We start from the raw sequence: 57,671 nt of genomic DNA on the forward strand, positions 1-57,671 counted from the left end.
CATTGCGTCAGATGAGTCAAGACTGGGCAACGCGGCCCATAAGCCAGGCTAACCCGCCAGATTAAACAGCGGGCCACTGAACCCCGTTGGGCTGGGCGCAAGACTCGAACAAGGGCTTGCTGAACAAATACCCCTGCATCAGACTTATGCCCAGGTCGCGCAAGCATTTGTACTCGTCAACGACCTCAACGCCTTCGGCCACCAAAGCAATATCCAGTTCAGTGGCAATATCGGCAATGCCTCGCACAATGGCGCGGCGCGATTTGCTTTCGTGAATATTACGCACCAGGCCCATGTCGAGCTTGATGATATCGGGATGAAAATCGGCCAACAAGTTCAGCCCCGCATAACCCGCACCAAAGTCATCAATTGCCGTTTTAAAGCCAATGCGCTGGTATTCGGACAACACCTTGGCCAGCCACTTGCCATCGTTCACCTGCTCACCCTCTACCGTTTCGAAAATAATACGGTCGATGGGGAAGTTGAACTGCCGCGCGGCCTCGAGCGTAGTGCGTATGCACAATTCGGGCTTGTAGATGGCGTTGGGCATGAAATTGATAGACAGCTTTGACGGCAAGCCGATACTGGCGGCCGTTTTAATGGCTTTTACCCGGCAGGCCTGGTCAAACTGATAACGGTTATCTTCGTTGACCTTTGATAACACCGAGAACGCAGACTCGCCCGCTGCACCGCGCACCAGGGCTTCGTGTGCAAAAACGTCTTGCTTGCCAACGTCGAGGATGGGCTGATAAGCGTAACTGAACTCGAAGTCTAGAGGCTGGCCATCTCGGCAGGCAGAACAGGGACGTACGGTCATGGGCGCGGGCCTTCCTTAAGCAGGCAATGTTGTGGCACCGATGATAACAAAAGACCGCACGCTGTCACGAGTGTTACACGGGTTGATATGTAACCATTGCAGGTGCTTGACGCCCGCCCAGGTTAAACACCCCCATCACATCCAGCAAATGCCCCGCCTGATGACTTAACCCACCGGCGGCAGCCGCAGACGCCTCGACCAGTGTGGCATTTTGTTGCGTCAGCTGCGTCAAGCCGGCCACGGCGACATTGACCTGCGCGATACCGTCGGTTTGCTCTTGCGTCGCCCGACTGATTTCCTGAATCAGGTCAGCCACCTGACTGACCTCGTGAACAATATCAGACATGGCACGCCCGGCTTGTTCAACCATATGACTACCTTCGTCGACTTTTTGCGTACTGTTCAGAATCAGTTGCTTGATATCACGGGCAGCCGCGGCGCTTTTCTGGGCCAGCCCACGCACCTCGCTGGCGACAACGGCAAAACCACGCCCCTGCTCGCCGGCACGGGCGGCCTCAACCGCTGCATTCAAAGCCAGAATATTCGTCTGAAACGCGATGGTGTCGATCACCCCAATAATGTCGACTACCCGACGTGAGGCCTGGCTAATATCGCTCATGGTCTGCACCACCGCATTAACCACTTCACCACCATGCTGTGCCGAATGTCGTGCCGTCAGCGCCATATTGGCGGCCTGCTGGGCCACACCCGCATTGCTGGATACGGTGCCTGCCAATTGCTCCATGGCAGCGGCAGCTTGGGTCAGGCTGGCCACCTGTTCGTCAGTGCGGCGCGCCAAATCAGTATTCCCTCCGGCAATCTGGTGTGCCCCTTCAGCAATGCTGTTGCTGCTGGCGTGCACTTGCCCAACAGCAGCACTCAGCGCCAAACGCATCCGCTCCATGGCCAGCATTACGCTACCCGACCGTGCCCGTCGTACATCGACTTCGGTCGCCAGGTCGCCATGCGCCACGGCATTAACGACACGCACGACGTCAGCCGGCTCTCCACCTAACTGACGAACCAGACCACGCGTCAGAAACGTTCCCAGAACAATGGCTAGCAAAGCGCCGAAAGCCGTCAACGCACCAAGCCGGATGACGGCGTCGTCGTAAACAGCCGTCGTTTGGTCGGCCAGGGCGGCAGACGTGTTCTGCTTGTTCATGACCACCATATTGACCATCATTTCGGCCATTTCACCTTGCATCACGGCGTTCGCCAAGGCGGCCTCATAGGCCGCAACAGACGACACGTCCATTTCTGCCGCCTCAAGCTGGCTGGCAAACGCTTCAAGTGCTTCGGCATAGCCCATGACAGCCTTCGCGGCATCAGCCACTGTGGCCTGCTCGTCAGGCGTTTGCGATAGCGCAGCAAGCTTTTCGATTTCTGCAGAAGCCCCCTGGAGATGATCGCGCATGGCATACACCTGGCCAATGCTGGTGCCCTTGTCAGATGCCAGCAGCGCCGCCCGCGCTGCGCTACCTGCCGCCACCAGACGCAACTGTGTTTGCGATGCGTGACGAATGCCCGCCACCTCTTGCGAGTACATGAGCCGGGCCATTTGATTGACCTGGCTAGTGGCCTGCAAACCCAGCGCACCGATAAGCGCAGCGATAGCCGCTACAGCCAGGAAACCCAAAATTAACTTGACGCCAACGCGCCAACCTCGAAACCAACGCATAGAAAGCTCGTTTGCCTTTGAACCAAAACGGGCTTGATACTAACCAGCGTAGATTGCAAGAGTTTTACGACCTGACAAAAAGTCCTGGTAGAACAACGGACGCTAGCGCAGCACCAACATAGACACCGGGCTGGTGCGCAGCAACGTAGACGTAGTGCTCCCCATAATCAGGTGACGAATGCGCGAATGGCCATAGGCGCCCATGACCAGCACATCGGCCTGACACTCGAGCACATAATCACGAATGACCTGCTCGGCCTCGCCTACCCGCACGACATCGCTCACCGCAAAGCCTTCGCTTTCGAGGCTTTCGTGGGCCTGGGCAAGACTTTCGCGCACCGAAGCGCTCGGATCGCCCGCTACCAGCAAATGGCAGTCGAGTCCTTTAAGCAACGGGCTGGCCGCCACCATTTGCACCATTTTCATGGCCGTATCGCTTCCATCGAAAGCAATCACAAAGCGCTCCGGCGCCTTGTATGCGCCATTGACGACCATCACCGGACGTTGCAGGCTGCGCACCACCCGCTCGGCATTCTGGTCGAGGTACCAACGCGATGACCCCGCCTGCTCGTGCTGCCCCATAACAACCAAACGGGTGTCAGGTTCGATGTCGAGCAAGGTTTCTGCCAACGCACCATGGCGCTGCACGGTATCCACGGCCGACACACCGCCCGCCTCGGCGCGCTGACGCGCCGCCTGCAAAATCTGGCGACCATGCTCTTGCGCAAGTTTGCTGCGCTCTTCGTCAAGTGCGCTCAGTTGCTCCAGCAGACTCTCGTGGCTATCAATGCCAATAGCACCGCTGTAATCACTAATACTGGCGCGCTCTGGGTGACGGTCGAGCACATGCAGGAACTCAAGCTTGACGTCCAGCAAGCGAGCGGCCCAGATGGCAAAATCGCAAACCACCGCTGCGCGGGTCGAATCATCAATACACGCGACAACTTTATTCATGGAATTCTCCTTAGTGCCCCATCAGGCGATCAATGGCGCCGGGTTTATCGTGAATGGCAAATTGGTCGACCAACGTCGCCGAAGCGGCATCCAAACCAATCACCTCGACCTCGGCCCCTTCGCGGCGAAACTTAAGGACCACAGCATCGAGAGCACCGACAGCGGTGATGTCCCAGAAACAGGCCCGACTGACATCAATACGCACACGTTCAATGGCCTCTTTAAAGTCGAACGACTGGCCAAAGGTGTCGGCAGACGCAAAAAACACCTGTCCAACCACCTGATAAACACGGATACGACCTTCGTTTTCGGCGCGGGATTCGACTCGTAGAACACGGCCCACTTTATGTGCAAAGAATATGCCGCTGAGCAAGACCCCGACAAAAACGCCTTTGGCCAGGTCGTGCGTTGCCACAACCACAGCAACGGTAGCCACCATCACGATACTGGACGTTTTCGGATGCGTAAACAGTTCGCGCAAAGACGACCACTTGAAGGTACCGATGGAGACCATGATCATCACGGCAACCAACGCCGCCATAGGAATCTGGCTGACCCATTCATCCAGAAACACCACCAGAATCAGCAGGACAACGCCCGCCACAAACGCCGACAGACGCCCGCGCCCGCCTGACTTTACGTTAATTACCGACTGACCGATCATGGCGCAACCGGCCATCCCGCCCATCAAGCCTGACGCAATATTGGCCAAGCCCTGACCCGTACACTCACGATTCTTGTTGCTGGGTGTATCAGTCAGCTCATCAACAATCGACGCCGTCATCATTGACTCAAGCAACCCGACAACAGCCAGCGTCGCTGCATACGGAAAAATGATCTGCAAGGTTTCCAACGTTAACGGCACATCGGGCAGTAGGAATACCGGCAGGCTATCAGGCAACTCGCCCATATCGCCCACCGTTCGAATATCGAAGCCGAAATACATTGACACCGCCGTCAGCAGCACGATGCACACCAAAGGCGACGGCACCGCCCGCGTCAACCGTGGGAAAAGATAAATAATGGCCAGACCAACCGCTACCATGGGGTAGACCATCCAGTTCACATTGATCAATTCCGGCAACTGCGCCATAAAAATCAGTATGGCCAACGCGTTCACAAAGCCCGTCACCACCGACTTCGACACAAAGCGCATAAGCGCCCCAAGCCGCAGCCACCCAGCAAAAATCTGTAACACGCCGGTCAATAGCGTGGCCGCCAACAGGTACTCCAGCCCGTGTGACTTGACCAACGTCACCATCACCAACGCCATCGCACCGGTTGCGGCAGAGATCATGCCCGGGCGACCACCGGCAAATGCGATAACCACCGCAATACAGAAAGAAGCATACAAACCCACCTTGGGGTCGACACCGGCAATAATAGAAAACGCAATGGCCTCGGGAATCAGCGCCAGCGCAACGACCAGCCCGGACAGCACATCACCACGAATGTTCGAGAACCATTCGTCTCGCATTCTTTCAAACGACATTAGAAACAACCTGAAAATAAGCAGCGCGCCGATGCGTAAACACGTCATGCGGTCGGCAAAGAAACCAAAAAGGGATTGCCCCCGCCAAAACCGGGGGCCTGAAGCAAAAAGAAGGGCGCCGTAAAAATACGGCGGGATCGTGCGTTACATGGGTAGACGACGTCGCTGGAGATTATGCAGAGCAAAAATTGTACACGACGCAGCCCTGGCGCCACCCGCGCGCGACCTCCCCGAACTAACGCAGCGCATCGTCGGTTTCGTAGTCGGGCAACGCATGACCGCAGCTTTTGCAAAACTTTGCGTCAGCATCGAGCCCGCTGGCCAGGCACTCGGGGCAGGTACGCGTATTAACGTGAGGCCAGAAACGCTGCGCGGTCAGTTCGGATGAAATGATGCCGGTGGGCACGGCCAGAATGCTCCAGCCAATAAGCATGGTAAACGACGTAATAGCGCGGCCCACATCGGTTTGCGGCGTGATGTCGCCAAACCCGACGGTTGTCAGGGTTGTAATGGCAAAGTAGATTGAAGTGGGAATGCTGCTGAAGGGTGTACCGGGGCCGCCCTCGATAACGTACAACAACGTCCCGTTCACGGTAACAACAATGGCCACCACCGACAAGAAAATGATGATTTTCCGGCGGCTGGCCAATAGCGCCTGACCCAACAGCGAATACTCGCGCACATAAGACGCCAGTTTCAAAAGCCGGAAAATGCGTAACAGCCGGAGCAGGCGCAGGTCGAACAAGGCGTGCAGTTCGGGCACGAAAACGGCGGCATAACTGGGCAAAATGGCCAGCAAGTCGACCACACCATAAAAGCTGCGCGCGTACCGCAACGGCTGTTTGACGCAAGCCAGGCGCGCCACATATTCGACCGTAAACAACGCTGTAAAAACCCACTCGATCGTTGTCAGCGCCCCGCCATACTTCAGCCGGACGGCTTCGATGCTGTCGAGCATGACCACGGCAACACTTAACAAAATCGCGGCAATCAGCAGGAAATCGAACCAACGCCCGAGGCGAGTATCAGCCTCGAAAATGACCACAAACAGCCGGTGACGAAACCCGTCTTCATAGCCCTCGAACTGCGGGGCCAGATGTGAGCGCGACGGTGCTTTTTCGGGGGCTGGGGTGTGTTTAGTCATGAGTGATGCAGCGGAACATGGTGGTCAAACAGCGCCCCTTTATTGCGGTTGCAGCGTCAGCTTGCGCTGAACGTCGAGCGCTTGCTTGGTCCAGTATGTTTTGATGTACGCCAGACTGGCACGGATTTCATCGTCGGACAAAACGCTGGCATAAGCAGGCATATCGCTTTCGTAGCCTGGCGGTGCCGTGACACCGGGCACCAGACCATTTTTGACAATATCAAATAAAACAGCGTCGGGGTGATGCCAGGTATGCCCTGAGATATCGTGCGGTGGTGCAGGCAAGCGGCCATTGGCCAGACGGGTGCGCCAATTGGGCTGGCCTTCGAGTTGTGTACCGTGACAGGCAGCGCATTGCGCATGGTAAACCCGTCGGCCCACCTCGACCATGGCGCCGTCAGACGGGTCGATGTAAGCAGCCGACGCAGGCTTGAACCATACGCCATAGGCCCATACGGCCGCCAGCACCAGTAAGGCAACGACAAGGGCGCCGCCCCCCAACTTTTTAAGCGACACCATCCGCTCCTTGAAGTTTGGTAGCCGCGACGCCGAACCGCTCGGCAATCACCTGCATACTTTCAGCCACATCATCTTGAACCTGGATAGCGGCCCTGATAAATGACTGGATAAACTCAAAAGCATTCTGCCGCTCGGCATGACCTACGCCCGCCAACAAGTCGGGCAAGGTGTCCAGCGCTTGCTGCTTGTCGATGAGCATCAGAAAACCTTGCTTACGCACCATACGTTTGAAATCTGGCAACGGCATGTCGGACAACGCATGCGTACTACGCAAGCGACGCGCCATATTGAAACTACGTTCATCGAAACTACCCACGTGACGACTGACGTAAATAATCGATCGCACAATGGCCTCGTTGACGCCACCCTCAGACATTTGCCTGCACAAGGACTCGACCTGTTCGCGCACCATGCGCCGATGCTCGGCCGAGGTACCCGGATGCGGCCGCGGGTGGGCATCACGCGCTACACCCTGGCCAAACACAGCTTGCATCCAGGGCGAACCATATACCTGCATAAAAGTTTGTTCTGTGGCCTGATCTCGCATATCGCGCCAGGCATCGAGGGTTGACTCAATAGCTTCGGATGCAGCCTCTTGCCACTGCCAAAACACGTTATCGGCAGACACAGGCTTGCGTTCTGCGCGCACCCTTTCGGCTTGACGCGCGACATCCCGCGCCCAAGGGTTGTCGTCGGAGGACATTTCGTAGGAGACCCGCAAAGGGTGGCGTGCGGCCAGCGCACCAGCGCGCGCCGGCGTCGCCCAGGCCTTGACCCAGGGCTGCACAAAGCTGCGATACAAGCCCAGGTTCAGTCGCGACACGTTATCGACCGCCGCAAATTTCCAGTCATCTTCGGGTTTGTTGTCGACGATGCGGCGAACATCATCAAGACGGCGGCGCTGAAACGACAACACATAATCGCCAAAAGCAAGGTCGGGGTTCAGCGTGGTGTCGTCTTTGTCATGAATGACCGCTTCGTAAATGCCCGACGGCAAGATGTCGATGAGGTCGACATTGGCGGCAAACTCTTGATGCTCTTTGGCGGCTACCTTACCCGATACAAAAATACCCAAATGCCCAATGCTGTCATGCACGGCATAGACAATGGTCTGGTTGTGTGCGTAAATTTCTTCGTCGGCCTGATACAGGTCGGGAATCCAACCCAACGCTTGCGGTGGCGGCGTTATGTTGTCGCCTCGGGAACAAAACACCACAATCGGCGAGCGAATATTGCGTAAATCAACCCGCACCCCTTCGTCGGTCACGATGCCGGCCGTCGCCAGCCGGTTGCCCACGAACAAGTTGTCGACAATAAACTGGATCTCTTCCTCGGTTAGATAAACGTAACCGCCCCAGTACTTTTCAAAGCCAAGGTAACGATCGACTTCGGTATCGATATTGGCATACAAATGATGCTGCTTCGTCCACAACGTATTGGCCGGGTTCAGGTTCTCGAAGTTTTGCACCAGCCAGGCCCCGTCGAACCTGCCTGCACCCAAATCACTTGTTAAGGCAGCCGGCCACGTGCCGCCCAGCATGCCGCCGGTGTAGCGCATTGGGTTTTTCCCGCGCCAACCCGCCCAGTAAGACACGGGTGCGCCAGCCACAATAATGGGACCAAAAAGCTCGGGGTACAGCGCTGCGGTCATGAGTATCTGCCAGCCTGCCTGACAATTGCCAATAACCACTGGCTTGCCCTCGGCCTCGGGTTGCAACTCGATAACTTTGCGTAAAAAAGCTGCTTCGGCGCGCACCACATCGAACACGGTTTGACCCGGCACCGGATCGGGTAAAAAACCAATGAAGTAGCACGGATGCCCGGCCCGCATGGCCACGCCAATTTCGCTTTCGGCCTTGAAACCCCCAATGCCCGGGCCATGCCCGGCGCGTGGGTCGACCACCACGAACGGCCTTTTCTTGGGATCAATGACCATGCCGGGCTCGGGCAAAATGCGGCACAAGCCATAATTGACCGGGTCGGGCAAGTCTCGCCCGTTCATCACGAATTCGAAAGGTACGCTCAGCACATGCGGTGTTTTCTCTTGCATGTGCGCGCGATACTGGTTGCCGCGCCGGCGCATGACGTCGGCGTATAACACCGAGCGCTGCCAGGCGTCGGTAAAGTAGTCGGTGGCTTGCTGGAACAGGTCGTTGGCTAACATATGAACGGATCTCCGGCCTTGTGGGCGAGTGGTGATGTCATGCCATCTGGCTTAGGGTACGCCGGAATCGGCCCAGGGCAATGACAAAGAACAGTGTACCAATGACGGCGAGCGCCAAGAATTGCGGCCAAACGACCTCGAGCCCGGCACCACGAAACAGAATGGCCTGACCCAACTGCACAAAATGAGTGGTGGGCGCGGCCAACATGACGTCTTGAACCAATACCGGCATGCTTTCGCGCGGCGTCGTCCCGCCCGACAGCATTTCGAGCGGCAACAACACCAGGACAAACAACAGGCCAAACTGCGGCATGCTGCGGGCCAATGTCGCCATAAAAATACCCATCGACGTCATGGCAAAGAGGTGCAATGCCGAACCCGCCAAAAACAGGCCAACCGAGCCGCCAATCGGCACCCGCAGCGCCCCTTGCACCACGAACACCAGCGACAGCGCCGACGCCACCAGCACAACCAAGCCCATAGACCATATTTTGGACAGCATAATCTGCGCGGGTGTCACCGGCATGACAAGCAAGTGCTCAATAGTGCCGTGTTCGCGCTCTCGTATGAGCGCCGCACCTGTCAGAATAATTGACAACATCGTAATAATGTTGATGATCTCGTTCAGAGCGCCAAACCATGCCCGCTCCAGCGTGGGGTTGAACCGCATGCGCAAGGCCAGCTCAACAGGCAACGCCGATACGGTGCGATAACGCTGAACGAATGCATTGACCTCATCAGACAGAATTTGCTGGATATACCCGCTGCCGGCAAACGCCTGTGACATGCGGGTCGCGTCGACATTCAGCTGCACCACCGGCTGACGTCCGGCCAAAACATCGCGTTGGAAATCGGGCGGAATATTCAACACAAAGGTATAGCGGCCCGCGTCAAGCCCCGGATCAACTTCATTGATATCAATCCGCTGGGGCGTAGCAAACTGCGGGGGGTAAAACGCAGCAAAGAGCCGCCCCGACAACGGCGACTGGTCTTCATCGACAATGGCAATAGGCGCATTGTGCAAGGTGTCGGGCATGGCCGTAGCGGCGGTGTAAATAGAAAAAGTAAACGTATAAACGATCAGAATCAACATGACCGGGTCTCGCCAAAGACTCCACAACTCTTTAACGCCCAACCGATAGATGGTCTTGATGCCGCTCATGCCTGGGACCTTTTACAGGCGAATAGCCCCGAATCGTGGTGCCCCATGTCAACGTTCCTGCTTGCGCAACAAAGCGATAGCCAGCAACAGAATAACCGGTACCGACAACGCCAATGGCCATAAGGCATGCCACACGTCGCCCAGCCCGAGCCCCTTGCTAAAAATTCCCCGACTGACCAATAGAAAATGAGTGGCCGGGTAGATCTGCCCAATCAGGGCACCGGGCCCCTCGAGTGAAGACACTGGGTTCAGCAACCCGGAAAACTGAATGGCAGGCAAAATGGTGCCGATCATGGTCAGAAACATGGCGGCGATTTGCGACCGCGTAAAGCTGGAGGCAAACAACCCGAATCCGGTTGCAAACGTGACATACACCAGCGCCGCCAGGGCCAGCACCCAGAAACTACCGGTTACTGGCACGTTAAACAGGGTGACTGCCAACGCTGCCATAAGCAAAAAATTAAACATCCCCAAAACAATGTACGGCAGTTGCTTCCCTAGAAGAAACTCACTGCGCCGAACGGGCGTGACATAAAAATTAATCATCGAGCCCAGCTCTTTTTCACGTACTACGGCCAATGCCGTCAGCATGGCCGGGATCATCAACAGCAAGAGCGGAATAATGGCCGGCACCATGGCCGGCAAGCTTTTAACATCGGGGTTGTAACGAAAGCGGGTTTCGATGGAAAACGGTGTCAAGGCCGCAGCGCTTTGTCCCATTTGCTGACGGGCCTGCTCAACCAACCACCCCTGATGCAACCCCTGGACATAGCCGCGTACCGTTTCCGCCCGTTGAGGGTTGGCGCCATCAACCCAGGCACCAATATCCACCATCTGACCGCGCTTCAGGTCCCGTGCAAAGCCGGCGGGAATTTCAACAGCCAGCGCCAACTCACCACTGCGCATGCGACGGTCAAGGTCGTCATAATCGGTGATAGATGGCCGCTCAATAAAATAGCGCGACCCGGCCATATTCAGGTGATAGTCACGGCTTAATGTCGTCTGATCGCGGTCAAGCACCGCAAAGGTCAGGTCTTCGACATCCATACTGATGCCATAACCCATGATCAGCATCAGTATCAACGTACCCGCCAGCGCCAATAGCCGCCGCACGGGGTCACGCTGCAATTGCAATGACTCGAGGTGCGCATACGTGAGCAGGCGCGACATACTGAAGCCCGGTGCCCGGGCTTTGTCTAGCGACTGCGGCGGCTGATTTGCCGCGGCGCTGCCAATAGTGACCTGAGTGGCCGAGTCCGTCCCAGTCAAAGGCACAGCAGACTTCTTAAACGAAGGCTCATCGCACGTTGCGGGCATAACAGACGGCTCAGGCACCGGCTTCGTTGCTGCCGCTTCGGCCCGAACCGCAGCTTCAAGGTAATGAATAAACGCCCCTTCCAGAGACGCCGTGCCGCTGCTTTCAACTAGCGCTGCCGGAGTGTCGCTGACCAGCACTTTCCCGGCATGCATGAACGAAATACGATCGCAACGCACCGCCTCATTCATGAAGTGTGTCGAAATAAATAATGTGACGCCGTCGTCCCTGGCCAGGTCGATCATGAGTTGCCAGAACATGTCGCGGGCGATGGGATCGACGCCCGAAGTGGGCTCGTCAAGAATCAGCAATTCGGGGCCATGCACCACTGCAACGGCCAACGACAAGCGCTGACGCACCCCCAGGGGCAACGACGTCGGCAATGCATGCAGCACATCGTTAAGCCCGAATCGGTCGGCCATGGCCTGCATACGGCCGGGTATTTCGGCCTCGGGAACACTGAACAAGCGCGCATGCAGCACCAGGTTCTGGGCAACCGTCAGTTCGCTGTATAGCGAAAACGACTGCGACATATACCCCACCCGACGACGGGTAGCGACATCGTGAGAGTCGATTTCACGCCCAAACAACCAGGCCTGACCTTCGGTGGCAGGCAACAACCCCGTCAGCATTTTCATGGTGGTCGACTTGCCGCAGCCATTTGACCCCAGAAACCCGAAAATCTCACCCCGGCGAATACTGAAACTGACATGATCAACCGCAACGAAGTCGCCAAATTTCATGGTCAGATCACGCGCTTCGATGGCAACCTCGGCCGCCATACCCTGCGCGGGTGGTCGCAATACAACAGGGGCATAACCGCGACGGCGATCGTCGGGCAGCAACGCAACAAATGCAGCCTCAAGCGCATCGGTCGACGTCATTTTTTTGACCTCGGCCGGCGTACCCGTTGCCAGGATAGCTCCAGCATCCATCGCCACCAGCCAATCAAAACGCTCGGCCTCTTCCATATAGGCCGTCGCTACAACTACACTCATGCCGGGGCGATCGCGACGAATGCGGTCGATCAAGTCCCAAAATTGGCGTCGCGCCAACGGGTCTACGCCGGTAGTGGGTTCGTCAAGAATCAGTAAGTCGGGATCGTGGATCAGGGCACAGCACAACCCTAACTTTTGCTTCATGCCGCCCGACAACTTGCCGGCTGGGCGCGTCAAGAACGGAAACAGCCCCGTGTCGCGCGTGAGCGCATCGATACGGCGACGACGCTCGGCCGCGTCGTGGCCAAAAAGACGACCAAAGCATTGCAGATTTTCTTCGACCGACAAAGTGGGATACAGATTTTTGCCCAAGCCTTGCGGCATATAAGCAATGCGCGGACACACCTGATCGCGATGGGCGGATTCGGCCATACTGCCGCCCAATACAAACACGTTACCGACCTGAACACGACGGGCACCAGCCAAAAGAGCCAGCAAGCTGGACTTACCCACGCCGTCTGGGCCGATCAGCCCCACCATTTTGCCAGCGGGGATATCGAGCCGAATATTGTCCAGCGCCGCCACCTTGCCGTAATACAAAGAGACAGCGTCAAGGCGGGCCACCATTGTCATGACCTAACCCTACTGAACGTTAACCGTCAGCGCCTGAGGCCACGAGGCCTGATCATCTATCTTGAGCCATGCAACACCCGGCAGCCCCGTCTTGACCTGTTCGAGATGACGACGCAACAGGTCGGGGTCGATCTGGGCCTTGACCCGGAACATCAGCTTTTGGCGCTCACTGGCCGTCTCCACCGTTTTCGGAGTGAACTGCGCCACACTGGACACATAAGACACTTTGGCCGGAATGACATAGCCGGGAGCCGCATCGAGCACCAGACGAACATCGGCACCCAACGCCACGCGACCCGCAACGGTTTCGGGCAGAAAAAACGTCATGTAAACATCGGCAAGGTCAACAAGGTTGAGCACTTTGCCCCCGGCCGCCAACACTTCGCCGGGCTGGGCAATGCGGTACTGAACGCGACCATCGCGAGGCGCTTTCAAGACCGTATCATCGATATCGGCCTGGATGCGTTCAATAGTGGCTTGCGCCGCGGCAACCGACGAACCCGAGCTGATGACCTGAGACTGCGCCGCATGCACCGCCGCTTGGGCCGCCGCGACCTGAGCTCGCGCGGCTTCGAGAACGGCCTGCGCGCCCACAACGGCGGCGCGATGTTCGTCGAGAGTTTGACGCGACGTGGCGCCACCGGCCACCAATTGTTCGGTACGCGCCAAGCTTTGTCTGGCAAGGCGAAGCTCGCTTTCGCGTTGGGCCACTAGCGCCAGTGCTGCCGTGCGGTCGCTTTCGCGAGCAGCCACCTGGGCCTGCGCCGTTTGAACATTATTGACGGCCTGATCGTAGATGGCTTGCGCTTCGGCACGTTGAGCCAACAGCGTATCGGTTTGCATGTGGGCCAACGCATCCCCCGCCCGCACAAAACTGCCTTCGTTCACTAAAATATCGACCACGCGGCCAGGCTGCCGGGTGGCAACGTCGACCTCAGTGGCCTCGATCCGGCCATTGCCACTAACAAATGACTCGCCATAGCCCGCTGCTTGAAGGGATCGCCAATAATACGCGCCAGCGCCTGCTACGAGCAGAGCGGCCATCACCCACGCCCACAATTTGTTGTGCAAACCTCGAAGCGCCATATACGTTTCCCCATGTGTTAGCGCGTAGTATGGCGCAAGGTGCGCAGACAAAACAATCGATCAAATCACCCCGATGTGATGCACGTCAAACAACACAACATTGGGTGCCTGCCGCAGCTATGCAAAGGTAGCAAATGTCTGCTGTCGAAGACCATATAAAAACCCCCGGAGCGTGCCCGGGGGTTTATTGACTGGCTAAGCGCAGCATTAAAACAGCTTAAAACTGATGGCTTAACAATACCTGGAAGACATCTAGGCCGGGATTGGGACGTTTAATGCCTGCGTTTGAGAAGTGCGAGTAGCGCAGCCCCAGGCGTGTGTCATCGCCCAAATAAGCGCCAAACCCAAGGTGTTCGCCAAATTGGAACTTGGTTGACATGTCTTTATCGGCAAAACGGCTGCGCGAAAATACGTTGGCGCTTAAGCCAGCTTCGAAGTAAAACGCATTGTTGACGCTCCAACGCACAAACGGCGCGGCGCCCAACTGCCACATGCTTGAAGGCTCGCGTGAACCACTGGCGCGCCATAAAGAGCCACTTACTTCGGCCAACAGATCTAGACGACTATTATTGCCTTCGAACTGATAGGTATAAAACGAGGGAGACTCCCAGGCCATTTCGTACCGCTGATAATGATTGCCCGCACCAGCACGCACGCTAATACCATTACCCGACATTGGCTCGGCCAACGCTGGCGAACACAATACAGAAGCAGCAACCCCGGCCAGCAGGGCTTTTGCACCACGGCGCACAAATTTACGCATGAGCTATCCTTGAAAGCATAAATAAAAACGGAAAACCGGCGGGAGCACGGCCACAAATTTCAGCGGTCAATCGTAGCATGCACAACAAGAAAAAACGGGGTGTAAGTAGAGGTTACACACCTGTTTCCGGGCTTACCCTAAGCGTACATGTCGGAAAAATCCGACGGTTTCATTACCCGATCAAGGAGCGCATCGGGGGCCATGGGCCGCCCAAGCAAGTAGCCCTGAAGATAATCACACCCTAACTGCGACAAAACCTCGAACTGGGTTTGAGTTTCGACCCCTTCGGCTACTACTTCGAGCCCCAGGGTTTGAGCCAAGGCCGCAACCGCCCCCACAATGGCGCGGTCTTCGGTTTCAGGGGCCAGGTCGCGCACAAACCCTCGGTCGATTTTAAGTTCATCAACAGGCAAACGCTTTAAGTACAACAAGCTGGAATAGCCCGTGCCGAAATCGTCGATCGCAATTCGAACGCCCAAATCGCACAAGCGCTGCAAAATCACAATACTGGATTCGGTATCGTGCATAGCCGTAGACTCGGTGATCTCGAGGGTGAGCGACTGCGGCTTGAGCCCGTAACGATTCAACAAGGTACGAACCGTTGTGACCAGTCCACTGTGACGAAACTGCATGGGGGACAAGTTGACCGCCACCGCAGCCTCGAGCCATCCATCGTCCTGCCATTGGCGCACTTGACGGCAGGCGCGGTCGAGCACCCATTCGCCAATCGGCACAATCAGGCCAGTGCGTTCGGCCAACGGAATGAAACGGTCAGGGGCCACCTGGCCGTGTTCATCGTGCCACCAGCGCAGCAAGGCCTCTGCCCCGGATATTTTTCCAGACGCCACATGAAACTTGGGCTGATAAGCCAGGCTAAGTTCGTTGTTCTCAAGGGCTTTTCGAAAGTCTTGCAACAGGCTGAGCTGCTGCTGCACATTGGCATGCATGGACGTTTCGAAGAAGCTGTAGGTATTACGCCCGGCGTTCTTGGCATGATGGCGCGCAGCATCAGCCTGGGCGAGCAGGTCGTGACGCTCATTGCCGTCATCGGGGCACAAGGTAATACCCACGCTGGCTGATACATGAATTTCTTGGCCGGCCACATGAAACGGCTTTTTAATGAAAGACAGCACCTTGTGCGCCTGAGTGGCAGCATCGGCGGGCTCGACGATATCCATCAGCAAAACGAACTCGTCGCCGGCCAGGCGGGCCAAAGTGTCTTGGCCCCGAATGTGCGACTGCACCCGGCGCGCGACCTCAAGCAGTAAACGGTCGCCCACATGATGGCCATAAGCGTCATTCACCACCCTGAAACCATCCAGGTCCATCATGAGCAGGGCAAAGCGCCCGCCGTCGCGCCGCACGTTGACTAGCGCACGGTCTATTCGATCTTCGAGCAAGGTGCGGTTGGGCAAGCCGGTAAGGCTGTCGTGTAGCGCCAGATACTTAAGTTCGCGCGTGGCCTGGCTAAGGGAGTGCGTTTGAGACTGCGCGCGCATGTCGAACAAAGACACGAGCAAGGCCCCGCCCAACACGACGATCGTGATGACAATTGTCATGCCGGCCAGACCTTGAGCATTGAAGTCCGACATCCCTGCGGCAGACTGGGCATGCGCAGGAAACTGCGCCGCAGCCATGCCCACATAGTGCATACCTGCAATAGCCATACCCATGATCGCGGACGCTCCAACACGTTGCAGCCAGACATGCCGACCTTCAGCGCGCAGCTTGAACGCAGCCCACAACGCGGCGACTGAAGCGCCATAGGCAATCAGCAATGAGGTAACAAACCAGCCCATGTGGTACTGAATGGCCGGGCTCATGTGCATGGCCGCCATGCCCAGGTAGTGCATGCCAGCAATGCCCGCCGCCAAGAACAGCCCCCCAACCAGCAAGCGCAGCAGCGGTAGCGAGGGACGGCAGACAATCCAGAGCGCAAGACCCGACGCCACAATGGCCAACAGTAACGACACGGCTGTAAGTACAGGGTCGTACCCCACCGGAATAGGCAAACTGCACGCCAGCATACCCACAAAATGCATGGCCCAAATGCCCAGACCCATGGCCAATGCGCCACCCATCAGCCAGCCCCCCGCCTGCGCGCCACGCGCAGAGGCGACCCGCGCGGCCATGTCGAGCGCGGTGTAAGCCGCCAGCACGGCAACAAACAGCGACCAGAGCACTAATGAAAAGTTATAGCTACTTACGAGCATGGGACCTGCGCTTGGGTAGATGCCCCGCATAAGTGCAGAGGCAAATAACTTGTTTACGGAATGAACCGCAAAAACTTAAGACAAAATCGGTTGCCCGTTACAATATTCTGATGGGCCTTTACAAGATACGCACCAAGACAGCGTTAAAAGTCAGATCAAATGCATTACGCCCCAAAACAGGCGGTTTAACCTGTTTTGGGGCGTAAAAGTTTGGTGTTACCTGCGCCAGAAGCCTACAAGCCAGGCAACGCCTTTACGTACAACGCAGCTGCCAAATAGCGCTTAAGCAACCGCGTGCAAGCGCGTACCCACAGCACCCGACGTCGCCAGCTTGGGCTCGAGCGGCGCCATAAGTTGTTGCATGACCTGCGCCTGCGATTCCAGGGTTTTACGCAACAGCAGCATCTGTTGATTTTGCTGGACTGTAGCGCCTTCAAGCGCCAATGCGGTATTCACAACGGCTTCAACAGACAGATCCATAACCGGTATCCTTTAATGGTATTTGGAACTCATTGTAGGTAAAACAGCCTATAAGGTAAAGGCATAACACCGCAAACACACAATACTCATGAGCATTTCCACCCAACAGGTACTGGCAGGCCCGATCTTACGGCGTCTGGAGAAGCAACGCATTGTTTTCTGGATGGCCACCCTGTCATCGTGCCAGCTACGCCTGCAACTGCACGACGCCCAAAAACAGACGCTAACCCTCGACCTACAACGCCAACAGCACGAAGTGCAGGTAGGCACCCATTGCTTCATACAGCTGCTGGATATTGAACTCGATACGCCACTTCCAGAAGACGAATTCATTGCCTACGACATTGAATGGCGCAGGGCCGAAGATGATGGCTGGCACAGCACCGCCGCTGAAGACCCAGAGCTTTGTATGCCGGGGGAGCCTTTGCCGAAATTTGTGCTGCGCAGCCGACTGGACCGCATTTTGCACGGGTCGTGCCGCAAGCCGCATCACCCCGTAGACGATGGGCTTCTGGCGGCCGAAAACTGGCTAAGCGAACGCAACGACACGCCGCAGCGCTGGCCCGCCGCGCTCATGATGACCGGCGACCAGGTGTATGTAGACGACGTTGCCGGCCCGATGTTGACTGCCATCCATCAGCTCATAGAAACACTGGGGCTTTTTGACGAAACCATTGAAGGCGCGCTGGTTTCTGATAGCAAAGCTTTGTTTGCCAGCCAGTACAACTATTACCACCGCAACGACCTGCTCCCCGACGTACGCAGCAACGAGCCGCTTCAAAAACGCTTTTTTGAAGGCGCAAGAAAGCCGGTGTTTACCACCAGCAACGCTGATAACCACTTGGTCACCCTGGCTGAAGTTATTGCCATGTATTTGCTGGTGTGGTCGCCTGAAACCTGGAAACCGTTGGCGCATGGCGCACCCGAAACGCTGACGCCAGAAGAAGCCGAACGCTACCAACGTGAACGCGAACCGCTGGTCAGGTTCGTAGCGGGGCTGCCCAAAGTCAGGCGTCTGTTGGCGCACGTCCCTACGCTCATGATCTTTGACGATCACGACATTACCGATGACTGGAACCTGACTGCCGACTGGGAACAAACGGCTTACGGGCACCCATTTTCAAAGCGCATTATTGGCAATGCCCTGATCGGCTACTTGCTATGTCAGGGCTGGGGCAACAACCCCGACGCCTTCGAGGGCCTGACGCTAAAGCGCGTCAAACAATGGTCTGCAACACCCGAAGCCGCGCAACAAGATGCGCTGATCGACCATCTTTTGCACTTGCATCGCTGGGACTACACCTTGCCCACTAGCCCCAAGCTTGTCGTGATGGACACTCGCACGCGACGCTGGCGCTCGGAACGCGACCTGCGCCGGCCTTCGGGCTTAATGGGTTGGGAGGCATTGTCAGAGCTGCAAAACGAACTGCTTCACCACGACGCCGTCGTGATGGTATCGCCGGCCCCCGTATTTGGCGTCAAGCTGATCGAAGTCATACAAAAAGTATTCACCTGGATTCGCAAGCCCTTGCTGGTCGACGCCGAAAACTGGATGGCCCATCGGGGCACCGCGAACGCGATTCTGAATATTTTCGGACACACCCGCACACCCGCCAACTTTGTAATTTTGTCGGGTGACGTGCACTATTCATTCGTATATGGCGTAAAGCTTCGTTCACAAAGCGGCGAACCCCATTTGTGGCAAGTGACCAGCAGCGGCATCAAGAACGAGTTCCCGCGCAAGCTACTGGACACCCTCGATCGCCTGAGCCGCTGGCTGTATTCGCCCAGATCGCCATTGAACTGGTTTACCAAACGCCGCCGCATGAAGGTTTCGCCCTTCAAGCCCAAGACAGCATCGCACGGTGAGCGCTTGCTCAACCAGGCCGGTATTGGTTATGTCCGCTTCGACGACGCAGGTCGCCCGACCAAAGTGGTTCAGATCAGCCACGACAAGCGCACACCGTTTTGCCTTGACCCCAGCGATTGAGCGGCGCAGGCGACATTGATGTTGTCACGCTTTTTAACGGGGTAAAGCTTACAAACACCTTTATTATTCAAAGCTGTTTGACGTGCTTCATAGACCCTTTCCTAGCGGAGATTTGCATGAACCGTATCCCAGACGCCGACCTAAACAGCCTGTTGCCGCCGCTGACGCTCAACCGTCGCGGTTTTATCGCCACCGCTCTGGCCACAGGCTTTACCTTGGCCGCCGGCCCGATTATGGCCAACACCGCCATTTCCACCGACACCAACGGCCTGACAGCAGGCGAAATCAGCATTCCCGTCAGTGACGGCAACATGCCCGCTTACCGTGCGATGCCGGCCAATGCACAAAATGCTCCAGTCATTCTGGTGATCCAGGAAATTTTCGGGGTTCACGAATACATCAAAGATGTTTGCCGCAGGCTGGCCAAAGCGGGCTACATGGCCATTGCGCCAGAACTGTACGCCCGCCAGGGCGATCCCTCAACGTACACCGAAGTCCCCAAACTGTTTGCCGAAATTGTCAGCAGAGTCCCTGATGCCCAGGTGATGAGCGACCTCGACGCCACAACGGCGTGGGCCGGTAAAAACGGCGGGAACACACAAGCGCTAGGCATTACCGGCTTTTGCTGGGGTGGCCGTATTGTGTGGCTGTACAGCGCACACAACCCATCAGTTAAAGCCGGCGTAGCTTGGTATGGTCGCCTGGTAGGTGACAAAACCGACCTGACGCCCAGCCACCCCACCGACGTGGCGGCCAAACTTAACGGCCCGGTGCTTGGGTTATACGGTGGTGCAGATGCCGGTATTCCACTGGACACCGTAGAAGCCATGAAAGCCGCCCTTGCCCAGGGCGACGCCGCAGCTAAAGCGTCGAAATTTATTGTGTACCCGGATGCCCCGCACGCGTTTCATGCCGACTACCGCCCCAGCTACCGCGAGGCTCCTGCCAAAGATGGCTGGCAACAGGCCCTGGCCTGGCTCGATCAACGGCTTAAATAACCGCTGCACCAGAAGCACGCTACTCGCCCACCCATCGCCGCAGCACCACCTTTGATTAAAAAGGTGGCTTGCTCCGGCGAGCGCTGCGAACACAAGCAACGAAGTCTTTTAGATCGAAAGCCGCAGCGCCAATGCCGCCAACGTGACCAGTAGTACCGGCGCTGTCAACACGACGCCCACCCTGAAGTAATAGCCCCAGCTGATCAACACGCCGCGACGCGCCAATACGTGCAACCACAGCAGCGTGGCCAGGCTGCCAATCGGTGTCATTTTTGGCCCCAGGTCACTTCCCACCACATTGGCAAACACCATGGCCTCGCGAATCGCGCCCTGTGCCTGACTGGCGTCGATAGACAAGGCACCAATCAAAACCGTAGGCAGGTTGTTCATCAGGGCTGACAAAACCGCACTCAATAACCCGGTGCCCAGTGTGGCCGCCCACAGCCCTTGCCCGGCAAGCATATTAAGGGCGTCAGTTAGCCATTGCGTCAGGCCGGCATTACGCAGCCCATAGACCACCAGATACATTCCCATGGAAAACACTACGATGTGCCATGGGGCGGTGCGCAACACATGGCGAGTGCTAATGACAGGGCTACGTCCCGCCACCAGCAATAACAGGCAAGCTCCTACGGCAGCCACTGCGCTGACCGGTACCCCAAGGGGCTCAAGCCAGAAAAAACCCACCAGCAGCAACGCCAGCACAAGCCACCCGGCCATGAACACTGGCCGGTCGCGCACCACCGAGGCCGGAGGCTGCAGATGCGCCAAATCGTACTGCCGGGGAATATCTTTACGAAACACCAACATCAGAACAATCAGAGATGCCGTGACCGACACTACGTTGACTGGCACCATGACAGACGCATAGCGCCCGAACCCGATATTGAAATAATCGGCTGAAACAATATTGACCAGATTCGAGACCACCAAGGGCAAACTGGCGGCATCGGCAATAAAGCCCGCCGCCATGACGTACGCCAGCGTTGCAGCAGGCGAAAACCCCAACGCCATCAGCATGGCCACGACGATGGGCGTAAGAATCAAGGCCGCGCCGTCATTATTGAAAAAGGCCGTCACGACGGCGCCCAGCAACACCATCAAGACAAAAAGGTATCGACCGTTGCCGCGCCCCCGGCGCGCCATGTGCAATGCGGCCCATTCGAAGAACCCTGCGGCGTCGAGCAACAGGCTGATAATGACCACAGCAATGAAGCTGCCGGTAGCGTTCCAGACAATGGCCCAGACGGTAGCGATGTCGTTAAGCGACACCACCCCGGCGAGCAGCGCCAGTACCGCCCCGAAGCTTGCCCCCCAACCGATGCCCAGCCCGCGTGGTTGCCATATGACCAATACCAGCGTCAGGATAAAAATAAGTGCAGCGGGCCACATGGTTAGGCGTAATGCCGGCGCAAATACTCGACCACATCGGCCTGCCGACCACTGAACACAATACGTTCCCCTTTGCGCTCACGCTGCGAGGCATACATGGGGTCGTAATAGTCGTGCAGCAAACCGGCGATCCAGACCCGGTGCAAGTCAATCGTGCCCCGGTCGTGCTGGGCAGCAAGGGCCTCATCCATTTGCCCGGCCAGCCGCCGATAGCGCTCGTGGCCAAGACGCTTGACGATATTGCCCAGACTTTGACGCATGCGCTGTGCAAACGCGTCAAACCCTTGCTCGGGGCCATGCACGGCAACAAACTCTTCGGCCAGGCTTTCTACGTAATCGCGCAAAATACGCTCAACCCGCGACTCGAAAGTATCTTCGAGCCACACCACCGGAAACCCCTGCATGGCCTGATGCAACGGCAACGGCAACGCACAACTACCAATCAGCCGGCTCTCGTCTTCTAGTACAAACGTATGCTGCCCGTGCGCCTGACGCTTTAACAGGTCAATTGACAAGGCATTTTCGAAACTGATTTGCGCCGGTTGCGGCGCCACCCGCTTGCCGAAGCTCGACCCCCGATGATTGGCCAGGCCTTCAAGGTCGACCGCGTTATCCAGCTGACAGAGAACATCGGTTTTACCCGAACCCGTCATGCCGCCCACCACAACAAAGCGACACTGCGCAATAGCCTGTTCCAGCACACCCATAAGATAGGTGCGCATGGCCTTGTAACCGCCCACAACGCGGGGGTAATTAATCCCGGCCTCGGTTGCCAGCCACTCTTGGCTGATACGGGAACGCAAACCGCCCCGGAAACAGTACAAATAACCATTGGGGTTGGCCATGGCAAATGCCGCCCATTGTTCAATGCGCTGCGCCTTAACCTTGCCGGACACCAGTTGATGGCCTAGCGTGATAGCCGCATCTTGACCTTTAAGCTTGTAGCAAGTGCCCACTTTCTGGCGCTCAATGTCGTTCATGAGCGGCAGGTTAACGGCCCCAGGGAAGGCACCCCGCCCAAACTCCACCGGTGCACGCACATCCATCAGGGGTACGCCGCTTAAAAACAACGTCCGGAAGTCATCGGTATTGTTGCGGGTCACTTAAGCACCACCCCATGACTTGTGCGCGCGACAAAGCGGCCCAAGGGGGAAAGCGACAAACCCAGCGCGGCGGCAGCTTCCAGAAAGGCCGTATTGGCGTCTGGCGACACCGCCACCAGCAGCCCACCACTCGTTTGCGGATCGCACAGCAAATGCTTCTGGTCGTCGGTAAGCGCAGCCACACCATGGCCGTAGCTGTCGAAGTTGCGCAACGTGCCGCCTGGCACGCAGCCCTGACCAAGATAATGATCAATCCCCTCGATACGAGGTACGCAGGCGGCATCGATTTCTGCCGTCAAACCGCTGCCATCGGCCATTTCAAGCAGGTGCCCCAATAGCCCGAAACCCGTCACATCGGTCATTGCCTTGACGCCATCGAGCCCGCCAAAATGGTAGCCGGCGCTGTTCAAGGTACACATCAGGTCGCGCGCACGACCCACGTCTTGAGGGCGCAACTTGCCTTGTTTTTCGGCCGTGGTCAAAATGCCAATACCCAACGGTTTGGTCAGGTAAAGCAGACAACCTTCGGTGGCCGTGTCGTTACGCTTGAGCTGACGCTTGTTGACCAGCCCGGTCACCGCGAGCCCGAATATCGGTTCGGGTGCATCGATAGAGTGACCACCCGCCAGCGGGATACCCGCGTCATCGCAAACCGCGCGCCCGCCACGCACCACTTCGCGCGCTACTTCGGGCGGCAGCACATTAACCGGCCAACCCAAAATGGCAATGGCCATGATGGGCTTACCACCCATGGCGTAAATATCGCTGATGGCATTGGTGGCCGCAACGCGGCCAAAGTCGAACGGGTCATCGACGATGGGCATGAAAAAATCGGTCGTCGACACCACCCCCTGTTCGTCGTTTATGCCATAAACAGCAGCATCATCGCGCGATGCATTACCCACCCACAGGCGCGGGTCGAGGTTTTGCGCACCACTACCGGCCAGAATGACGTCGAGCACTTTGGGCGAAATTTTGCAACCACAACCAGCGCCATGGCTGTATTGGGTAAGACGAACGGGATTTGACATGGCACACCTGAACAGTAAAACCGGGGCTATTACACCGAAGCCCCGATTTTACAAGTTTGGATATGCAAGCGGGTGCAGCCTGCCGACGCAAAAGCAACGATGGCAGACCTGGGTGGAACAAACCTTGCCCGATGTCGCGCTTGCTAGTGCGACCCCAGGTATGCCCGTTGCACCGCCGGGTCATCGCGCAGCTGTTCGGCTGTGCCCTCGCCTACGATACGACCGGTTTCGATCAGGTAACCCCGGTCGGCAATTTCTAGACTGAGTTTGGCATTTTGCTCGACCATCAGAATACCTACACCCAGCTCTCGAACGCGGTCGATAGCCCGGAAGAGCTCTTGGCACATGAGTGGTGACAAACCCAACGAAGGCTCGTCGAGCAACAATACCTTTGGCGCAGACATGAGCGCCCGCCCCACGGCCACCATTTGCTGCTCGCCGCCGCTCATGGTGCCCACGCGCTGCGACAGGCGCTCGGCCAGGCGCGGAAACAATTCGAGCACACGTTGCAAATTCTGGGCCTCGGCCGACCGGGCCCGCCGCGTCAGCGCCCCAAGCTGCAGGTTTTCGCGAACGGTCAGGTCGACAAAAACACCGCGCCCTTCGGGCACAAGGGCCAAGCCGTGTTCGACAATATGATGCGCGGGAACCGACAGCAGCTCGGTGCCGTCGAGCTTGGCGCTGGCGCCGGGCAAGGGCTTGAGCATCCCGCCCAGGGCCCGCAACATAGAAGATTTGCCGGCACCATTGGCGCCCAGAATAACCACCAGCTCGCCGGCGTTGACCGTAATGGCGGCGTTATCGAGAGCCTGATGCTTGCCGTAACGCACCGACAACTGACTGACTTCAAACATGAGGCGCTCCGAGGTAGGCGGTAATGACTTCTTCTTGCGCAAGCACGGTTGCCGTTTCGCCTTCGGCCAGCTTGCTGCCGGCGAACATAACAACACAGCGATCGCACAGGGCACGAACGGCATCCATCACGTGCTCGACCAGAATAATGGTGAGACCCTTGGCGCGCAGGTCGCGGATAAGCTGAATGCCTACCTGAAGTTCGGTGGGGTTCAAGCCTGCCAGCCATTCGTCAAGCAACAACAACCGGGGTTTGAGGGCCAACGCACGCGCCAGCTCAAGCCGCTTCTGGTCGATGTAAGTCAGGTCGCCCGCAGGCGTTTCGGCAAACTCGCGCAGGCCCACGGTGTCTAGCAACGCCATGGCCTCGTCGTAGGCTGCGGCCCCAAACTTGTGGTCGGGCCGGAACGCCATGCCAGCCTCGACGTTCTCGCGGCAACTCATGCCACCCAGCACCCGCACAAGCTGAAAGGTACGTGCCACACCCAACCGGGCGATTTGATATGACGCCATCCCGACCAACTCGTCGGAACCCAGCAATATACTGCCGGAATCGGCGCGAAGCGCGCCGGAGATGAGGTTCATGGCAGTGGTTTTACCCGACCCGTTAGGGCCAAGCAAGCCCAGAACCTCGCCTTGTTGAACGTCAAAGCTCAAGCCGTCGACGGCTTTCAGCCCGCCGAATGATTTTCGTAAATCACGAATTTTCAGCAAGGTCATGCTTGCCCTCCTTTCCCGCCCTGGCGCGACGAACGCAACCAGCCGCGGATCAGTTCAAGTACGCCGTTGGGCACCAGATAAACAATGACGAGGAAAGTAACCCCCAACAGAACGGCAAAGTGATTGGGGAAGTTGGCAGACAAAACCTCGAAGAGAGCCGTCAAAGGAATGACCCCCGCCAACGGACCAAGCAAATGCCCAACGCCACCGAGCAACGACATGATGAGCACCTGGAACGACACGATAGGATTAAACACAATGGCGGGATCGATGTATGTCCAGCGTGGTGACATGACCGCACCGACGAGGGTCATGAAGGTAGCGCTAATGACAAACAGCAACACCTTTGCCCGCGTAGTGTTGATGCCCAGATGGCGTGCGACGTGCTCGTCTTCGCCAATAACCCGCAAGGCCAGGCCCAGGCGCGAACGGCGAATTAGCCAGCCGGCAAACAAGGCCAGCGACAGCAACGCCAGCAACTGCCAGTAAATTTGCTGCTGGGTGATGTCGAGAAAGATATACCGGCCGATAGACTTCGTGATATTGACTTCGTACCAGGTAACCAACTGGCGGATCAGCTCGGACAAGCCAAAGGTGAAAATCACAAAGTGCACACCCGACAGCCGCAAGGTAGACAGGCCAACGATCAGGGCCAGCACAACCCCCACCAGCGCCGCCACCAGCAAGACGCCGCCCCAGGGCAATACTTCGGACAACACGGCAACGGTATAAGCACCAATACCAAAAAAGGCGGTGGTGGCCAGTGAAATATAACGAGTGGGGCCCGAGAACAGCGTCCAGGCCGTGGCCAATGCACCGTACTGCAGCACGTTAATGGTGTACGACAAGAAATAACCGCTTTCTACAAATAGCGGTAATGCCGCGACCACCAGCAAAACCAGTGCCACCGCGACAAACCCGGGCGAAAAGACTGTGGTTGCGCGACTCATTTACCGGCCCTCCCGAAAATACCCTGGGGACGCAGCAACAGCACCAACAGGAAAATGCCAAAGGTCGCGGCCATGGTCAGCCCCGGATCGACAAACCGAGAAACCAGAGTCTCGACGAACCCCAGCAAAAAGCCAGCCAGCAAGCAGCCCAGCAAATTGCCAACGCCGCCCATAATGACAATGACCAGTGCCTTCATGGTAAAGGCAACACCCATCGAGGCACTGAAAGGCAAGAACATACTGACCAAAACGCCGGCCCCGACCACTAGGGCGCCACCCAACGCAAACGCAAACGCCGCCATGGCACGAGGATTGATACCCACCAAATGCGCGAACCTTGGCGCATTGGCCATAGCGCGCAACGCCGTACCCCAGCGCGACCGCACCAGCACGGTGTACACCAGCAACCCAATAACCACTGCGGCGCACGCTGCCAGCAAACGGTTGGCCGCCACCGCCGTACCCAGTACGTTGACCGGCATGGCCAGATACTCGTAGCTGTAATAGCTGCCGCCGAAAAGAATGAGCACAATGCCCTGCACCACGAACAAAATGCCAAACGTCGCCAAAATACTGTCGACTTCAAGCGCATCGGCGTTGGGTGCCCGCTTGACCAGCGGCGTCAGCAAAATTTGGTACACCAGCCACTGCACCACGAAACCAACCGGGACCACCATGGCAAGTGCGTATAACGGATTGACGCCCAGGCTGGTCACAAACCAGTAAGCCAGAAACGCAGCGCCGATCATGAACTCGCCATGCGACAAGTTCATGATGCGCGCAACGCCGTACTGCAGCGTCAACCCCATCGCGATGAGCGCATACAGCCCGCCCAGCATCAGCGATGTGAGAACAATTTCAACAAACAACATAGGGTTCACCTGTAAAACCGCCGAGCCGGGCCGGCCCCACCGTTTTTATGGAATAACAGGAAACAAGGCACCGGGCCAAGCCCGATGCCTATGACCGCACTACCCGATTACTTCTTCCATTCGGGTTTGGGAATGATGACCGGCTTGGCGCCTGGCAAGTTTGCAGGACCTACGCCCTGGAAAACACCGTTTTGCCACTGGCCCACGGTGAAGATGCCACGCAACTGGTTGTTTTCAAGTTTGATGGGGCCGAGGATAGTCTCGAACGTGCCGTTCTTGAGCTCGTTCTGGATGGCCGCGCGGTCGATCTTGCCAGTACGCTCGATGGCTTGCTGCAACATCTGCAAGCTGGCGTAAGTCACCTGGCTACCCCAGTAATCGGGGTCTTTACCTTGCATTTCTTTATGACGGGCACGGTAATCCATGACGGCTTTCGATTCGCCGTTGATGCCGCCCAGGCTCATTTGGCCCTCGATGGCTTCGGCACCATACTTACCCTTGAAGAACGGGAACTGAGTGCCTACACCGGTGTAGAACACTTTGGGGTTAAGACCCACGACGCGAGCCTGATCGCTGATCAGGACGGTGTCGGGTGGGTACGAATATGCAATAAACGTATCGGCGCCGGTAGACTTGACCTCGTTCAAGAGCGACGACAGGTCGGAGCTACCGACCGGGTAAGTTTTATCGAGCACGATTTCGAAACCGTGTTTGGCTGCAGCCTTGCGAGCGGCGGCCGCCGAATCGACACCAAAGCCGTCAGCAACGCTGACCATGGCGATTTTCTTGCCGATTTTGCCTTCTTTGCTGGCATTGGCCAGAACGTCGAGGAGCCCGTCGGCGTACATGCTGGCGGAACCCAACAGGAAGAAGTGGCCGGGCCAGCGCTTCGCAAACTGATCAGCCTTGTCGGTAAGGTTGGTGGTACCCACCTGCGGGTAGCCGTGCTTATCGAACAAAGGCGCAACAGCCAGGTTGACGGCCGTGCCCCACGGGGGCAACAACAAGTCGACCTTGTCTTGGGTAATTAAGCGCTCGATGGCACGAACCGCTTCTTCGGTGCTGGAGCGGTCATCGTACTCGACGACTTCGATGGGCACCTTTTTGCCATAGGCGCTGAGCATAATGCCGCCATTGGCGTTAACTTCTTTAACCCACATTTCGTAGTTGGGACGCACGGTGGTGTCGCCGCCCGGGGCATTGGGGCCGCTCTTGGCCAGCGAATACCCGATACGAATGGATTTGGGCGCTTCATCGGCGAATGACGGTGTCGCCATACCGATCATTGAGAGGCTGGCCGCGAGGGCCAACCGGGTTGTCCATTTTTTTACTGTCATTGTTGTCTCCGGGTTGTGGGCATAGTTGTAACCTGACGCCTGGCGCTGCCCCTGGCTGGCCCAGGCGTTGAAACCACAAAGCTTAGGCGGCTGCCGTATGGCGCTGACCGACAAGCCGCAAGACCTCATTGACCACCGCATCGGCAAACTGCTCGTCGTTCAGATGGCAGTCGAATTTTTCGACGGTGACGCCAGACGGCATAGCCGCTTTGACCGCGTCATAAAAGACAGGACATAAAGAGGCATCATGCAGGTGTCCCTCGGGGCTGTCATGATGGGAAAAACCCTGTAAAGGCACCAGTACCGACACGGGGCCTTTCGCCTCGGTCTTGACCAGGCCGGCCAAATGATTGGCCAGCTTTTGCAACTCTTCGGCTTCGGTTCGCACTGCAGTCAGTGCGCGGTTATGAATGTGATAGCGCTTGCCCGGAAACTGGCGCTCGGCCATATCAATGGGGCCGGACACCATGAAATCGGCATTGCCAGGGGCAAAAACTACAGGCACCCCCTTGCGCAACCCTGCTTTAGAGCGTTCCGGGCCGGCGCTGCACAAGCCATTGTTCAGGAAGTCGTTATGTTCGACCACAGACGTTTCAAGTACGGCCACGATGTCACGCTCGGCGGCCAGTTTGTCGAGCGCCTGCCCGCCGGTGCCCAGCGTATGAAACACCAAAACTTCGTAGCCCTTTTCCTCGAGCAGTTTGCGAACACGCACCGTGCAGCGGTCAATGGTACCCAATGTCCCCATGAGCACCACAGGTTTGTCTGACACTGCTTTAGGTTCGTAAGCCTTGGCCATGGCGGCTACCGAAACGGCCGCATTACGGAAGACTTCACGGGTGATGCTGTTGAGCCCAGCAATATCACACACCGGGTTGAACATATTGATGTCCATAGCGCCCACAAAAGGCTGCGTAAAGCCCGAGGCCATGGTGGACACCAGCACTTTGGGCAAACCGTAAGGTAGTGCCTGCATGACGGCACTGCCCAGCGTCGAACCCATGGAGCCGCCAATGGCGATGACCCCGCTTATGGGCGTTGTCGCATGCAGCGCGAGCGTAGATTTAATCGCCCCCTCGATCATCACCGCCTGACATTTACCTTCATGCTTCAGGTCTCGGACTTCCTGAATGGTTTTGCCAGCCGCGCCAGCCACCTCTTCCGGCGTGATTTCGGCCCCCGGCGTAACCGAACGGCGAATACTGGCATCGAGATGAATGACGTCAACACCCTGCGACTCGAGTGTTTGACGTACAAATTGCGCCTCGGTCGCCTTGGTGTCGAGGGTAGCGATCAAAAGGACTTTGGGTTTCGTGGTCATCGTTGTCTCCTGTTCCACATTTACCTGAATGGCTGCCCTGGCTGTTTTTTCGCTCTTGGGCCGCCACGTTTGTTTGAACTATTCCGTATTTAAAGTTTTGGCTAACTCAGTAAAGAACCCCATGCTTTGCGGGTTGGCCATGGCGTCGGGATGCGCCACTTTTTCGGCCGGCGACCCCAGCAGCAAGCGGCGTACCGGAACTTCCATTTTCTTGCCCGTCAAGGTGCGCGGGATATCGCTGACCTGATAAATTTTGTTGGGCACGTGCCGCGGCGACGCTTTGGTACGAATCTGATCAGCAATGCGCGCACTCAATTCATCGGTCAGGGTTTGGCCGTCGTGCAGCACGACAAACAGCGGCATGAATGACGGACGCCCCAGGTATTCAAGGTCGACGACAAGGCTGTCGCGTACTTCGGGAACCGCCTCGACCACACGGTAAATTTCGGCCGTCCCCATACGGATGCCAAACCGGTTGATGGTGGAATCGGACCGACCGTAAATAATGCTGGTGCCGCGCGGTGTAAAAAGGATCCAATCGCCGTGTCGCCACTTGCCGGGAAATACGTCGAAGTAACTGTCGAGGTAGCGGGTATTGCCCGGATCATTCCAGAAGTACACCGGCATCGATGGCATGGGTTGGGTAATCACCAGCTCTCCGACCTCGTCGACAACCGGTTCGCCCTGCTCGTTAAAGGCGTAAGCAGCCACACCAAGTTCACGGCATTGAATTTCGCCCGAGTACACCGGCAAGGTCGGTGCGCAAGCCACAAAGCCCGACGCAATATCGGTACCGCCGCTGATGGACGCCAGCCATAGGTCGGACTTGATGTTGGCATAAGCCCACTCGAACGCATCGGTGGGCAACGGCGAACCGGTAGCGTTAATTGACCGCAGGGCCGCAAGACCGGCAAACGTGTTGGGCTGCAGGTTATCTTTCATGCAGTTGATCAAATACGCCGCACCACAACCAAACAAAGTAACGCCGTGGTCGTCAATAAATTTCCACAACGACTGATTGTCGGGCCATGCCGGGTTGCCGTCATACAAAATCACGGTCGCGCCCACCAGCAAACCACCCACCTGCAAATTCCAGACAATCCAGCCAGTACCGCCCAAAAACAGCAAGCGGTCGCCTTCGCGCAAGTCGTGCTGCAGCGCCATGGTTTTATGGTGGGTAAGGACAATGCCGCCATGGCTATGCACAATGGCTTTGGGCAAACCCGTTGTGCCCGACGAATACACGATCCATAAAGGATGGGAGAAAGGCACGCGTTCGAACTGCAAAGGGGCCTGCTGAGCGACCATATCGGCCCAGCGAATGCGACCGGCCCAAGCAACACCGCCTTCGCGGTCGGCCATGGGGCCAGGCACATGCACAACATGCTTGACGGTCGGCAACGATTCGAGCAGCTCAGACACCAGCGCCGCGCGGTCGTGCTGTTTGCCGTTGTAGCTGTAGCTGTCGATGACAAAAATCAGCTTGGGCTCAATTTGCTGGAAGCGGTCGGTCACGACCCGAACGCCCATATCGGGTGCGCAGCTGGACCACACAGCGCCAATGCTGGCACACGCCAGAAACGCAATGACTGTTTCAGGACGATTGGGCATGTACGACACCACACGGTCGCCCTTGCCAATACCCAGGCCGCGCAAACTGGCTGCCAGCGCGCCGACGTCGCGCGTCAGTTGCGCCCAGCTGACCTCTTCGACGCCCGTTTCTTCTCGACGCGAAATTAACGCCGGCCGTTGGTCGGTGGCGCGACGAAACACATGTTCGGCGTAATTTAGCGATGTATTGGGAAACCATTGCGCGCCCGGCATGGCGCGATCGCCCAGGACGGGCTGCACGGCCCCGTCGGCCTGAACATCAAAATACTGCCAGATCGACAGCCAGAAGTCGTCAAGATGGTCGACGGACCACTGCCACAGCGCCTCGTAATCGCCCTTGGGTACACCAAAGGCCTGTTCGACCCACGATTGGTAGTGATCAAGACGCGAGGCCTGAATTTGCGCTTGAGTGGGCTGCCAAAGCAGCTTGGGTACTTGTACGGTTTCAGTCATCGAATCATCTCCAGCAAAGCATTAACGCCGGTAATGGACAAATGCGGTTGCTGCCCTGGGGGCAGGCGATCGATATCTTCGGGGGTAGCCAACCCGGTATGCACGGCCACAGAGACTGCACCGCCCTGCTGGGCCATGGCGTTTTCGAGCGAAAGGTCATCTCCGACAATGGCGATTCGGGAGGCCTCGACACCCAGAATACTGCGGGCCACGTCGAAAGCCGTTGACGCGGGCTTACCCACAATGACGGCCTCTTTGCCCGTCACACTGCTAATGGCGGCGGTGAGCGCACCCGAAATACCCAGGGTACGGCCTTCACGACTGGCCAGATAGGGGGCCGTGGAAACTGTGTATAAATTGGCTCCGGCCCAGATTGCGCGGCAAGCCGCATCAAGGTCGTCAAGACGGAACTCGGGGTGCCAACCTACCAGCACCGCATCGGCATCGTCGGCGCGCTCAGGCGAAACCACGATATCGAACCCAGCTTCCTCGAACGGACGCCATACCCCCTCGACACCCAGCACCAGCAACCGCTTGTATTGCCGGCTTTTAAACAAAGACACGGCGACGGCCGGCGGCGTCAGTGTGCGTTCGGGCTGAACCAGAATACCGGCTTTTGACAAGGCCTGAGCCAACTGTGCGGGCGTTTTGGTTGAACCGTTGGTAAACGCCACGTAGGGTGTTTGACGTTGGTTCAGCAAATTAATTAACTCGATGGCCCCAGGCAAAGGTTGATAGCCCGACAACATGCGATCGGCCAATGCCAACGTGCCGTCAATATCAAAAATAAAACCTTCTACTGCGTTCAAGTCGTGTGACAACGACTGCGTCATGTCTTGTCTCCTGCAACCCCGTGGCTGCGCAATTCCATCAGGAAGCCCTCTCGTTCGATGCGGGCATGAGTAACGTCCGGCCTTTTGGCTAATTCGGCCAACAGTTTTTCGACCGGGGTTACCGAAGGATTGTACGTTTGCCTGCAGGGGCCGGCCGCAACCATGGCATCGACCTGGTCGGCCGGCATGACGGCGCGCAACAAAAACTCTTCGTCGGACAGGTGTTTACCAAAACGTTGGCGCAGCTCGGCGACACCGGGCATGGGCGGTTGGGACAACAGCTCTTTGGCTCGCGGCATATTTTCGATACGATCGCGCACATTGGGATCGACCTCGCCGGGCGGCGTACCAAAGCGCCCCACCACATAGCGGATGACTTCGTCGGGAACGTTGGCATAACGTTCGGGTGCCAGTACGTTCATGACCGCCATCGTGCCCACCACCTGGGAAAACGGCGTCACCATGATGGGATAACCCAGCTCGGCCCGCACGCGCACCACCTCTTCGTAAACTTCGGGCAGGCGATGCTCTTGACGGATTTCGCGCAACTGACGGCGCATGGTGCCTATCATGCCGCCGGGCAACTGGTGGGAAAAATAACGTTCATCGTACTCTTGCGGCACCCCGACAGGCAGGCCTTCGGCCTTGGTCAGGCGCGAAAAATACTCACTGACTTCGGCCATGGCATCGAGGTCGAGATCATGTGACACGCCGCGCGCCTGCAGGTTGTTCACGACGTTTTCTACCGCGGGCTGGCTAGTACCATTAGCCGCCGGGCGTGCCGCCGTATGCAAGGTATCGACCCCTAGCGACGGCGCTTCGGGGTAAGTAAATGGCGCCAGACCAATGGTGCAATGCGAGTGCAACTCGAAGGGCTTGTTACCCAGCGCAGTCTTGATGGCCGGCAACAGCGTACGGGCACGTTCCGGCGTCAGCAAGCCGCTGGGGTCTTTAAGATACACCCGGTCGATAAACGGCTGCGCCGCCAGTTGCGCCGCCATGTTCGCAAAAAAAGCGTCGTCGTGAATGGGGCTGACTGTGTATACCAACGCCCCCACAATTTCAGAGGCCCCCGCCTTGGCAATGGCTTGGCAGTTATCGATGACGGCCTGCGTGGTGTTCATCGGGTCCATCACCATGAACCTTTCTATGCCGTTATTAACCAATAGCTGGTACGACAAGGCCATAACCTCGGGGTGTGCTGTTTCCCACGAAATAAACCGCATGCCCGTCGATAAAAACGTCAGCGGCGTGCGCTTCAGACGTGACTTGAGCAAACGCAGACGTTCCCAGGGGTCTTCTTTATGAAAACGCACGGTGACCGCCATGTGCGTACTGGTACTGAAATCGAGGGCGTGATAGCCGACACGATCGAGCACAGGGGCGATTTGCAGCATCATGCCGGTTGTCAGGCCGGTCGCCCCCCAAAGGCTTTGATTGCCGTCGCGCAGGGTGGTGTCAATAAACTGGACTTTGTCTTGTTTCATGGTGTTTAACCTTCGTGTGCCATCGCCGTCCGATCGGCCAGATAACGGCCCAAAAAGCCGGTATCGACCCCGCCCTCGGTAAATTCGGGCGTATTCAGAACATCGAGGTGCAAGGCAATATTGGTTTTGACGCCGGAAATCACCGTATCGTTCAGGGCCTCGGCCAACGCACGTCGCGCTTCGTCGCGCGTACCGCCATAGGCAATCACCTTAGCGATCATCGAATCGTAAAACGGCGGGATCGTCGCGCCCGCCTGCATATGAGTATCGATGCGAATACCGGAACGCAGCGGAAACTGTGCGGCGTTGACCCGCCCCGGTGAGGGCTGAAAATCGCGGTCGCTGTCTTCGGCGTTGACACGGCACTCGATGGCGTGACCCGTGACGCGAACATCGGACTGCGCCCAGGGCAGTGCATGCCCCTGCGCCACGGCCAGCTGTGCTTGCACCAGATCAATTCCCGTGACCAGTTCGGTGACGGGGTGTTCAACCTGGATACGGGCGTTCATTTCGAGAAAATAAAACTGGTCGCGCTGCACGTCGACCAAAAATTCGATAGTGCCAGCACTGCGGTAACCGATGTATTGGGCAAAGCGCACGGCCGCTGCATGCAAATCGGCACGCATGGCATCGGGCAAATTGGGGGCTGGGGCTTCCTCGACCAGCTTTTGGTAACGACGCTGGACGGAGCAATCGCGATCGCCCAGGTGAATCACCGATTGGCCATCGCCCAACACCTGCACTTCAACGTGACGCCCCTGGGTCACAAAGCACTCAATGTAGACCCGGCCATCGCCAAACGCAGCCAACGCCTCGGCACTGGCCAATTCGAACAAACGGATCAGGGCATCGCGGTCGTCGGCACGCTTTAGCCCACGCCCACCGCCGCCGCCAACCGCTTTGATCAACACAGGGTAGCCAATTGAATCAGCAACCGCCAGCGCTTCGTCAAGCGAAGCCACGGGCCCGCCCGGTGTAATGGGCACGTTGGCCTTTTCGGCAATCAGTCGAGCTTCAAGCTTGTTGCCGACACGCTCGATTTGTTCAGCCGTAGGCCCAATGAAGACCAGATGGTTGTCTTCGCATGCCTGCGCAAACTCGGCACGCTCGGACAAAAAGCCATAACCCGGATGAATGGCCTGGGCGCCAGTGGACAAGGCCGCCTGAACGATCGTGTCGATCTTCAGATAGCTATCGGTTGCGCGGCCGGGGCCAATACATACGGTGCGATCAGCCAACTGGGCGCCCATACTGTCGCGATCTGCGGTTGATACCACCAATACACTTTCGAGCCCCAAACGCTTGAGCGTGCGCAGAACGCGCACGGCGATCTCGCCCCGGTTGGCCACCAGTACCCGACGAATCGGCCCCTGAACGGCGGCTTGATCTGCCTGCACCATGACTTAACCCTGGGTTGCGCGAACGCGCATCAAGACCTGGTCGTACTCGACCAAATCGCCATCTTTGGCCAGCACCTCAACAACCTCGCCGCTTACCTCTGCGGCGACCGAGTTCATAAGCTTCATGACTTCGATAATGCCGATGACGGTGTCGGGCTTGACCTTGACGCCCGCTGCGACGAACGGGTCGGCACCCGGCTTGGGCGCCCTGTAGAAAACACCCAGCATGGGCGCGCGCACGTCGAGCAACCCAGCCGCTGAAGACGCGCCTACGCCGGAAGCCGCAGGGCTAGCGGACGGTGCGGCGGCAGGCGCAGGTGCAGGTGCAGCAACATCGACAGACCGGGTCGGCGCAGGGCTGACCGATGCCGCCAGCGGTGCAGCACCCGCGCCGTTGCGACGCAAATCGAGTTTGATGCCATCAGCTTCGAGATGGAGCTCATCGAAATGCGAGGTGTTGAGCAACTGAATAATGCGTTGCACGTCGTCGTGCGTAAAGCTCATGACCGATACTCCGTTGGCACTACGTGCCGGTTAGAATCTGACCCACCCGGAGAACGATATAAGGTTTTCAAAAACCATGACCTGCTGGCAAAGTGCCACAGCACCAGCACAGCACAAGAACCTAGGTAAAAACCCTTAAGATCCTTGTGTCAAGCGTGTCTCCAAGCGTTTTGTATTTTTTTCAATGTTGCCCAAGCCCGACGCAAGGTGCTAGCATCACCAAGCAAGTTTTCAACAGGTGAAAAGCGTCGCCATGCGCGAATACAAAGTAAAAACCATTCGAGCACTCGATAGAGGGCTAGAGGTGCTGGACTATCTGCACCGTTCGCGCAACGCCAGCCTGCACGACCTGCACTTGGCCACCGGGCTACCCAAGGCCACGTTAACGCGGGTAATTGCAACGCTAGAGGCTCGCGGGCTGATCTGGCAACGGCTGGCCGACGGCGCCTTCATGGCCAGCCACACTTACCAGCCTAGGCCGCCGCAAGTCAACGACGAGAACTTTCTGGTCGAAGTAGCCTCCCCTATTCTTGAGCGGCTTTGCCAAAAGGTAAATTGGCCGTCCATTCTGGCTGTGCCCCGGCTGGACCACATGGAAGTCATTGAAACCAACAGCCCTCGCTCCTATTTCTCGCATATTCCGCTGGGTCCCATCGGGTTTCGCGTCAATATGCTGCGCTCGGCCACCGGCCGCGCGTATCTGGCGTTTTGCAGCGAAGCAGAACGCGCGGCGGTGCTGCAACGCTTACGCACCAGCAACGAGCCCGGCAACTATCTGGCGCAACGCCCCGAAACGGTGATCGCCCTTCTCGAAGAGACCCGCAATCGCGGCTATGGCATTCGGACTGAAGACTTTGGCGGGCACTATGACAAAACCCGGCGCGAATTCAACGACGGGCGCGATTCGATTGCAGTGCCGGTTTGGGCAGGGGAAGAGGTCGTGGCGGTGGTCAACCTGACCTGGATGCACAAAGTGGCCACGGTTGAACAAATGGTGAAAAAGCACCTGGCCCAGTTATCGCAGGCGGCACGTGAAATTTCGGTCAGGCTGATGTCGCACGAGCAGTAGGCACACCCCCAGCCCGCCGATTTAATCGTGTGCGATGTCTACAACAACCGTTCCCAGCTTCTTACCCGACTCGACCATTTGATGCGCGTTGACGATGTCTTCAAGCGCAAACCGACCAGCTACCGCATGACGCAGCGCCCCGTACTGCAACAACCCCGCGACCGTGTCCAGGCACGCTGCACGATCGGCAGCCGGCAGATCGTAGACCAAAAAGCAATGCAGGCTGTTCGAGTGCCACAGCAACGTGCGTAAATCGATGGGCAACACGCCTGTAGTGTTCGACCCATAACAAACATAGCGGCCGTGAGGCTTTAAAACATTTTCAGACAGCAACGCTGCGGTAGACGAAAAGTCCATGTCGATGATGACGTCGACCCCATGCCCTTTGGTAAGCGCGAGCACTCGCGCGCCGACAGCCTCGGTTTTGTAATTGATAATTGCGTGCGCACCGGCCTGTTGTGCGTGTCCGGCCTTTTCGGGCGAACCTGCCGTGCCCAGCACCTGTGCACCCGCTTGCACAGCCAACTGCGTTACGTAATGACCCACAGCATTGCCTGCACCGGTCACCAACACAGTTTGCCCGGCCAAGTTACCGGCCAACCGAATCGCCTGAACCGCAGTCAGCAACGGAATGCCGAAGCCGGCCGCAGATGCGAAGTCGACCGTATCGGGCAACAATACCGCTTGCGCATCGGGCAGCACGACATACTCGGCGGCTGTCCCCCAGGCGCGGGCCCACTGCGCATTCCAGACCCAAACCCGCTGCCCGAGACGCGCCGGATCAACGCCCGCCCCAACCTGGTCGATCACGCCCGCACCATCGCTATGCGGCACGATGCGCTCAAAATCGAGCGGGCGACGTTGACGAAACTTGACGTCGGACGGATTGACCCCAGACGTATGCACCCGAACCCGGACCTCTCCGGGCCCGGCCTCGGGTTGGGGCAAATCACCCACCGACAATACATCGGCGGCCGCACCATTTTGCGTATACCAGGCAGCTTTCAAAACGTTTCCCTTGTCGTTGTATAACGATCAGGCCGCCTCAGCCACCCTGCGGGCAATATGTGCCAATGCTTCTTCAACCTGATCAATCAGTATCAGACACAAGTCACCCGCCTTCAAACGCTCCAAAGCCAGATCGATAGCGACGAATTCGCCGTGAATTTCATCAACCTTTTGCGCACGCTTGGCACCCGCCAACCCCTGACGCAACAAGGCGACCACTTCACCTTCGGCGCGGCCACGCTGACACATGTCCTCGTAAAGAATAACCTCGTCAAAGGCATCACCCAAAATCTCGGTTTGACGGGTAATGTCTTCGTCGCGCCGATCGCCAGCGCCACTGATGACGACACTGCGATGCGTTGCAGGCAACTGGTCAACAGCCTGCACCAGGGCCAGCATTGCATCGGGGTTGTGCCCATAATCGGCAATCACGGTCGCGCCGTTATAGCTGAACATGTTGAATCGACCAGGCGCGGTTTGCGCATCGTTGACGAACGACGCCAGACCTTTTTGCATATCTTCGAAGGACAAGCCCAACGCCCAGGCCGCCGCCATCGCAGCCATGGCGTTTTCAACCTGAAAGCCAATACGCCCATTCTGGGTCAGCGGAATGCCTGACAACGCGAAACTTTGCTCTGAAGCACCCTCGGCCAGAATAATGCGCCCAGGCTCGACGAATACCACCCGCTGACCTTGCGCGCGATGCGTGGCCAGCACAGGGTGAGACGGATCGGTTGAAAAAAAGATCACTTGGCCGGGGCAAGTGGCGGCCATCGCTGCGACGATCGGGTCGGCCGCGTTCAACACCGCGGTTCCGGTGGGTGCGACATTCTCGACCACCACACGCTTCACGGCGGCCAAGTCTTCGACCGTAGTGATGTAATTGAGCCCCAGATGATCGCCCACGCCGATGTTGGTCACCACGGCGACGTCGCATCGATCGAAGGCCAATCCTTCACGCAAAATCCCCCCGCGTGCTGTTTCGAACACTGCGGCATCTACGTAAGGATGCAGCAACACATGCCGTGCACTACGCGGCCCGCTGCAATCGCCCGTATCAATACACTGGTTGCCGACATAAACGCCGTCAGAGTTGGTCATACCGACACACTTGCCGGTAACCCCCAACAAATGGGCGATTAAACGGGTCGTCGTCGTTTTACCATTGGTGCCAGCCACGGCGGTTACCGGGACGCGACCTGTTTCACCCTCGGCGAACATCGCATCAATAATCGATTCGCCCACAGGACGGGGCTTGCCAAACGAGGGCGCCAGATGCATGCGTAAACCCGGCGCTGCATTAACTTCGACAATACAGCCGTTCTCTTGTGTCAGGGGTTCGAAAACGTTTTGCGCCACCAGATCAATGCCGCAGATATCAAGACCTACCATACGGGCAGCCGCGACGGCCACCTCGGCCAGCTCGGGGTGCACCTGGTCGGTGACATCGGTGGCACTGCCACCGGTGCTAAGGTTGGCGTTATTACGCAAGGTAACCAAGACGCCGTTTTCGGGAATTGAATCGGGTGTATAGCCTTGCCGGGCCATGGTTGAAAGAGCGATTTCATCACCCAGGCGAATACGCGTTAAAGACGTACCATGGCCTTCGCCACGCGCTGGATCGGCATTGACGGCTTCAACCAGCTCGGCAATGCTGCGCACGCCATCGCCAATCACTTGCGGCGGGTCGCGTCGGGCCGCAGCCACCAACTGATTGCCGACGACCAACAACCGGAAGTCGTGCCCGGGGAAATAGCGCTCAACAATGACATCATTGCAAATGTCGACCGCAACGTGAAAGGCCTGCAAAACGGCTTCCTGGGTTTGCAAATTAACCGCAACCCCCTTGCCCTGATTACCGTCGCGCGGCTTGACGACCACAGGCAAGCCTACACTCTGTGCCGCCGCCCAGGCCTGGTCCGCATCTTGAACGATACGACCCTCGGGTACCGAAATACCTGCCGACGCCAAAAGTCGTTTCGTCAGCGCCTTGTCTTGTGCGATAGCCTCAGCAATGGCACTGGTGCGGTCGGTTTCAGCCGCCTGAATACGCCGCTGGCGACGCCCCCAGCCGAACTGCACAAGACTACCTTGGGTGAGGCGATGATACGGAATGCCGCGGCGTTGTGCGGCCTGAACAATGGCCCCAGTACTGGGGCCCAAGCGTACATCCTCGTCCATTTCGCGCAAGCGCGCCAACACCAGCGCCAGATCGAACGGTTTGTCGGCCAACGCAGCGTTGCACAAATCACGCGCGTCATCGAGCGCCTGACGACCGACCTCTTCCTCGGTGTACTCGACAATGACCTGATAAACACCTGGTTCGAAGGTGGGGGCAACCCGGCAAAAAGAAACCGGACACCCGGCTAACGCCTGCAATCGCAATGCCGCACTGGCCAGAACATGCGCCATCGATAACGGCTGCTCTTGCCCCGCCGGCTTCAGCAGATCGATCTCCGGGAAGCGGGCGCGAATGCGCACTTCGAAACCATCCAAGGCTTCGATATCCTGCTCTTGCGAATCGCAAGCGACCACCGCCTCGACAGAGGTCTGCCGACCCCAGAGATTTGGGCCGCGCAATGCCCTGATACGTGTAATTTCCATCGACCACTTACCCCGTCAAGGATGAACGGACGGCGAAACAGCCGATCCGCTTTGAACCATGCCTTCGGAAGCGGCATGCCCATAGGTTTGAATACCAGCACGAATGACCTCGGTTTGTACGCCTAACGACCACGCTGCGGCCACTGCTGCCAGTACGGACTGCGTCAATACCGGCGAAGTTGCCCCATCGATCACAGGCACCATCGCCAGCTCGGTCAACACAGACTGCTCGGCGCCATCCAGCATGAGGATCCAACCGTCTTTTGCGACTACTGCCCGACCGCTGTTGGCGCGGTGCGCAACAATAGCCTCACTGCCCGCCGACATGCCAAACAGCACAACGCTGCCATCGCACAGATCGGCCATTTCAAGAACAGCCGGATCATCGGCATTCAGCACCGCCACGCCATGCTTCTGCACCACATCGATCTGGGTGCGATACACCTTGAACAATTGGTCGGCATCTTCAATATACAAATCAGGTAAGGTTTCGCCTGCTTCGATGCCAGTTACCACGCCTACCCGGCAACGTTCGTAGGCCAGCCCCTCGGTCAGAATGGTTCGGGCGCCATTTTCTACGACAGCTGCCTGAACAGCCGGGTTCAGCAAAATCCGGCGCGCGCAATCCCAACCATCACAGTCGTCTGCGCTAACCAGGCGGCGATCAAATACCAAGCCATCGCTACACGCAAGCCCGACGTAATAACCCTGCAAACGCAGCAAATGCGTCAAGATGCGCGACACCGTCGTTTTACCGCGGCTGCCGGTGATCCCCACCACTGGAATCTGGCCATTGGCGTCGCCTGGAAACAGATGGTTGATAATGGCCTCGCCAACGGGCTGGGCCTCGCCGGCAGAAGGCTTAAGGTGCATCAACAACCCCGGCCCCGCATTGACTTCGACAATGGCGCCGCCCTGCCCAGACAAAGGCAGCGCAATATCGCTGACGACCAGATCAATACCGGCGATGTCCAACCCCACCGCCCGCGCGGCAAGCACAACCAAATCACGGGTTGTGGGGTGTACCTTGTCGGTAACGTCAATCGAGACATTGCCATTGCGTTGAATGAGGACACGCTTGCCTGCGGCAGGCACCGACTGGGCGTTATACCCCTGACGACCAATTTCAAGACGTGCCGCCGAGTCGAGGCGTACGATATTCAGGGGCTGAGTTTCATCACGACCACGACGCGGGTCAGCATTGATCTGAAGCTCAATTAAAGCCTCGATGGTATTGACGCCATCACCTACCACGCTTACCGCGTCACCACGGGCGGCAGCCACCATCTGGTCGCCCACAACCAGTAGACGGTGCTCATCGCCAGGAATAAAGCGCTCGACCAGCACGCCGCTACCTTCATCAACCGCTACGGCGTATGCCGTTTCAATTTCCTCGCGCGTGGTCAGGTTGGTAAAAACACCACGGCCGTGATTGCCGTCGGTCGGCTTGACCACCACCGGCAACCCCAGATCCGTCGCCACCTCCCAGGCCTGATCCACGGTGTCGACTTCTTGCCCCTCGGGCACCGGGACACCGCAACGACCCAAAATTTTGCGCGTGAGATCTTTATTACCTGCAACGCCCTCTGCAATCGCGCTGGTCTGGTCGGTTTCTGCTGTCCAGATACGACGTTGCGCGGCACCGTAACCCAGCTGTACCAGGTTGTGCTCGTCGCTTAAGCGAATCATGGGAATGTCGCGATCATCGGCGGCATTGACGATGGCCTCGGTACTTGGCCCCAACCGCAAATCGGCCGCAATGTCGCGCAATTTCTCGACAACAGCATCGACATCGTAGGGGTGGTCTTCGATGGCCGCCATAACCAGGTCACGCGCGGCCAATACGGCTTCGCGGGTCAGGGGCTCGCACCAAGCGCGAACCACTACCTTGTAAACGCCCCGCACCGAGGTTTCGCGCGCGCGGCCCAGGCCACCCGGGAAACCCGCCAACGTTTGCAACTCGAGCGCCACATGCTCAAGGATGTGCGCCGGCCACGTACCATCGCGTAACCGTTGTAAAAAACCACCACGTTCACCGACACTGCAACGGTGCTCAACCAGCCCGGGCAACCATGTCGCCAGACGGTCGTTAAAGCCAGGTAAGAGGTTGGAGGGGTAATCTTCGAGCTCGCCGATATCGACCCAAACTTCAAGCAAAGGTCTATACGCCCAGATACTGGGGCCGCGCAAAGAAAACATCCGAAGGATATTGATCTGTTTTCTGGACATGAGAAAAAGCCGGAGGACGGCAAAAGAGATACGCTGGAACCCAGAGAATTCTGGTGCACAAATTAGACTCCTGCCGCAGCAACTGTGCAACAAAATACTCGCGCCAGATCACGTCTGACGCGATAATGTCGCAAATCTGCATAAACCCGCCCTTTGCTCTGGTCTTCGCCGCCTCACGCTCCTTTCATGACTGCTCCCACCTCTATAACCTTGCCCGTTGCCGGGCAGTACACGCGCGAATGGCTCGACCAGATCCAGACGAAACTCCTGGCTGATGAACGCCTGATCGGCTGGATGGCCCTTGATCTGGACACAGACATGGCATTCCGGGCCGGCATCTTGGTGCTGACCAATCAACGCCTGCTCTCACGACACGCGGAACAGGCCGATTGGGACGCACACACGCTGTCATCCGAAAGCCAGCTCGACCATGTCGACCAGCACGGCGTAGGTCATATCAACCTACACAATGGCAAGGCCACCACAGGCCGGTGGCACTACACGCTAAGCCAGGGGCCGGCGGCAAGGCATTTGCTTGACCAGTTTGCAGCCTTCAAGCACGGCCACCCCGTCGCAGACACTGCGACAGCCCAACCCGAGGTGACCGCACCCGCTAACCTCGTCAGCCCGCCTTCAACCTGGGCGCTGTTCCGGCTGTGGCGCTTTGCCCGGCCCTACCAATGGCCTTTATTCATCGGGTTTGTGCTGACTATCACTTCAACAGCCGCCGCGTTGGTCCCCCCCTATCTGACCATGCCGCTGATGGACAAGGTGCTCATCCCTTTCCAGAATGGCGTACCTATCGACTGGACCCTGGTCAAATACTACCTTGGGGGTCTGCTGCTGGCGTCGTTGCTTGCCTGGGTACTGGGCTGGGGCCGCACCTACCTGCTGGCCAAAGTCAGCGAACGCATCGGCGCCGACCTGCGCACCACCGCCTATCAACACTTGCAAACCCTGTCGCTGCAATACTTTGGCGGCAAACGGACAGGCGACCTGATTTCCCGCATCGGTTCAGAGTCTGACCGGCTCTGCGTTTTTCTGTCGCTGCACCTGCTCGATTTTTTAACCGACGTCCTGATGATCGTCATGACGGCCATCATTTTGTTCTCGATCAACCCTTGGCTGGCGGTGGTCACGCTGATTCCGCTGCCCTTCATTGCCTGGCTGATTCATCTGGTACGCGACCGGCTGCGCCATGGTTTCGAACGTGCCGACCGGGTCTGGTCAGAACTGACCAACGTACTGACCGATACCATTCCCGGCATTCGCGTGGTCAAGGCCTTCGCCCAAGAAAAACGCGAAGTGCAACGGTTTCGCGATGCCAACGACCGCAACCTGGTCATTAACGATCGGGTCAACCGTTTATGGGCGCTGTTCTCACCCACCGTCACTTTCCTGACCGAAATCGGTTTGTTGGTCGTGTGGGGCTTTGGCATATGGCTGGTTTCGGTTGAAGAAATCACGGTGGGGGTACTGACCGCCTTCCTGACCTATATCAGCCGGTTCTATATCCGGCTCGATGCCATGAGCCGGATCGTGTCGCACACCCAGCGCGCTGCAGCAGGCGCCAAGCGTATTTTCGACATTCTCGATCATGTTTCAAGCGTCCCAGAGCCCATCAAACCCAAGCACCTCGCCCGCGTCGAGGGCGGGTTGCAACTGAACCGCATCGGCTTTCGTTACGGCAGCCGACAAGTCATTCATAATCTCAGCCTAGATATTCGGCCCGGCGAAATGATTGGCCTGGTCGGTCATAGCGGTTCAGGCAAAAGTACGCTGGTCAACCTGATCTGTCGCTTCTACGACGTGACAGAAGGCAGTGTCCGCATCGACGGGGTCGACATCCGCGACCTGCCCATCGCCGAGTACCGGCGCCACATTGGTCTGGTCCTGCAAGAGCCCTTCCTGTTTTTTGGCACCATTGCCGAGAACATTGCCTATGGCAAGCCCGAGGCCTCGCGCGAGGACATCATTGCTGCAGCCAAGGCGGCACATGCTCACGAGTTCATTTTGCGACTGCCCCATGGCTACGACTCGCTGGTCGGCGAGCGTGGTCAGGCACTCTCCGGCGGCGAACGCCAGCGTATTTCCATCGCGCGCGCGTTGCTTATTGATCCGCGCATCCTCATTCTTGACGAAGCCACGTCGTCGGTCGACACGAGCACTGAGAAAGAAATCCAGACAGCCCTGGACAACCTGGTCAAAGGCCGCACAACCATTTCTATCGCCCATCGCCTCAGCACGTTGCGCAAGGCCGATCGCCTGGTCGTCATGGACAAGGGACAGGTCGTAGAAACTGGCCGTCACGACGACTTGCTGGCCAAAAACGGCGCCTACGCCCGCCTGTATCACGCGCAATCACAACTCAACGATCTTCAACCGGCATCGGCCGGCAGCGAACGCCATGACAACGACGACTAATCTTGATTTGATCCGCGATGCCATGGGCCATTTGCAACTGCGCCACGACGGTCAAACCTGTCGGGTATCGGCGGTTCGCAACTTCCCCATTACTGCCCCGGCCGAAGCCATTTCACTGGTCAGCCCCGAAGGTAAGGAGCTAGCGCAAGTGGCCAACCTGGAAGGTCTGGACGCGGCGACCCGCGCCCTGATTGAGTCGGACTTGACCCAGCGCGAGTTCACGCCAGCCATCTTGCGTATTGCGCGAATATCAAGCCGCGCGACACCCAGCACCTGGGACATCGAGACCGACCGCGGCCCCACTCGCCTGACCCTCAAAGGTGAAGAAGACATCCGACGCCTGAACGCGTCGACCCTGCTGATCACCGATAGCCATGGGGTGCAGTTCTTGTTGAAGTCGCTGTCATCCCTCGATCGGCATAGCCGCCGCCTGCTCGACCACTTCCTGTAAAAAATCGGGCCGGCAATAACACCGGCCCGGGGCATGCATTACACGACAGAGACAGCTTACGCCGACAACGCCGGACGAGCGCGAGGCAAGGCCCGACGCCGTTCTTCGTCGACGACGACAATAGCGTCAAGATCAATCTTGAACGTAGCCACCAACTGAGCCAACGTACCCGCTTGCTCACGCATGCTGTCAGAAGCTGCGGAAGCCTCTTCAACCAGGGCCGCATTCTGTTGCGTCACTTGATCCATTTGAGCCACGGCGTCATTCACTTGGCTAATGCCGGTACTTTGCTCGTGACTGGACGACGAAATTTCGGCAATGATGTCAGCCACCCGCTTGATACTGTTGACGGTTTCTTCCATGCTGGTGCCGGCTTCAGCCACCAGGCGATTGCCCTCTTCGGTAATCGATACGGCCGAATCAATCAGACCTTTGATTTCCTTGGCGGCCTGCGCACTGCGCTGGGCCAACGAACGCACCTCGGCCGCCACCACGGCAAAGCCTTTGCCTTGCTCGCCGGCGCGGGCCGCTTCAACAGCGGCATTCAGCGCCAGAATATTGGTCTGAAAAGCAATGCCGTCGATCACACTGATGATGTCGACAATTTGCTTGGCTGATGCATTGATCGAGCCCATCACGCCCACCACCTGAGACACCCGGTCGCCGCTTTGCTCGGCCACACGGGCGGCTGTGCCAGACAAACGATTGGCTTCATTGGCGTTATCGGCGTTCTGTTTCACCGTGGTAGTCAACTCTTCCATCGTGGCGGCGGTTTCTGCCAGAGACGACGCCTGCTCTTCGGTGCGGGCCGACAAGTCAATGTTACCCGCAGCAACCTGGCCGGCCGCTGTGGCAATCGATTCAGCCCCCGATCGGACGTCGGCCACTACACCCAGCAAGTTGTCATTCATGCGCTTGAGCGCACGCAACAAGGTAGCGACCTCATCGTCACCACGGATTTCGACATGACTGGTCAGATCGCGTTTGGCCACAGTTTCGGCAAAACCCACGGCACGGCGCAGCGGCACAACGATAGAGCGCGTAATGAAGAACGCCAGCAAAATGCCCAGCACCACCGCACCGACACCCACCACGATAATCAAAACAATGCCGAACTCGTTGTCCCTGTTAAGACGTTCGCCATCCTTCTGAATTTGGTTCTGCTGGTTGGCCTGCAAGGCATCAACGGCATTCATGTAGTGGTCGCGCAAAACGTCCATATCTTTCTGGAAGAATTGATTCGCTTCGTCGAAACGCCCCTCTTGCTGAGCCTTCAGCGCCTTTGCACGGGCCTCGCGATATTCGGCGCGACGCTGCTGAGCGGCCTCGAAAAGGCGAATAGCCTCTTCATTCACCAATGCTTTACGTAACTCGGCCTGAATCTCTTCAGAGCGTGCGGTCAGACTTTCAATCTCTTTGGTAAACGCCGTGTATTGATCAGGTTCAACAATCAAGGACAAGGCCGCAGTGCGGACCGTGTTCAACTCGATTATTCGGTTCCAGTCTCGCGTCAATCGCTCGTTATTTACACGAACATTAATAATGTTGTCAGCCGTTTCGGTAGCCGCCTGCATGCGCAACACCCCCACCACCGCTAAAACCGCAATCAACAAAAGCATCACCAGAAACGCCAGCGACAGCCGGGTTCCGATTTTTAACTTACTCAATTTATTTCTCCGTGGCGCGCGCCGGCGCCGGTGACAGTACGTGTCGTAAACTATGACGTAACTTTGGGGTAACGGCAGAAATGCGCCGAAATTTAGATTTTTTTACAAATGAATCGGCTATACGGCCTAGGTAAAAACCTAGGCCGCACGACTAGCCAGCCCTACTTATTTTTGCAGCAAGGAAAAAATCATGAGCCAGATGGCGGAACTGGGCACCCACCTGACAGGGCTGGAACAACTGAAAACCATGGCCGAACGAGACATTCGTTGCGGCCTAGGAGAAACACTGGACATCAAGATGACCGAGGCTCATGATGGCCGAGTCGTTTTTGAAGGCACACCCGACGTGCACCTGTACAACCCCAATGCGGTCGTACACGGCGGTTTTATTGCCAGCATGCTTGATTTTGCATGCGGCTATGTTGCGCTAAGCAAAGTAGACCCGGGCTACACCATTGCCACAGTAGAAATCAAAATCTCGTATCACCGCGCCGTAACCAAAGACACCGGCCCTATCAGAGCGATAGGATCGGTGGTGAGTGGCGGGCGACGGATGATTTTTACAGAAGCAAAATTGGTCGACGCCAATAACAAGTTGCTGGCGTCGGCCACATCCAGCGTCATGGTGTTACCTATTGTGCAAGAGCCCGCCACCGACAAAGCATCATGAGGCCGCGCGAGCCCGGCGCACAAACAGGGCCAACAGCGCAAACCCAACCATCGCTGCAGGCACCAATGAGCCGATATTCAACCAATACCACCCCTGTGTAGTCACCAGCGCGCCCGAACTAAACGACGAAAGCGCCATCACAATAAACACAGAAAAATTAATGGCCCCTTGCGCCTTATCGCGTTCTTCGGGCGTATGGGCGCGGGTGGCCAGGCTGGTCGACCCAGTGAACAGAAAGTTCCAGCCTACCCCCAGCAAGAACAATGACACCAGATAGTGCTCGAAGCTGACGCCGGACAATGCAATAAAAATACATGCAAAGTTCAGCACAACGCCGGCCGCCATGATCTCGAGGGCGCCATAGCGCTTGATGAGCGCTCCGGTAAAGAAACCGGGGGCAAACATGCCAATAACATGCCATTGCAATACCATGGCTGTGTCGGCAAACGCAAAACCGTCAACTGCCATGGCCAGCGGGGTCGCGGCCATTAACAGGTTCATGATGCCGTAGCCAAACGCCGCTCCCAGCGCAGCAACAATAAAAATGGGCTGGCGAACAATTTCCGATAGTGCTCTCCCTGTTTCTTTGGGCGCCTGGGTGCGCTTGTCATCGGGGAAACGGATAAAGCGCATGAGCACCATGGCCAACACAGCCAAAACAGCCAGCGCCAGATACGCCCCCATAAAGGGGTATGCCGCCACATCTTTGGTGTAGCGTGCCAGATTGGGACCAATAATGGCGCCAATCAAGCCGCCCGCCAAAACCCAAGAAATCGCCTTGTCGCGCAGGGTCAAAGACACCACCTCGGCGGCTGCAAAACGGTACAACTGCCCATTAGCACTGTAGTAACCCGCAACCACCGTAGCCGCTACCAATAACCAGAACTGTTTGGTAAATACTGCCAGCGCACACAGCAAGGCCGACACCACGGCCACCAACAACCCAAGCTGAAACGACTTTTTTCGACCAAATCTGCTTTGCGTGCGCGCCACCGGCGCAGTCGACAAGGCGCCGCCGACCACGTACCCCATGATCGGCAAGGTCGCCATCCAGGGGACGGGTGTTAGGTCGAGCCCCACCAAACCATTAATGGCGATGAAGGTCACGTTATTGGTGAAAAAAAGGCCCTGGCAGATAATCAGCAGGACCAGGTCTTTGTTGAAAAGACGTGACGAAGAAGCTTGAGACGACATGTAAACGCCAGAGTATGGCCGGGCGCATGGATACTGGCTCCAACGCCCGGCTTTGAGTTAAGCCCCTACAGGCTGAGTAAAATTACAAGGCTTTAAGCTGGGCCTCAAGGCGGCCTTTAAGCGACGGGTCAAGCCTGAGTTGACGGGCCAGCTCATCGAGGTAGGCGCGCTCCATAAAGCTTTCTTCGTCGACCACCAGCAAACTGGCCAAATAAACCTCGGCGGCCATTTCGGGGGTGGTCGCCATGGACGCCACAGCCGCCGGATCGGCCGGCTTTTGCAGTTCGGCATCGAACCATGCGCGATCGGCCGGGCTACTAGCCACACGCAACACCTCGCCTTCAATCAGCTCACGCTCTTGCGGGCCGATATGACCGTCGGCCTTGGCGGCAGCAATCATGGCCGCCAGCACTACACGACTGTGTTGCTCGGCATCAGAGGCAGACCAGCCCAGGGCCGCAGGTGCCGCCGCTGCGGGCACAGCCCCATAACCTTGAGCAGGCGCGGGCTGCGCCGGCGCTTGCCCTGCAGGCGCCTGCTTTCCCGACTGCCAGTCTTGGTAGGCTTTTAACGCCACTGCCCCCAATGCTGCGGCCGCGCCATAAGTGGCCACCTTGCCACCCATTTTTCGGAATTTTTTATTACCCAGCAGCAAACCCAGCACACCGCCAGCCACGGCGCCACCGCCAAAGCCGCCCATGCCCTTGCTTTTGGCCATATCGCCCAACGCACCGCCAGCCGACTGACCCAGGCCTTGACCTGACTGCAACACCTGTTTCAATAAGTCTTGTACCGACATTGCACTACCTCTTTAAAAATCGTAGCGGGCGCCCACCAAAAACACACGGCCACCGTTAATGCCCGACACCGACTCGGCCAGACCGCCACGCTTGGCCGTAATAGCCGCCGTATTGCGTTCGTAATAGATCTCGGCAAAAAGCTTCAACTGGTCGTTGTATTGATGATCGAACCCAAGGTGCACAATCGTATCACCGTAATCTTGCACATTGGCCAACATAGCCCGCACTGTATTAGCGCCAAATGTGTAAGCAGCCATGACATTCACCGCCTGGTTACCATCGCGCGAAAAACTACCCGGCGTTTGGTTGCCCGAATCAAACCATTCGTATTTGGCCGCAAAATACCAGGGGCCTTCGGTGTGCGAGGCCGACAGGCCGTAAATACGATTGCGGCCAAATCCGGCCTGGCCGCGGTCGTCCATGCCAGCCGAAATAAGGGTACCCGCAAATGGCGCATACGATGCAGTGACCTGAACCCGCCTATCGTCGATACGTGCCGCAGACCGTCGGTTGCCAGACGGCGCCGAATACGAGCCCGCAAACGAAAGACCGAGAATTTCGGGGCTGTAGTAGGACACGGTATCGGCCACCCGCGACGATGTATAGGTAGCAAACCCACTGTAATAGCTGTTGAACTGATCCAACGGCGCCGCAATGGCGTTGTAGTAAGGCATCCATTGCTGGCCGTACGTTAGCTTGCCCAGGCGCGTATCCAGACCAACCTGGGCCAGTCGCAGACGCGCCCCCTTGTCGCGTCCCGCCCCACCTTGATCGTAAGGGTCCCGAAACCGCAGGTTGGCGGTATCAAACGGGACTTCGACCTGGCCAAACACCGCAAAATTTTCACTGAAGCGGTAGCCCGCCTTAACCCCCAAGCGGGAATACGCGTCGCGCAGTCCGACGTAGTCGTCCATAGCGCCTCGATCGTGAGGTCGAACCGCTTCAGCCTGCATACGCACCGACCCATAGACCTGCGCACTGGCACCCAACACGTCGGTTTGGGCGGCGGCCATCCCGGCGGTAAGGCTCAGCACCATGCAAACGGCCACAGCTGCCTTAGGGCGAGCCTGCTCATGGGCGTGACAAACCGCGCCATTATTAAAAAGTAGTCGGCTCATGTTTCCCCCTGTCATCGCCTAAGGCTTGTCGGCCAGCGCGCGAAGACGGCGGCGAAGCTCACGCTCCTTGCGCTGCTCTTCACGCCACTCGGCCCGAATGGCACGCCACAACGAATACACCGTCAGAACAATCACCACAGCAAACGGTAGTGCAAAAACGATAGTGGCCGTTTGTACCGCTTGCACGCCACCGGCCAGCAATAGGCTGGCTGCAATACCCGCAATCAGCAGCCCCCAAAGAATTTTTACCTGTGTGCTGGGGTCTTTAGTACCACCAGTGCTCATGATGCCCAACACCAAGGTCGCCGAGTCACCCGACGTGACGAAGAACACCAGAACCAAAATGGTCGCCACCACCGACATCAGCAGGCCAAAAGGCAGGGCCTCGAACATCGTAAACAAGGCAGTCGATACGTCAGCTTTAACCGCCTCGGCCAAAGGCACCGAAGCCCAGATCTCCATGTGCAAGGCCGTCCCCCCGAACACGGAGAACCACACGAAGCCCGCCAACGTAGGCGCAAATACAGTGCCCAGAATAAACTCGCGAATAGTTCGCCCCTTGGAAACCCGGGCAATAAACAGACCCACGAAAGGCGACCAGGAAATCCACCACGCCCAGTAAAAGACTGTCCAGCCGCTGACCCAACCGCTCTCGCGAAACGGCGTCGTTCGCAGACTCATACGCACAAATTCGCTGGCGTAAGCGCCAAGCGTTGTGGTGAAAGTATCGATAATGGCTACAGTCGGCCCCAGCACGAACACTGCCAGCATGAGCAGCAAAGCCAGTACCAGGTTGATGTTGGATAACCATTTAATGCCGCGCGACACGCCCGTCACTGCCGACGTCAGGAACAACACGGTGGTAACGGCAATGATGGCGACCTGAGTGCCCGCACTGATCTGCAAACCAAACACAGCATTAAGCCCGCTGTTGATTTGCAGCGCCCCGATGCCCAATGAAGCCGCCACACCAAAAGCGGTGGCAATCACTGCCAGCACGTTAACCAAAGCCGACAACCGAGGCGCCCAAGACCAGGGCAAGGCGTCGGTCGCTGCACTAACCAAGGCCGGCTTACCTCGACGAAATGAGAAGAACGCAATGGCTAACGCAACCACGCTGTACACCGCCCAAGGATGCAAGCCCCAATGAAAGAAGCTGTAGCGCATGGCGGCATTGGCCGCTTCAGGCGTTTGTGGAGCAATACCCGGCGGCGGCGCGCCATAGTGTGAAATGGGCTCGGCCACACCCCAGAAAACCAGGCCAATACCCATGCCGGCCGCAAAAAGCATAGCAAACCAACTCACCAGAGAGAACTCTGGCTCGTCGTCTTCACTGCCAAGTTTCAGGTCGCCATAGCGACTGAACACCAGCACAGCGGCAACGACCACCAGGCCCAACACGACCCATAAGTAAAGCCAGCCAAAGTTGACGCTTATGGTGCCAAGCAAATAATTGAATACGCTGCCTAACGAATCGGGCGCGACGACGCCCCAGACAACAAAAAGCAAAATCAAACCCGCCGAGAGCAGTAATTGCATTTGGGGTCTCCGGTTTAAAACACCTGAGCATTTTACATTTTGAAGCAGAGGAAGCCGTCAAAGTTGGCCTGGGACAAGCCTGATCAAGGTTTCATGAGCTTGCTTCAGAGAGAAATAAAGCCTGAACCAGTTGGTCAACCAACTGATGCGCTTCGGCCAAATCGGCCTGCTTTCCTGTCACCAGCGCTTCGAGCAAACAGCGTCCCAACGTGCCGCCGAACAGCACGTCAGCCAACTGGTCGTCGGGCAGTTTGGTCCCGCGTTGAGACGCAGGAACTTGACGCACGGCCTCTATAAGTGACTGTCGCCCCGCCATGAAGGCCATTTCATAGAAAATGCCGCTGGCAACCCCCAAGCCGGCATTTTCGCTGATGGCCACGCGACACAAGCGTATGTGCCGCTCAGACAACACATGATCAGCCACCAGTTTTAAGCGCATTGCCAGCAATTGGACAGGATCTTCGCCATCTGCTTTTTCGATAGCATTTGCCCAGATATCTGATGCACTGACCAAGGCCGTCAACAAGGCTCGCTTGTCGGTAAAACATACGTAAAGCGATTTCTTCGACATGCCCGCCTCGGCGGCTATGTCGGCCATAGTGACGCGCTCATATCCACGCTCGCCGAATAGCCGTTCGGCCGCATCAAAAATAATCTTGATGCGCTCTTGTGTAGACATGACGGGTGGGCGCCCAAGGCGCGGTGAGGACACTTTCGAGGTCATTGTCTAAAACTGATCTTGACTTAGGAAACCCATTGGTTTCATAATATACACCCTTTTACTCTCGCAGAACTGGCAGGTATAGCAATCTTGTTACCGGCCAAGCCCAAATGACACCATCACACGCCGACGCTCCTCGTCAAGGCATCTCACTTCCGATTATTCTAATTGCCCTGACGGCCATCGGCCCCCTGGGTATCGACATGTACTTGCCTGTCATTCCCGACATGGCCAAGGCATTAGATACGACCGAAGGCGCCGTTCAGCTTAGCCTGATGACGTTCTTCATCGGCCTAATGCTGGGTCAATTGGCGTATGGCCCTCTTTCCGATAAATTCGGCCGTAAGCCCCTCATTTATCTGGGCCTGGGCATTTTCACACTCGGCTCGATCGGCTGCGCTTTAGCCGACAATATCGTGGCATTCCAATGGTTGCGCTTCGTTCAGGGCATTGGCGCTTCGATTGGCATGGTCATTGCCTTTGCGATTGCCAAAGACCTTTTCAAGGGCCAGGCACTGGGCAGCATGATGTCGCTGATATTGGCCGCGCTGGGTTTGTGCCCCATTCTTGCGCCCATGTTGGGCAACCTGGTTGCCCAACTGGACTCATGGCGTGCCATATTCTGGACACTCATGATGTATGGGCTAATACTAGGCGCAGGGGCGGCAATCTTGTTACCCGAAACGAGGGGCCATGCCGAACGCAAGGCCACCTTGGTTGGTCAGACACTTCAAAACTACAAAAAAATTCTGATCGATCGCGCGTTCCTGCCTTATGCCTTGGCATTATGCATTGCCCAAGCCGGCTTTTTTACCTATATCGCCGGGTCAGCCAGTGTATTCATCAGTCAATTCAATTTTTCGCCCACACAGTTCAGCCTGTTGTTTGCGCTAAATGCGCTAGGTCTGGTCGCCGCGTCAATCAGCAACCCAAAGCTGCATGCACGCTTCGGCCCTGTAGCAACCTACCGTTTTGCCAACACCACTTACTTTGGACTTATGGCCCTACTGCTGCTGTATCTGGCAGCCGGGGGGACGAACGTCATTATCTTGTCGACAGGCCTGTTTTTCGCTTTGGCCATGATGGGGTTCATTATGCCAACAGGCAGTACGTTAGCCTTAATGGAACAACGGCAATTGGCCGGAACGGCATCTGCATTGCTAGGCGCCATGCAGTTCGGTGCGGGGGCCGTCATGACGGCGCTTTCAGGTGCGCTGGCCGGCTTGGGCGCAACCGGCATGGTGCTGTTAATGACAACCAGCAGCGTCGTTTCGGCCCTTATTTGCTGGACACTATTTCCCAAACGGCTTCGCTAGAAGCGCAACCCCATACGCGCTAAGCCACGCCCGACAACGACGGCGCGCTAGACACAATGACGGCCTAACGTGGCTTAAGTAGCGGTATCTTGCCCAGGCGCCAGTTGCGCAAACCAGGCGCGTGGCGAAATGCCGCGGTCGGGGCCAAGCATCGAAAAGCCACCGTCGACGGGCACGTCGGCTCCGGTCATCCACGAGGCCTTGTCGGTAGCCAAGAACGATACGACATGGCCAATTTCCTCGCCGCGCCCAACTCGCCCCAAAGGGTGAAAGTGGGCGCCAACAGCGTCGGCAGTTTCGATAGAACCACCACTCATCGACTCGGTCGAAGGCGACCACGTCCAGGCCGGCGACACCGACAAAACCCGAATGCCTTTGGGTGCAAGATCGACGGCAAAATTGCGTGTAATTTGCAAAATAGCGGCCTTTGACGCCGGGTAAATGGCACGGCCCGCCGCGCCAAATTTACCCCCCGTACTGCCCAGATTGATGACCACCGACCCTGGTGCCATGTGCGGCACAGCCTTTTGCGTAAAAATGGCCGCTGAAATCAGGTTGACGTTCAGGGTTTGAAACCACTGCTCACGCGAAGACGCCAACCCCTGATCGGCATAACTGCAGGCATTATTGACCAGCATATCGATGCGCCCGAACCGCTTGACCGCAAACGCTATGCACCGATCGATCGCCTCGTCGGAAGTCACGTCGGTTTCGAAGAAAACAGCACGCTCACCGATACCGGCGGCCACTTTATTACCTGCCTCGGCGCCGCGGCCGACCAGCACCACATGGGCGCCATCGTCGGCCAACACCTTGGCAATATCGGCGCCCAGGCCCTGAGAGGCTCCGGTAACAATGGCAACCTTACCGCCCAAGGGCAACTGCAGTGTTTGTGCTTGTGTCAATGTTTTCTCCTGACGTTGATCTTCCAACAAGGCTTGGCCCAGTCAATTTACATATGCATGTCAAGCATGCCGAAGACGCCTTCACAGTTGGTCAGATTGACGCGCTTCAGGTGAATCGCCCAACCGCCGGACTCGGTGGCGGCCAGCTTGTGATACACCGTCGCGCCCAACTGGCGCGGCTCGTTGCGGTACTCGGTAAGCTGCAGGCTGGAGCGCACAATAATGCGGCCTTCAGCATCGGCGCCATCGATCATGACATTGCCTACGAGGCGGCTACCGTAAGTCGGCGGATGCTGCGACCAGTTGCGGGCGTGGTTAACACGGCGCACACGCACCTCGCGCAGCATCGCATCTTCCCAGAACAGCGACACATGGTCGAACGGGTTTTCTTGCCCCTGTTTGCGAGGCGCCCAGTAACGGCCTTCCGGCGTCCAGAGTTTCAGCCAGTCATCAAGCTTGCGATCATCAAGCAAACGCGCTTCGTGGAACAGAAACTGCTGGATGCTGTGGTAAGTCTCCAGCGAAGGAGAAAGGCTGGAAACGGGTTCAACGGAAAAGTCAAAAGTACGATCAAGCAGCATGGTGATTACTCCTGTGACTGTGCGCTGTTACCGGACAGCATGTACTGCTTCCAGGCCGCAAACTGGTTACGCATGGGCAGCTCGCTGGTGCCATTGACCGACACGGTGCCTTCGGGGGTTTCTTTATCGGTGCCGGCATAACGGTGATGACTGACCCACTCGCCGCCACGGGTCATATTGCCCTCTTGGCAACGGCGATAAAGTTCGACATCGTCTGGCATGACGTTGGACGATGGCGAGTTAATGACGTTGGTGTACGTCAAGGCGCGGTCAAATACCGAGTCAGGCGCGCCTTTCAGGCGGAACGTCTGGATTTCGATAAGCGTGCGATTGACGCTGATGGGGCGAATAACGCGGAACTGCTGGAACACCGTATGAGGCGAGCCGCTGCCGTAGATAACGGTGTTGTGGCGGTTCATACCCAAAATGGCACGCGCCTTTTCTTCGCCATGCACAGCCGCCAACGACTCGAAGTGCGCGCGCGAGACCGGGTCGCGGGTGGCCGCGGCGGGGTCAAAAATGGCTTCCATGTAGCCGTGGCCATTCTTGTAGGCACGCAGCTCAAGCTTTTCCCAGAATTCGTAAGGCTCACCGTTGCCGTCCATAATCAGCAGCTCGAACGGCATTTCACCCAGATGTTGGGCTTCATCGCGCGCCGCCATGAAGGACGATTCATGCGTAATGGGCGCATGCATGGTGTCGTGAAGGTTCTCGTAGAAGACCTTCCAGTTGGACAACTGCATCACCTGGAATACACCACCAACGACCTCGACCTCGCCTTCGGGCGAACGGTCGCACAGGTTATCGATAGAGGACGCGGCACCGTCAAGGAAGGTCACCAGATCAGGGCCTTCAGCCGACTGGCTGGCAAACACAAAGCCGCGATACGAGTCGACACGCGCCAGGGGACGCATGGAGAAATCGGGGTGAGACTTGTCGAAGGTCGTACCTTCCATGCCATTGCGCAACGGTACCGACAGCAACGAACCGTCAAGCTTGAATGTCCAGGCGTGGTAGGGGCAGCGGAAAAACTTCCCTGCACAGCCATCGCCCTGGGCAACCAGTTGCGCCCCTTTGTGCGGGCAGCGGTTATAAAGCACATTGATCTTGCCATCCGTGCCCCGTGTCATGATCACGTCTTGGTCACCGATACGCGTGGT

Annotated in this window: 47 protein-coding genes (2 of these 47 only partly in view); 8 read left to right on the forward strand and 39 right to left on the reverse strand. The window is 57.4% G+C overall.

Going from position 1 to position 57,671, the window contains the following annotated elements; translation table 11 throughout:
• Nucleotides 1–52: the final stretch of an ABC transporter ATP-binding protein gene (locus PuT2_RS04735; RefSeq protein ID WP_093969867.1), read on the forward strand. The gene continues 680 nt to the left of window position 1, outside the view; only the last 52 of its 732 coding nucleotides appear in the window; its start codon lies off the left edge, out of view; it ends in the stop codon at nucleotides 50–52.
• A gap of 9 nt (nucleotides 53–61) precedes the next feature.
• Here PuT2_RS04735 and PuT2_RS04740 read toward each other — a convergent pair whose 3' ends face one another.
• The 13 genes from PuT2_RS04740 to PuT2_RS04800 all read right to left on the reverse strand — a co-directional run bounded on the left by PuT2_RS04740 (nucleotide 62) and on the right by PuT2_RS04800 (nucleotide 17,361).
• The gene (locus PuT2_RS04740; RefSeq protein ID WP_093969868.1) at nucleotides 62–817 is read right to left on the reverse strand and encodes an EAL domain-containing protein; all 756 of its coding nucleotides are present in this window, start codon (nucleotides 815–817) and stop codon (nucleotides 62–64) included.
• 73 nt (nucleotides 818–890) lie between these two features.
• The gene (locus PuT2_RS04745; protein WP_093969869.1) at nucleotides 891–2,498 is read right to left on the reverse strand and encodes a methyl-accepting chemotaxis protein; all 1,608 of its coding nucleotides are present in this window, start codon (nucleotides 2,496–2,498) and stop codon (nucleotides 891–893) included.
• A 102-nt stretch (nucleotides 2,499–2,600) separates the two neighbouring features.
• The gene (locus tag PuT2_RS04750) at nucleotides 2,601–3,452 is read right to left on the reverse strand and encodes a universal stress protein (RefSeq protein WP_093969870.1); all 852 of its coding nucleotides are present in this window, start codon (nucleotides 3,450–3,452) and stop codon (nucleotides 2,601–2,603) included.
• Between the two features lie 10 nt (nucleotides 3,453–3,462).
• Nucleotides 3,463–4,944, reverse strand: coding sequence for a SulP family inorganic anion transporter (locus PuT2_RS04755; protein WP_093969871.1), 1,482 nt, complete (start codon nucleotides 4,942–4,944; stop codon nucleotides 3,463–3,465).
• 235 nt (nucleotides 4,945–5,179) lie between these two features.
• Nucleotides 5,180–6,088, reverse strand: coding sequence for an ion transporter (locus PuT2_RS04760; RefSeq protein ID WP_093969872.1), 909 nt, complete (start codon nucleotides 6,086–6,088; stop codon nucleotides 5,180–5,182).
• A 39-nt stretch (nucleotides 6,089–6,127) separates the two neighbouring features.
• Nucleotides 6,128–6,607: a c-type cytochrome gene (locus PuT2_RS04765; RefSeq protein ID WP_093969873.1), complete on the reverse strand. Its 480-nt coding sequence runs from the start codon at nucleotides 6,605–6,607 to the stop codon at nucleotides 6,128–6,130.
• Nucleotides 6,594–8,771 carry a DUF3141 domain-containing protein gene (locus PuT2_RS04770; protein ID WP_093969874.1) on the reverse strand — a complete coding sequence of 726 codons (2,178 nt, stop codon included), beginning with the start codon at nucleotides 8,769–8,771 and terminating at the stop codon, nucleotides 6,594–6,596. The genes PuT2_RS04765 and PuT2_RS04770 overlap by 14 nt, the downstream gene beginning before the upstream one ends.
• Nucleotides 8,772–8,808: 37 nt before the next feature.
• Nucleotides 8,809–9,933, reverse strand: a complete 1,125-nt coding sequence (locus PuT2_RS04775; RefSeq protein WP_093969875.1) for an ABC transporter permease — start codon at nucleotides 9,931–9,933, stop codon at nucleotides 8,809–8,811.
• 48 nt (nucleotides 9,934–9,981) lie between these two features.
• Nucleotides 9,982–12,819 carry a ribosome-associated ATPase/putative transporter RbbA gene (rbbA, locus tag PuT2_RS04780; protein WP_093969876.1) on the reverse strand — a complete coding sequence of 946 codons (2,838 nt, stop codon included), beginning with the start codon at nucleotides 12,817–12,819 and terminating at the stop codon, nucleotides 9,982–9,984.
• A 9-nt stretch (nucleotides 12,820–12,828) separates the two neighbouring features.
• A complete protein-coding gene (locus PuT2_RS04785) occupies nucleotides 12,829–13,905 on the reverse strand; it encodes an HlyD family secretion protein (RefSeq protein WP_093969877.1) in 1,077 nt (358 codons plus the stop codon).
• Between the two features lie 217 nt (nucleotides 13,906–14,122).
• Nucleotides 14,123–14,668, reverse strand: coding sequence for an acyloxyacyl hydrolase (locus PuT2_RS04790; protein WP_093969878.1), 546 nt, complete (start codon nucleotides 14,666–14,668; stop codon nucleotides 14,123–14,125).
• 137 nt (nucleotides 14,669–14,805) lie between these two features.
• Complete coding sequence (locus PuT2_RS04795; protein WP_093969879.1) at nucleotides 14,806–16,881, reverse strand: bifunctional diguanylate cyclase/phosphodiesterase; 2,076 nt, start codon at nucleotides 16,879–16,881, stop codon at nucleotides 14,806–14,808.
• Between the two features lie 282 nt (nucleotides 16,882–17,163).
• Complete coding sequence (locus PuT2_RS04800) at nucleotides 17,164–17,361, reverse strand: hypothetical protein (RefSeq protein ID WP_093969880.1); 198 nt, start codon at nucleotides 17,359–17,361, stop codon at nucleotides 17,164–17,166.
• A gap of 88 nt (nucleotides 17,362–17,449) precedes the next feature.
• Here PuT2_RS04800 and PuT2_RS04805 point away from each other — a divergent pair, with 88 nt between their 5' ends.
• The gene (locus tag PuT2_RS04805; RefSeq protein ID WP_093969881.1) at nucleotides 17,450–19,351 is read left to right on the forward strand and encodes an alkaline phosphatase D family protein; all 1,902 of its coding nucleotides are present in this window, start codon (nucleotides 17,450–17,452) and stop codon (nucleotides 19,349–19,351) included.
• 116 nt (nucleotides 19,352–19,467) lie between these two features.
• On the forward strand, nucleotides 19,468–20,349 hold the full coding sequence (locus PuT2_RS04810) for a dienelactone hydrolase family protein (RefSeq protein ID WP_093970083.1): 882 nt from the start codon (nucleotides 19,468–19,470) through the stop codon (nucleotides 20,347–20,349).
• 108 nt (nucleotides 20,350–20,457) lie between these two features.
• Here PuT2_RS04810 and PuT2_RS04815 read toward each other — a convergent pair whose 3' ends face one another.
• The 14 genes from PuT2_RS04815 to accB form a co-directional block, all read right to left on the reverse strand.
• Nucleotides 20,458–21,741: an arsenic transporter gene (locus tag PuT2_RS04815; RefSeq protein WP_093969882.1), complete on the reverse strand. Its 1,284-nt coding sequence runs from the start codon at nucleotides 21,739–21,741 to the stop codon at nucleotides 20,458–20,460.
• 2 nt (nucleotides 21,742–21,743) lie between these two features.
• Entirely contained in the window at nucleotides 21,744–22,844 is a 1,101-nt protein-coding gene (gene mnmH / locus PuT2_RS04820) for a tRNA 2-selenouridine(34) synthase MnmH (protein ID WP_093969883.1), read from the reverse strand.
• The gene (gene selD / locus PuT2_RS04825; RefSeq protein WP_093969884.1) at nucleotides 22,841–23,875 is read right to left on the reverse strand and encodes a selenide, water dikinase SelD; all 1,035 of its coding nucleotides are present in this window, start codon (nucleotides 23,873–23,875) and stop codon (nucleotides 22,841–22,843) included. The genes mnmH and selD overlap by 4 nt, the downstream gene beginning before the upstream one ends.
• Nucleotides 23,876–24,018: 143 nt before the next feature.
• Nucleotides 24,019–24,729, reverse strand: a complete 711-nt coding sequence (locus PuT2_RS04830; RefSeq protein ID WP_093969885.1) for an ABC transporter ATP-binding protein — start codon at nucleotides 24,727–24,729, stop codon at nucleotides 24,019–24,021.
• A complete protein-coding gene (locus tag PuT2_RS04835; protein WP_093969886.1) occupies nucleotides 24,722–25,447 on the reverse strand; it encodes an ABC transporter ATP-binding protein in 726 nt (241 codons plus the stop codon). The genes PuT2_RS04830 and PuT2_RS04835 overlap by 8 nt, the downstream gene beginning before the upstream one ends.
• Nucleotides 25,444–26,397 (reverse strand): branched-chain amino acid ABC transporter permease, encoded by a 954-nt coding sequence (locus PuT2_RS04840; RefSeq protein ID WP_093969887.1) that lies wholly within the window; start codon nucleotides 26,395–26,397, stop codon nucleotides 25,444–25,446. Before PuT2_RS04840 ends, PuT2_RS04835 begins: the two co-directional genes overlap by 4 nt.
• The gene (locus tag PuT2_RS04845; RefSeq protein ID WP_093969888.1) at nucleotides 26,394–27,269 is read right to left on the reverse strand and encodes a branched-chain amino acid ABC transporter permease; all 876 of its coding nucleotides are present in this window, start codon (nucleotides 27,267–27,269) and stop codon (nucleotides 26,394–26,396) included. The genes PuT2_RS04840 and PuT2_RS04845 overlap by 4 nt, the downstream gene beginning before the upstream one ends.
• A gap of 107 nt (nucleotides 27,270–27,376) precedes the next feature.
• Nucleotides 27,377–28,606, reverse strand: a complete 1,230-nt coding sequence (locus PuT2_RS04850; protein WP_093969889.1) for an amino acid ABC transporter substrate-binding protein — start codon at nucleotides 28,604–28,606, stop codon at nucleotides 27,377–27,379.
• Nucleotides 28,607–28,688: 82 nt separating this feature from the next.
• The gene (locus tag PuT2_RS04855) at nucleotides 28,689–29,927 is read right to left on the reverse strand and encodes a Tm-1-like ATP-binding domain-containing protein (RefSeq protein WP_093969890.1); all 1,239 of its coding nucleotides are present in this window, start codon (nucleotides 29,925–29,927) and stop codon (nucleotides 28,689–28,691) included.
• Nucleotides 29,928–30,005: 78 nt separating this feature from the next.
• Nucleotides 30,006–31,991 carry an acetoacetate--CoA ligase gene (locus PuT2_RS04860; RefSeq protein ID WP_093969891.1) on the reverse strand — a complete coding sequence of 662 codons (1,986 nt, stop codon included), beginning with the start codon at nucleotides 31,989–31,991 and terminating at the stop codon, nucleotides 30,006–30,008.
• The gene (locus tag PuT2_RS04865) at nucleotides 31,988–32,824 is read right to left on the reverse strand and encodes an HAD-IIA family hydrolase (protein WP_093969892.1); all 837 of its coding nucleotides are present in this window, start codon (nucleotides 32,822–32,824) and stop codon (nucleotides 31,988–31,990) included. Before PuT2_RS04865 ends, PuT2_RS04860 begins: the two co-directional genes overlap by 4 nt.
• Nucleotides 32,821–34,311, reverse strand: coding sequence for a biotin carboxyl carrier protein (locus PuT2_RS04870; RefSeq protein ID WP_093969893.1), 1,491 nt, complete (start codon nucleotides 34,309–34,311; stop codon nucleotides 32,821–32,823). Before PuT2_RS04870 ends, PuT2_RS04865 begins: the two co-directional genes overlap by 4 nt.
• A 5-nt stretch (nucleotides 34,312–34,316) precedes the next feature.
• Entirely contained in the window at nucleotides 34,317–35,711 is a 1,395-nt protein-coding gene (locus tag PuT2_RS04875) for an acetyl/propionyl/methylcrotonyl-CoA carboxylase subunit alpha (protein WP_093969894.1), read from the reverse strand.
• 3 nt (nucleotides 35,712–35,714) lie between these two features.
• Nucleotides 35,715–36,215, reverse strand: a complete 501-nt coding sequence (gene accB / locus PuT2_RS04880) for an acetyl-CoA carboxylase biotin carboxyl carrier protein (protein ID WP_093969895.1) — start codon at nucleotides 36,213–36,215, stop codon at nucleotides 35,715–35,717.
• Between the two features lie 253 nt (nucleotides 36,216–36,468).
• Here accB and PuT2_RS04885 point away from each other — a divergent pair, with 253 nt between their 5' ends.
• Nucleotides 36,469–37,284: a helix-turn-helix domain-containing protein gene (locus PuT2_RS04885; RefSeq protein WP_093969896.1), complete on the forward strand. Its 816-nt coding sequence runs from the start codon at nucleotides 36,469–36,471 to the stop codon at nucleotides 37,282–37,284.
• Nucleotides 37,285–37,305: 21 nt separating this feature from the next.
• Here PuT2_RS04885 and PuT2_RS04890 read toward each other — a convergent pair whose 3' ends face one another.
• From PuT2_RS04890 to cphA (PuT2_RS04900), 3 genes are read right to left on the reverse strand one after another with little or no spacing between them, the layout of a single operon-like run.
• Nucleotides 37,306–38,292: an NADPH:quinone reductase gene (locus PuT2_RS04890; RefSeq protein WP_093969897.1), complete on the reverse strand. Its 987-nt coding sequence runs from the start codon at nucleotides 38,290–38,292 to the stop codon at nucleotides 37,306–37,308.
• Between the two features lie 27 nt (nucleotides 38,293–38,319).
• Nucleotides 38,320–40,896 carry a cyanophycin synthetase gene (gene cphA, locus PuT2_RS04895; RefSeq protein WP_093969898.1) on the reverse strand — a complete coding sequence of 859 codons (2,577 nt, stop codon included), beginning with the start codon at nucleotides 40,894–40,896 and terminating at the stop codon, nucleotides 38,320–38,322.
• 15 nt (nucleotides 40,897–40,911) lie between these two features.
• Nucleotides 40,912–43,125: a cyanophycin synthetase gene (gene cphA / locus PuT2_RS04900; protein WP_093969899.1), complete on the reverse strand. Its 2,214-nt coding sequence runs from the start codon at nucleotides 43,123–43,125 to the stop codon at nucleotides 40,912–40,914.
• 186 nt (nucleotides 43,126–43,311) lie between these two features.
• Here cphA (PuT2_RS04900) and PuT2_RS04905 point away from each other — a divergent pair, with 186 nt between their 5' ends.
• Complete coding sequence (locus PuT2_RS04905) at nucleotides 43,312–45,549, forward strand: ABC transporter ATP-binding protein (RefSeq protein WP_093969900.1); 2,238 nt, start codon at nucleotides 43,312–43,314, stop codon at nucleotides 45,547–45,549.
• Complete coding sequence (locus PuT2_RS04910) at nucleotides 45,533–46,000, forward strand: DUF1854 domain-containing protein (protein ID WP_093969901.1); 468 nt, start codon at nucleotides 45,533–45,535, stop codon at nucleotides 45,998–46,000. The genes PuT2_RS04905 and PuT2_RS04910 overlap by 17 nt, the downstream gene beginning before the upstream one ends.
• A gap of 56 nt (nucleotides 46,001–46,056) precedes the next feature.
• Here the strand turns inward: PuT2_RS04910 and PuT2_RS16190 are convergent, their stop codons facing one another.
• On the reverse strand, nucleotides 46,057–47,667 hold the full coding sequence (locus PuT2_RS16190; protein ID WP_093969902.1) for a methyl-accepting chemotaxis protein: 1,611 nt from the start codon (nucleotides 47,665–47,667) through the stop codon (nucleotides 46,057–46,059).
• 190 nt (nucleotides 47,668–47,857) lie between these two features.
• On the opposite strand from PuT2_RS16190, the gene PuT2_RS04920 reads away from it, so the two are divergent.
• Nucleotides 47,858–48,337, forward strand: a complete 480-nt coding sequence (locus tag PuT2_RS04920; RefSeq protein WP_093969903.1) for a PaaI family thioesterase — start codon at nucleotides 47,858–47,860, stop codon at nucleotides 48,335–48,337.
• Here PuT2_RS04920 and PuT2_RS04925 read toward each other — a convergent pair.
• The 5 genes from PuT2_RS04925 to PuT2_RS04945 form a co-directional block, all read right to left on the reverse strand.
• The gene (locus PuT2_RS04925; protein ID WP_093969904.1) at nucleotides 48,332–49,531 is read right to left on the reverse strand and encodes an MFS transporter; all 1,200 of its coding nucleotides are present in this window, start codon (nucleotides 49,529–49,531) and stop codon (nucleotides 48,332–48,334) included. The two genes, PuT2_RS04920 and PuT2_RS04925, sit on opposite strands and share 6 nt — an antisense overlap.
• Before the next feature lie 82 nt (nucleotides 49,532–49,613).
• Nucleotides 49,614–50,330: a tellurite resistance TerB family protein gene (locus tag PuT2_RS04930; protein WP_093969905.1), complete on the reverse strand. Its 717-nt coding sequence runs from the start codon at nucleotides 50,328–50,330 to the stop codon at nucleotides 49,614–49,616.
• A 12-nt stretch (nucleotides 50,331–50,342) separates the two neighbouring features.
• Nucleotides 50,343–51,449: a porin gene (locus PuT2_RS04935; RefSeq protein ID WP_093969906.1), complete on the reverse strand. Its 1,107-nt coding sequence runs from the start codon at nucleotides 51,447–51,449 to the stop codon at nucleotides 50,343–50,345.
• A gap of 18 nt (nucleotides 51,450–51,467) precedes the next feature.
• Entirely contained in the window at nucleotides 51,468–52,988 is a 1,521-nt protein-coding gene (locus PuT2_RS04940) for a BCCT family transporter (protein WP_093969907.1), read from the reverse strand.
• Nucleotides 52,989–53,079: 91 nt separating this feature from the next.
• Nucleotides 53,080–53,667: a TetR/AcrR family transcriptional regulator gene (locus PuT2_RS04945; protein WP_158214009.1), complete on the reverse strand. Its 588-nt coding sequence runs from the start codon at nucleotides 53,665–53,667 to the stop codon at nucleotides 53,080–53,082.
• Between the two features lie 152 nt (nucleotides 53,668–53,819).
• Between PuT2_RS04945 and PuT2_RS04950 the strand changes: the two genes are divergently transcribed.
• Nucleotides 53,820–55,025 carry a multidrug effflux MFS transporter gene (locus PuT2_RS04950; RefSeq protein WP_093969909.1) on the forward strand — a complete coding sequence of 402 codons (1,206 nt, stop codon included), beginning with the start codon at nucleotides 53,820–53,822 and terminating at the stop codon, nucleotides 55,023–55,025.
• A 74-nt stretch (nucleotides 55,026–55,099) separates the two neighbouring features.
• On the opposite strand, the gene PuT2_RS04955 is transcribed toward PuT2_RS04950, so the two are convergent.
• The 3 genes in view from PuT2_RS04955 to PuT2_RS04965 are tightly spaced (at most 47 nt apart) and all read right to left on the reverse strand, a layout consistent with a single transcriptional unit that may run on beyond the window.
• A complete protein-coding gene (locus PuT2_RS04955; RefSeq protein ID WP_233574780.1) occupies nucleotides 55,100–55,930 on the reverse strand; it encodes an SDR family oxidoreductase in 831 nt (276 codons plus the stop codon).
• A 47-nt stretch (nucleotides 55,931–55,977) separates the two neighbouring features.
• Nucleotides 55,978–56,511 (reverse strand): aromatic-ring-hydroxylating dioxygenase subunit beta, encoded by a 534-nt coding sequence (locus PuT2_RS04960; RefSeq protein WP_093969910.1) that lies wholly within the window; start codon nucleotides 56,509–56,511, stop codon nucleotides 55,978–55,980.
• Nucleotides 56,512–56,516: 5 nt separating this feature from the next.
• On the reverse strand, nucleotides 56,517–57,671 hold the 3' portion of the coding sequence (locus PuT2_RS04965; protein ID WP_093969911.1) for an aromatic ring-hydroxylating dioxygenase subunit alpha. Its footprint extends 168 nt past the window's final position; only the last 1,155 of its 1,323 coding nucleotides appear in the window; the start codon falls outside the window, past its right edge; the stop codon is at nucleotides 56,517–56,519.

The organism is Pusillimonas sp. T2, assembly GCF_002236805.1.
GTDB lineage: Bacteria > Pseudomonadota > Gammaproteobacteria > Burkholderiales > Burkholderiaceae_B > Neopusillimonas.

What these genes read in the sequence shown, in the direction of transcription:
- PuT2_RS04960 (WP_093969910.1), bottom strand. Translation starts at nt 56,511, where the DNA reads ATGCTGCTTGATCGTACTTTTGACTTTTCCGTTGAACCCGTTTCCAGC.
- PuT2_RS04950 (WP_093969909.1), top strand. Translation starts at nt 53,820, where the DNA reads ATGACACCATCACACGCCGACGCTCCTCGTCAAGGCATCTCACTTCCG.
- accB (WP_093969895.1), bottom strand. Translation starts at nt 36,215, where the DNA reads ATGAGCTTTACGCACGACGACGTGCAACGCATTATTCAGTTGCTCAAC.
- PuT2_RS04885 (WP_093969896.1), top strand. Translation starts at nt 36,469, where the DNA reads ATGCGCGAATACAAAGTAAAAACCATTCGAGCACTCGATAGAGGGCTA.
- PuT2_RS04945 (WP_158214009.1), bottom strand. Translation starts at nt 53,667, where the DNA reads ATGTCTACACAAGAGCGCATCAAGATTATTTTTGATGCGGCCGAACGG.
- selD (WP_093969884.1), bottom strand. Translation starts at nt 23,875, where the DNA reads ATGTCAAATCCCGTTCGTCTTACCCAATACAGCCATGGCGCTGGTTGT.
- PuT2_RS04765 (WP_093969873.1), bottom strand. Translation starts at nt 6,607, where the DNA reads ATGGTGTCGCTTAAAAAGTTGGGGGGCGGCGCCCTTGTCGTTGCCTTA.
- PuT2_RS04755 (WP_093969871.1), bottom strand. Translation starts at nt 4,944, where the DNA reads ATGTCGTTTGAAAGAATGCGAGACGAATGGTTCTCGAACATTCGTGGT.
- cphA (WP_093969898.1), bottom strand. Translation starts at nt 40,896, where the DNA reads ATGGAAATTACACGTATCAGGGCATTGCGCGGCCCAAATCTCTGGGGT.
- PuT2_RS04785 (WP_093969877.1), bottom strand. Translation starts at nt 13,905, where the DNA reads ATGGCGCTTCGAGGTTTGCACAACAAATTGTGGGCGTGGGTGATGGCC.
- PuT2_RS04920 (WP_093969903.1), top strand. Translation starts at nt 47,858, where the DNA reads ATGAGCCAGATGGCGGAACTGGGCACCCACCTGACAGGGCTGGAACAA.
- PuT2_RS04840 (WP_093969887.1), bottom strand. Translation starts at nt 26,397, where the DNA reads ATGAGTCGCGCAACCACAGTCTTTTCGCCCGGGTTTGTCGCGGTGGCA.
- PuT2_RS04795 (WP_093969879.1), bottom strand. Translation starts at nt 16,881, where the DNA reads ATGCTCGTAAGTAGCTATAACTTTTCATTAGTGCTCTGGTCGCTGTTT.
- PuT2_RS04870 (WP_093969893.1), bottom strand. Translation starts at nt 34,311, where the DNA reads ATGAAACAAGACAAAGTCCAGTTTATTGACACCACCCTGCGCGACGGC.
- PuT2_RS04810 (WP_093970083.1), top strand. Translation starts at nt 19,468, where the DNA reads ATGAACCGTATCCCAGACGCCGACCTAAACAGCCTGTTGCCGCCGCTG.
- PuT2_RS04790 (WP_093969878.1), bottom strand. Translation starts at nt 14,668, where the DNA reads ATGCGTAAATTTGTGCGCCGTGGTGCAAAAGCCCTGCTGGCCGGGGTT.
- PuT2_RS04925 (WP_093969904.1), bottom strand. Translation starts at nt 49,531, where the DNA reads ATGTCGTCTCAAGCTTCTTCGTCACGTCTTTTCAACAAAGACCTGGTC.
- PuT2_RS04905 (WP_093969900.1), top strand. Translation starts at nt 43,312, where the DNA reads ATGACTGCTCCCACCTCTATAACCTTGCCCGTTGCCGGGCAGTACACG.
- PuT2_RS04865 (WP_093969892.1), bottom strand. Translation starts at nt 32,824, where the DNA reads ATGACGCAGTCGTTGTCACACGACTTGAACGCAGTAGAAGGTTTTATT.
- cphA (WP_093969899.1), bottom strand. Translation starts at nt 43,125, where the DNA reads ATGTCCAGAAAACAGATCAATATCCTTCGGATGTTTTCTTTGCGCGGC.
- PuT2_RS04775 (WP_093969875.1), bottom strand. Translation starts at nt 9,933, where the DNA reads ATGAGCGGCATCAAGACCATCTATCGGTTGGGCGTTAAAGAGTTGTGG.
- PuT2_RS04875 (WP_093969894.1), bottom strand. Translation starts at nt 35,711, where the DNA reads ATGGTGCAGGCAGATCAAGCCGCCGTTCAGGGGCCGATTCGTCGGGTA.
- PuT2_RS04940 (WP_093969907.1), bottom strand. Translation starts at nt 52,988, where the DNA reads ATGCAATTACTGCTCTCGGCGGGTTTGATTTTGCTTTTTGTTGTCTGG.
- PuT2_RS04855 (WP_093969890.1), bottom strand. Translation starts at nt 29,927, where the DNA reads ATGACCACGAAACCCAAAGTCCTTTTGATCGCTACCCTCGACACCAAG.
- PuT2_RS04745 (WP_093969869.1), bottom strand. Translation starts at nt 2,498, where the DNA reads ATGCGTTGGTTTCGAGGTTGGCGCGTTGGCGTCAAGTTAATTTTGGGT.
- PuT2_RS04910 (WP_093969901.1), top strand. Translation starts at nt 45,533, where the DNA reads ATGACAACGACGACTAATCTTGATTTGATCCGCGATGCCATGGGCCAT.
- PuT2_RS04930 (WP_093969905.1), bottom strand. Translation starts at nt 50,330, where the DNA reads ATGTCGGTACAAGACTTATTGAAACAGGTGTTGCAGTCAGGTCAAGGC.
- PuT2_RS04770 (WP_093969874.1), bottom strand. Translation starts at nt 8,771, where the DNA reads ATGTTAGCCAACGACCTGTTCCAGCAAGCCACCGACTACTTTACCGAC.
- PuT2_RS04740 (WP_093969868.1), bottom strand. Translation starts at nt 817, where the DNA reads ATGACCGTACGTCCCTGTTCTGCCTGCCGAGATGGCCAGCCTCTAGAC.
- PuT2_RS04835 (WP_093969886.1), bottom strand. Translation starts at nt 25,447, where the DNA reads ATGACCTTGCTGAAAATTCGTGATTTACGAAAATCATTCGGCGGGCTG.
- PuT2_RS04760 (WP_093969872.1), bottom strand. Translation starts at nt 6,088, where the DNA reads ATGACTAAACACACCCCAGCCCCCGAAAAAGCACCGTCGCGCTCACAT.
- PuT2_RS04935 (WP_093969906.1), bottom strand. Translation starts at nt 51,449, where the DNA reads ATGAGCCGACTACTTTTTAATAATGGCGCGGTTTGTCACGCCCATGAG.
- PuT2_RS04850 (WP_093969889.1), bottom strand. Translation starts at nt 28,606, where the DNA reads ATGACAGTAAAAAAATGGACAACCCGGTTGGCCCTCGCGGCCAGCCTC.
- PuT2_RS04815 (WP_093969882.1), bottom strand. Translation starts at nt 21,741, where the DNA reads ATGTGGCCCGCTGCACTTATTTTTATCCTGACGCTGGTATTGGTCATA.
- PuT2_RS04830 (WP_093969885.1), bottom strand. Translation starts at nt 24,729, where the DNA reads ATGTTTGAAGTCAGTCAGTTGTCGGTGCGTTACGGCAAGCATCAGGCT.
- PuT2_RS04860 (WP_093969891.1), bottom strand. Translation starts at nt 31,991, where the DNA reads ATGACTGAAACCGTACAAGTACCCAAGCTGCTTTGGCAGCCCACTCAA.
- PuT2_RS04800 (WP_093969880.1), bottom strand. Translation starts at nt 17,361, where the DNA reads ATGGATCTGTCTGTTGAAGCCGTTGTGAATACCGCATTGGCGCTTGAA.
- PuT2_RS04845 (WP_093969888.1), bottom strand. Translation starts at nt 27,269, where the DNA reads ATGTTGTTTGTTGAAATTGTTCTCACATCGCTGATGCTGGGCGGGCTG.
- PuT2_RS04805 (WP_093969881.1), top strand. Translation starts at nt 17,450, where the DNA reads ATGAGCATTTCCACCCAACAGGTACTGGCAGGCCCGATCTTACGGCGT.
- rbbA (WP_093969876.1), bottom strand. Translation starts at nt 12,819, where the DNA reads ATGACAATGGTGGCCCGCCTTGACGCTGTCTCTTTGTATTACGGCAAG.
- PuT2_RS04750 (WP_093969870.1), bottom strand. Translation starts at nt 3,452, where the DNA reads ATGAATAAAGTTGTCGCGTGTATTGATGATTCGACCCGCGCAGCGGTG.